The 57671-nt window shown below is 39.0% G+C and carries 54 protein-coding genes (2 of these 54 cut by a window edge); 27 read left to right on the forward strand and 27 right to left on the reverse strand.

The window, feature by feature from the left end; all coding sequences use genetic code 11:
• Together G529_RS0114025 and gcvT are read right to left on the reverse strand one after the other, a co-directional pair.
• Positions 1-765, reverse strand: the 5' portion of a protein-coding gene (locus G529_RS0114025; RefSeq protein WP_026916128.1) for a sugar nucleotide-binding protein. Its footprint begins 51 nt before the window's first position; the window shows 765 of its 816 coding nt (coding positions 1-765); its start codon is at positions 763-765; its stop codon lies off the left edge, out of view.
• A gap of 5 nt (positions 766-770) precedes the next feature.
• A complete protein-coding gene (gene gcvT, locus G529_RS0114030) occupies positions 771-1853 on the reverse strand; it encodes a glycine cleavage system aminomethyltransferase GcvT (RefSeq protein WP_026916129.1) in 1083 nt (360 codons plus the stop codon).
• 113 nt (positions 1854-1966) lie between these two features.
• Between gcvT and G529_RS0114035 the strand changes: the two genes are divergently transcribed.
• Complete coding sequence (locus G529_RS0114035; protein WP_026916130.1) at positions 1967-3499, forward strand: bifunctional ADP-dependent NAD(P)H-hydrate dehydratase/NAD(P)H-hydrate epimerase; 1533 nt, start codon at positions 1967-1969, stop codon at positions 3497-3499.
• 8 nt (positions 3500-3507) lie between these two features.
• Here the strand turns inward: G529_RS0114035 and G529_RS0114040 are convergent, their stop codons facing one another.
• Together G529_RS0114040 and G529_RS0114045 are read right to left on the reverse strand one after the other, a co-directional pair.
• The gene (locus G529_RS0114040) at positions 3508-3906 is read right to left on the reverse strand and encodes a hypothetical protein (protein WP_026916131.1); all 399 of its coding nucleotides are present in this window, start codon (positions 3904-3906) and stop codon (positions 3508-3510) included.
• A gap of 107 nt (positions 3907-4013) precedes the next feature.
• Positions 4014-6566, reverse strand: coding sequence for an ATP-dependent Clp protease ATP-binding subunit (locus tag G529_RS0114045; RefSeq protein WP_026916132.1), 2553 nt, complete (start codon positions 6564-6566; stop codon positions 4014-4016).
• A gap of 246 nt (positions 6567-6812) precedes the next feature.
• On the opposite strand from G529_RS0114045, the gene gyrA reads away from it, so the two are divergent.
• Together gyrA and G529_RS0114055 are read left to right on the forward strand one after the other, a co-directional pair.
• Positions 6813-9344 carry a DNA gyrase subunit A gene (gyrA, locus tag G529_RS0114050; protein ID WP_026916133.1) on the forward strand — a complete coding sequence of 844 codons (2532 nt, stop codon included), beginning with the start codon at positions 6813-6815 and terminating at the stop codon, positions 9342-9344.
• Positions 9345-9365: 21 nt separating this feature from the next.
• Positions 9366-10598, forward strand: a complete 1233-nt coding sequence (locus G529_RS0114055) for a tetratricopeptide repeat protein (protein WP_026916134.1) — start codon at positions 9366-9368, stop codon at positions 10596-10598.
• A 76-nt stretch (positions 10599-10674) separates the two neighbouring features.
• Here G529_RS0114055 and G529_RS0114060 read toward each other — a convergent pair whose 3' ends face one another.
• A complete protein-coding gene (locus tag G529_RS0114060) occupies positions 10675-11427 on the reverse strand; it encodes a C40 family peptidase (protein ID WP_026916135.1) in 753 nt (250 codons plus the stop codon).
• 15 nt (positions 11428-11442) lie between these two features.
• Positions 11443-12624, reverse strand: coding sequence for an acetyl-CoA C-acyltransferase (locus tag G529_RS0114065; RefSeq protein WP_026916136.1), 1182 nt, complete (start codon positions 12622-12624; stop codon positions 11443-11445).
• 114 nt (positions 12625-12738) lie between these two features.
• Here G529_RS0114065 and G529_RS0114070 point away from each other — a divergent pair, with 114 nt between their 5' ends.
• Positions 12739-14784 (forward strand): HD family phosphohydrolase, encoded by a 2046-nt coding sequence (locus G529_RS0114070; RefSeq protein ID WP_026916137.1) that lies wholly within the window; start codon positions 12739-12741, stop codon positions 14782-14784.
• A gap of 7 nt (positions 14785-14791) precedes the next feature.
• Here the strand turns inward: G529_RS0114070 and G529_RS0114075 are convergent, their stop codons facing one another.
• The gene (locus G529_RS0114075; RefSeq protein WP_026916138.1) at positions 14792-15244 is read right to left on the reverse strand and encodes a transcription elongation factor; all 453 of its coding nucleotides are present in this window, start codon (positions 15242-15244) and stop codon (positions 14792-14794) included.
• A gap of 148 nt (positions 15245-15392) precedes the next feature.
• On the opposite strand from G529_RS0114075, the gene G529_RS0114080 reads away from it, so the two are divergent.
• Positions 15393-16058 (forward strand): hypothetical protein, encoded by a 666-nt coding sequence (locus G529_RS0114080; RefSeq protein WP_026916139.1) that lies wholly within the window; start codon positions 15393-15395, stop codon positions 16056-16058.
• Positions 16048-16782, forward strand: coding sequence for a DUF3307 domain-containing protein (locus G529_RS0114085; protein WP_026916140.1), 735 nt, complete (start codon positions 16048-16050; stop codon positions 16780-16782). Before G529_RS0114080 ends, G529_RS0114085 begins: the two co-directional genes overlap by 11 nt.
• On the opposite strand, the gene G529_RS0114090 is transcribed toward G529_RS0114085, so the two are convergent.
• Complete coding sequence (locus tag G529_RS0114090; protein WP_026916141.1) at positions 16756-17166, reverse strand: hypothetical protein; 411 nt, start codon at positions 17164-17166, stop codon at positions 16756-16758. The two genes, G529_RS0114085 and G529_RS0114090, sit on opposite strands and share 27 nt — an antisense overlap.
• Before the next feature lie 159 nt (positions 17167-17325).
• Between G529_RS0114090 and G529_RS0114095 the strand changes: the two genes are divergently transcribed.
• The 3 genes from G529_RS0114095 (at position 17326) to G529_RS0114105 (ending at position 19611) form a co-directional block, all read left to right on the forward strand.
• Positions 17326-18678: an NAD-dependent succinate-semialdehyde dehydrogenase gene (locus G529_RS0114095; RefSeq protein ID WP_026916142.1), complete on the forward strand. Its 1353-nt coding sequence runs from the start codon at positions 17326-17328 to the stop codon at positions 18676-18678.
• Positions 18679-18683: 5 nt separating this feature from the next.
• Positions 18684-19103, forward strand: a complete 420-nt coding sequence (locus G529_RS0114100) for an NUDIX domain-containing protein (protein ID WP_026916143.1) — start codon at positions 18684-18686, stop codon at positions 19101-19103.
• A gap of 121 nt (positions 19104-19224) precedes the next feature.
• Complete coding sequence (locus G529_RS0114105) at positions 19225-19611, forward strand: acyl-CoA thioesterase (RefSeq protein WP_026916144.1); 387 nt, start codon at positions 19225-19227, stop codon at positions 19609-19611.
• A 1-nt stretch (position 19612) separates the two neighbouring features.
• On the opposite strand, the gene G529_RS0114110 is transcribed toward G529_RS0114105, so the two are convergent.
• The 4 genes from G529_RS0114110 to G529_RS0114125 are packed head-to-tail and all read right to left on the reverse strand — an operon-like array spanning position 19613 to position 23272.
• The gene (locus tag G529_RS0114110; protein WP_026916145.1) at positions 19613-20524 is read right to left on the reverse strand and encodes a mechanosensitive ion channel family protein; all 912 of its coding nucleotides are present in this window, start codon (positions 20522-20524) and stop codon (positions 19613-19615) included.
• A 58-nt stretch (positions 20525-20582) separates the two neighbouring features.
• Positions 20583-21686 (reverse strand): endonuclease/exonuclease/phosphatase family protein, encoded by a 1104-nt coding sequence (locus G529_RS0114115; RefSeq protein ID WP_026916146.1) that lies wholly within the window; start codon positions 21684-21686, stop codon positions 20583-20585.
• 16 nt (positions 21687-21702) lie between these two features.
• The gene (locus G529_RS0114120) at positions 21703-22977 is read right to left on the reverse strand and encodes a mechanosensitive ion channel family protein (RefSeq protein ID WP_035696148.1); all 1275 of its coding nucleotides are present in this window, start codon (positions 22975-22977) and stop codon (positions 21703-21705) included.
• A 10-nt stretch (positions 22978-22987) separates the two neighbouring features.
• Positions 22988-23272 carry a DUF3817 domain-containing protein gene (locus tag G529_RS0114125; protein ID WP_026916148.1) on the reverse strand — a complete coding sequence of 95 codons (285 nt, stop codon included), beginning with the start codon at positions 23270-23272 and terminating at the stop codon, positions 22988-22990.
• A 138-nt stretch (positions 23273-23410) separates the two neighbouring features.
• Between G529_RS0114125 and galE the strand changes: the two genes are divergently transcribed.
• A complete protein-coding gene (gene galE, locus G529_RS0114130; protein WP_035696149.1) occupies positions 23411-24454 on the forward strand; it encodes a UDP-glucose 4-epimerase GalE in 1044 nt (347 codons plus the stop codon).
• A gap of 46 nt (positions 24455-24500) precedes the next feature.
• Here galE and G529_RS16445 read toward each other — a convergent pair whose 3' ends face one another.
• The 3 genes from G529_RS16445 to G529_RS0114140 form a co-directional block, all read right to left on the reverse strand.
• Positions 24501-24659 carry a YqaE/Pmp3 family membrane protein gene (locus tag G529_RS16445; RefSeq protein ID WP_084509794.1) on the reverse strand — a complete coding sequence of 53 codons (159 nt, stop codon included), beginning with the start codon at positions 24657-24659 and terminating at the stop codon, positions 24501-24503.
• Positions 24660-24784: 125 nt separating this feature from the next.
• Positions 24785-25402 carry a YqaA family protein gene (locus tag G529_RS0114135; RefSeq protein WP_026916150.1) on the reverse strand — a complete coding sequence of 206 codons (618 nt, stop codon included), beginning with the start codon at positions 25400-25402 and terminating at the stop codon, positions 24785-24787.
• A gap of 68 nt (positions 25403-25470) precedes the next feature.
• Positions 25471-25887 carry a hypothetical protein gene (locus tag G529_RS0114140; protein ID WP_026916151.1) on the reverse strand — a complete coding sequence of 139 codons (417 nt, stop codon included), beginning with the start codon at positions 25885-25887 and terminating at the stop codon, positions 25471-25473.
• Positions 25888-26101: 214 nt separating this feature from the next.
• Here G529_RS0114140 and G529_RS0114145 point away from each other — a divergent pair, with 214 nt between their 5' ends.
• Together G529_RS0114145 and G529_RS0114150 are read left to right on the forward strand one after the other, a co-directional pair.
• A complete protein-coding gene (locus tag G529_RS0114145; protein ID WP_026916152.1) occupies positions 26102-26812 on the forward strand; it encodes an SDR family oxidoreductase in 711 nt (236 codons plus the stop codon).
• A gap of 141 nt (positions 26813-26953) precedes the next feature.
• Positions 26954-27703: an SDR family oxidoreductase gene (locus tag G529_RS0114150; protein WP_026916153.1), complete on the forward strand. Its 750-nt coding sequence runs from the start codon at positions 26954-26956 to the stop codon at positions 27701-27703.
• A 60-nt stretch (positions 27704-27763) separates the two neighbouring features.
• Here G529_RS0114150 and G529_RS0114155 read toward each other — a convergent pair whose 3' ends face one another.
• A complete protein-coding gene (locus G529_RS0114155; protein WP_026916154.1) occupies positions 27764-28753 on the reverse strand; it encodes an NADP-dependent oxidoreductase in 990 nt (329 codons plus the stop codon).
• 143 nt (positions 28754-28896) lie between these two features.
• Here G529_RS0114155 and G529_RS0114160 point away from each other — a divergent pair, with 143 nt between their 5' ends.
• The 4 genes from G529_RS0114160 to cysM all read left to right on the forward strand — a co-directional run bounded on the left by G529_RS0114160 (position 28897) and on the right by cysM (position 33430).
• Positions 28897-31158, forward strand: coding sequence for an FUSC family protein (locus G529_RS0114160; protein WP_026916155.1), 2262 nt, complete (start codon positions 28897-28899; stop codon positions 31156-31158).
• Positions 31139-31651 (forward strand): DUF6155 family protein, encoded by a 513-nt coding sequence (locus G529_RS0114165; RefSeq protein ID WP_026916156.1) that lies wholly within the window; start codon positions 31139-31141, stop codon positions 31649-31651. Before G529_RS0114160 ends, G529_RS0114165 begins: the two co-directional genes overlap by 20 nt.
• Before the next feature lie 100 nt (positions 31652-31751).
• Positions 31752-32543 carry a serine O-acetyltransferase EpsC gene (epsC, locus tag G529_RS0114170; protein ID WP_026916157.1) on the forward strand — a complete coding sequence of 264 codons (792 nt, stop codon included), beginning with the start codon at positions 31752-31754 and terminating at the stop codon, positions 32541-32543.
• Positions 32543-33430 (forward strand): cysteine synthase CysM, encoded by an 888-nt coding sequence (gene cysM / locus G529_RS0114175; RefSeq protein ID WP_026916158.1) that lies wholly within the window; start codon positions 32543-32545, stop codon positions 33428-33430. Before epsC ends, cysM begins: the two co-directional genes overlap by 1 nt.
• Positions 33431-33548: 118 nt before the next feature.
• Here cysM and G529_RS0114180 read toward each other — a convergent pair whose 3' ends face one another.
• Positions 33549-34106 carry a hypothetical protein gene (locus G529_RS0114180; protein WP_026916159.1) on the reverse strand — a complete coding sequence of 186 codons (558 nt, stop codon included), beginning with the start codon at positions 34104-34106 and terminating at the stop codon, positions 33549-33551.
• Between the two features lie 98 nt (positions 34107-34204).
• Positions 34205-34915, reverse strand: a complete 711-nt coding sequence (locus tag G529_RS15985) for a Crp/Fnr family transcriptional regulator (RefSeq protein WP_035696151.1) — start codon at positions 34913-34915, stop codon at positions 34205-34207.
• 207 nt (positions 34916-35122) lie between these two features.
• Here G529_RS15985 and G529_RS0114190 point away from each other — a divergent pair, with 207 nt between their 5' ends.
• Complete coding sequence (locus G529_RS0114190; RefSeq protein WP_026916160.1) at positions 35123-36637, forward strand: DEAD/DEAH box helicase; 1515 nt, start codon at positions 35123-35125, stop codon at positions 36635-36637.
• Here G529_RS0114190 and G529_RS0114195 read toward each other — a convergent pair.
• Positions 36634-38946, reverse strand: coding sequence for a penicillin-binding protein 1A (locus G529_RS0114195; protein ID WP_026916161.1), 2313 nt, complete (start codon positions 38944-38946; stop codon positions 36634-36636). The genes G529_RS0114190 and G529_RS0114195 overlap by 4 nt on opposite strands.
• Positions 38947-39103: 157 nt before the next feature.
• Entirely contained in the window at positions 39104-39235 is a 132-nt protein-coding gene (locus G529_RS16790; protein ID WP_262489261.1) for a hypothetical protein, read from the reverse strand.
• 472 nt (positions 39236-39707) lie between these two features.
• On the opposite strand from G529_RS16790, the gene G529_RS0114200 reads away from it, so the two are divergent.
• Positions 39708-40559 (forward strand): SdiA-regulated domain-containing protein, encoded by an 852-nt coding sequence (locus G529_RS0114200; protein WP_026916162.1) that lies wholly within the window; start codon positions 39708-39710, stop codon positions 40557-40559.
• 1 nt (position 40560) lies between these two features.
• Here G529_RS0114200 and G529_RS0114205 read toward each other — a convergent pair whose 3' ends face one another.
• Positions 40561-41844, reverse strand: coding sequence for a dipeptidase (locus G529_RS0114205; RefSeq protein WP_026916163.1), 1284 nt, complete (start codon positions 41842-41844; stop codon positions 40561-40563).
• A 109-nt stretch (positions 41845-41953) separates the two neighbouring features.
• Between G529_RS0114205 and G529_RS0114210 the strand changes: the two genes are divergently transcribed.
• Genes G529_RS0114210 through G529_RS0114220 form a run of 3 tightly spaced genes read left to right on the forward strand, consistent with a single transcriptional unit; the run spans position 41954 to position 45314 of the window.
• The gene (locus tag G529_RS0114210) at positions 41954-43405 is read left to right on the forward strand and encodes a RimK family protein (RefSeq protein ID WP_026916164.1); all 1452 of its coding nucleotides are present in this window, start codon (positions 41954-41956) and stop codon (positions 43403-43405) included.
• 2 nt (positions 43406-43407) lie between these two features.
• Positions 43408-44628 (forward strand): carboxylate-amine ligase, encoded by a 1221-nt coding sequence (locus G529_RS0114215; RefSeq protein WP_026916165.1) that lies wholly within the window; start codon positions 43408-43410, stop codon positions 44626-44628.
• Positions 44595-45314 carry an N-formylglutamate amidohydrolase gene (locus G529_RS0114220; RefSeq protein WP_340139889.1) on the forward strand — a complete coding sequence of 240 codons (720 nt, stop codon included), beginning with the start codon at positions 44595-44597 and terminating at the stop codon, positions 45312-45314. The genes G529_RS0114215 and G529_RS0114220 overlap by 34 nt, the downstream gene beginning before the upstream one ends.
• A gap of 31 nt (positions 45315-45345) precedes the next feature.
• Here the strand turns inward: G529_RS0114220 and G529_RS0114225 are convergent, their stop codons facing one another.
• Positions 45346-45756 (reverse strand): OsmC family protein, encoded by a 411-nt coding sequence (locus G529_RS0114225; protein ID WP_026916167.1) that lies wholly within the window; start codon positions 45754-45756, stop codon positions 45346-45348.
• Positions 45757-45896: 140 nt separating this feature from the next.
• Positions 45897-46328 carry an FKBP-type peptidyl-prolyl cis-trans isomerase gene (locus G529_RS0114230; protein ID WP_026916168.1) on the reverse strand — a complete coding sequence of 144 codons (432 nt, stop codon included), beginning with the start codon at positions 46326-46328 and terminating at the stop codon, positions 45897-45899.
• 194 nt (positions 46329-46522) lie between these two features.
• Here G529_RS0114230 and G529_RS0114235 point away from each other — a divergent pair, with 194 nt between their 5' ends.
• The 4 genes from G529_RS0114235 to G529_RS16570 all read left to right on the forward strand — a co-directional run bounded on the left by G529_RS0114235 (position 46523) and on the right by G529_RS16570 (position 49872).
• The gene (locus G529_RS0114235) at positions 46523-47989 is read left to right on the forward strand and encodes a Gfo/Idh/MocA family protein (RefSeq protein ID WP_026916169.1); all 1467 of its coding nucleotides are present in this window, start codon (positions 46523-46525) and stop codon (positions 47987-47989) included.
• 3 nt (positions 47990-47992) lie between these two features.
• A complete protein-coding gene (locus G529_RS0114240; RefSeq protein WP_035696152.1) occupies positions 47993-48445 on the forward strand; it encodes a 3D domain-containing protein in 453 nt (150 codons plus the stop codon).
• Between the two features lie 34 nt (positions 48446-48479).
• Positions 48480-49556, forward strand: coding sequence for a transporter substrate-binding domain-containing protein (locus G529_RS0114245; RefSeq protein ID WP_245566936.1), 1077 nt, complete (start codon positions 48480-48482; stop codon positions 49554-49556).
• Positions 49557-49719: 163 nt separating this feature from the next.
• Entirely contained in the window at positions 49720-49872 is a 153-nt protein-coding gene (locus G529_RS16570; RefSeq protein WP_157514686.1) for a hypothetical protein, read from the forward strand.
• A 2-nt stretch (positions 49873-49874) separates the two neighbouring features.
• On the opposite strand, the gene G529_RS0114250 is transcribed toward G529_RS16570, so the two are convergent.
• Positions 49875-50519, reverse strand: a complete 645-nt coding sequence (locus G529_RS0114250) for a hypothetical protein (RefSeq protein WP_026916172.1) — start codon at positions 50517-50519, stop codon at positions 49875-49877.
• Positions 50520-50619: 100 nt separating this feature from the next.
• On the opposite strand from G529_RS0114250, the gene G529_RS0114255 reads away from it, so the two are divergent.
• Positions 50620-51954: an aspartate kinase gene (locus tag G529_RS0114255; RefSeq protein WP_026916173.1), complete on the forward strand. Its 1335-nt coding sequence runs from the start codon at positions 50620-50622 to the stop codon at positions 51952-51954.
• A gap of 81 nt (positions 51955-52035) precedes the next feature.
• On the opposite strand, the gene G529_RS0114260 is transcribed toward G529_RS0114255, so the two are convergent.
• Positions 52036-53253 carry a glycosyltransferase family 4 protein gene (locus G529_RS0114260; RefSeq protein ID WP_026916174.1) on the reverse strand — a complete coding sequence of 406 codons (1218 nt, stop codon included), beginning with the start codon at positions 53251-53253 and terminating at the stop codon, positions 52036-52038.
• Positions 53254-53278: 25 nt separating this feature from the next.
• A complete protein-coding gene (locus tag G529_RS0114265; protein WP_026916175.1) occupies positions 53279-55090 on the reverse strand; it encodes an SLC13 family permease in 1812 nt (603 codons plus the stop codon).
• Positions 55091-55219: 129 nt separating this feature from the next.
• Here G529_RS0114265 and G529_RS0114270 point away from each other — a divergent pair, with 129 nt between their 5' ends.
• A complete protein-coding gene (locus G529_RS0114270) occupies positions 55220-55726 on the forward strand; it encodes a GreA/GreB family elongation factor (protein WP_026916176.1) in 507 nt (168 codons plus the stop codon).
• On the opposite strand, the gene G529_RS15990 is transcribed toward G529_RS0114270, so the two are convergent.
• Positions 55714-57671 carry the 3' portion of a hypothetical protein gene (locus tag G529_RS15990; protein WP_051201465.1) on the reverse strand. 634 nt of this gene lie beyond the right edge of the window, so only the last 1958 of its 2592 coding nucleotides appear in the window; its start codon lies off the right edge, out of view; it ends in the stop codon at positions 55714-55716. The two genes, G529_RS0114270 and G529_RS15990, sit on opposite strands and share 13 nt — an antisense overlap.

Genomic DNA, 57671 nt, shown 5'->3' on the forward strand with positions numbered 1-57671 from the left:
CTTTGGTAATCTATTGTCTTTTGGAAGTACAGCAAGGAATCTGTCAAAATTAGAATCATAGACATTTTTAAAAAGTGGGTTTTCATAGCCAAGTTCCCGGGTTAGATCTTCTACAAGGTCTCTCTGGTGAACAAGATCGTTACTTCCCAGATGAAAAACGCCCTGCCTGTTCCGGTTGATTATATAGTGAATTTGCTGAGTTACTTTCCCAATTTCTGTAGCATTTACTACCACGTTCGGAAATACTTCAAGTGGTTCATTAAGATCTACAATAGTTCTAATTTGCTTGATGCGCGGAGAACCTTTTCCAAAGATCATTGGGAGTCTAAGGATATTGTATTGTTTGTTGGGTAGTCTTAGTAAAGCGTTTTCTATTTTAATTTTAAATCTGCCATACACACTCTGACTAAGAGTTTTATCATATTCATAGGATGGGTAATTGGTAAAGGCATCAAAAACATTAGCCGAAGAAAGAAATATTAACTTTTTCTGAAATTTGAGAAGATAATCGATGATCTCAAAATGCATATGAATTTGTGCATCGAAATCTCCCCGTAGACAGGATAAAATGATGTCGGGTTTTATATTTTCAAGAAGAATACTAACGTTTTCTTTCTCAAAGTCAAAATGTTGGAATTGATGATTTCTTTCAAAGAAAGAATTCTCTGTAAAATAGGTGCCGTGCGTATCAAAATAGGAGCAAAGCTCTTTGTACAGGGCATTCCCAACAAAACCGCTTGCTCCTAAAATTAAAATTCGTTTCAAATAAATTATCCTTTATAGAAGGGCAATTTTACCTGAGTTGCTGGAATTGCTTTTTTTCTAATCTTAATTAAAATTTTATTACCAATACCTGCAGCTTCTACCGGTACATATCCTAAACCAATACCTTTTTCCAGGGATGGTGACATGGTGCCCGAAGTTACTTCCCCAATTTTCCTGCCGTTTTCATCTACTATATCATAACCCTGTCTGGGGATGGCTCGTTCATCCATTTCAAAAGCCACTAACTTTCGCTTAGGACCTTCCTTTTTTTGTTTTTTAAGGGCTTCGCTATTGATAAAATCCTTACTAAATTTTGTGATCCAGCCTAGTCCAGCTTCAATCGGTGAGGTTGTATCATCTATATCGTTTCCATATAAGGAATAACCCATTTCAAGTCGCAAAGTATCCCTTGCAGCAAGGCCTATTGGTTTGATGCCAAATTCCTCTCCAGCTTCCATTACCGCAGCCCAGATTTGTGGAGCATCCTCATTTCTAAAATAGATCTCGAATCCACCGCTTCCTGTGTAGCCGGTTGCTGAAACGATTACTTTTTCCACTCCCGCAAATGTCCCGATCTCAAACGTATAGAACTTCATGTTTTTAAGATCAATGGAAGTAAGCGATTGCATGGCTTCAGCAGCTTTTGGCCCCTGGATGGCCAGCAAGGATAATTCATCGCTCATATCACGCATAGTGGCATCTACGTCGTTATGCTGAGATATCCAGTTCCAGTCTTTGTCTATGTTCGAAGCATTAACCACCAGTAAATATTTCTCTGCTTCCAGTCTGTATATGATCAGGTCGTCTACAATACCACCATCTTCATTAGGCATGGTAGAGTACTGGGCTTTCCTGTCGGTAAGTTTCGAAGCATCATTAGAACTGATCTTTTGGATAAGTTTCAATGCATTTTCTCCGGAAATAAGAAATTCTCCCATATGGCTTACGTCAAACACACCAAGTTTTTCTCTTACAGTTTGATGTTCAACATTCACACCTTCATAAGAGACTGGCATATTGTATCCAGCGAAAGGCACCATTTTAGCGTTTAATTCTTTATGTATTGCAGACAGGGCTACTTCTTTCATTATTTTCAAAAATTTGCCCAAATTTATTGAATTCGGTTAGAATACAATATTAATTAAGCGTTTTTATATGAGTATCTTTAAGCTTTATAAAATTAAAATCTGAAAGAGACCGAATGAAAATACTTACGGCAGCACAATTGGCAGAAGCAGATAGAATAACCCTTGAAAAACAAGATATTTCTTCAGAAGAACTTATGGAGAGAGCGGGTACCTTAGTTTTTAATGAAATTCACAAAAGGCTGCAGGGAGCTCCAATTCCTATTAAGATATTCTGCGGAATAGGTAATAATGGGGGAGATGGCTTAGTGGTTGCAAGGCATTTAATTCAACATGGTTACCAGGTTCGTACGTTCGTGGTGAATTATAGTGATAAAAGATCTGAAGATTTTCTAAGTAACTATGAAAGGTTAAAGGAAATCACCAATGACTGGCCGGAGCTTATTAAAAGCGAAAAAGGTTTCCCGGAAATTCAAACAGGCGATTTTGTTATAGATGCCCTTTTTGGTATTGGCCTGAACCGGGCAGTGGAAGGCTGGCCGGCAAAATTAATTGATTTGATAAACGGTTCACAGGCATTTGTTCTGTCTATAGATATGCCCAGTGGATTGGCACCAGATCAGGTTTTTGCAAATGGCGCAGTGATTCAGGCTGGATATACTCTGAGTTTTCAATCCCCTAAATTAAGTTTCTATCTACCAGATACTATGGATTATGTTGGTGATCTTCAGGTGATAGATCTTGCCCTCGACAGGGAATATTTAGGTAACGTGAATTCAAATATGTTCCTGATAGGAAAGGAAGAGGCTCAAAGTCTATACAAGTCGAGAAAAACAAATTCCCACAAAGGTGACTACGGAAGGATTCTGATTATTGGAGGAAGTTATGGTAAAATTGGGAGTGTTATCTTAGCTTCGAAGTCGGCAATGCGCTCAGGTACAGGGCTTTGCACTGTGCATATTCCTGAGTGTGGATATAATTCCTTGCAAACTTCGAATCCTGAAGTAATGGTGCTTACAGATGTAAATTCAAAAATAATCACCAATCTTCCTTCAGATTTCGATGCTGATGTTTATTGCTTCGGAATGGGAGCAGGAACGAATGACGCTACGGTCAAAGCTTTTGGAGAGTTTCTGCAAACTCAGAAGAAACCCATTGTCGTGGATGCTGATGGTATTAATATCATATCGAAAAACAAAACATTCTTGAAGCATCTGCCCGAAAACTCTGTACTCACTCCGCATCCTGGCGAATTACGAAGACTTATTGGAGAATGGAAAGATGATTTTGATAAAATTGAAAAAGTCCAGGCTTTAAGCAGGGAATTCAATTTGATAGTTGTTGTCAAAGGAGCTCATACGTTTGTGGTAAATCAAGAAGAGATTTATATCAACTCAACGGGGAATCCTGGAATGGCTACAGCTGGTAGCGGTGATGTATTATCTGGTGTGATCACAAGCTTCATCGGGCAGAAATACAGTAGTCTCGCGGCGACAATTCTGGCTGTATATCTACATGGTGCCAGTGGTACAATTGCCAGCGACAAGCTCGGATATGAAAGTTTGCTGGCCAGTGATATTGCAGACCATATTGGTCGCGCAGTTCAGGATCTATTAGATATACCGGCCACAAAACCCAGAATGACTTAACTATAGACCTAAGTAGAATGGTTAGCTGATTGCAATAATTTTTCATTAACCCAGCTTATAGCATCATCAAGCTGAGTAAAAACCTGAAAAGCATTTGCATCTGTATAAAATTCCTTCTCCACTGTGGATGCCAGCGTACGAGTCATGTCGTTAGCACTTACGACTGCTATCACTTTCAGGTTTTGAAATTTAGCAGATTGCTTATACACCATGGGGTCTACAGCATAGCTGTTTATCCTGTTGGAAATATATGCATATGGTTTTCCCTGAAATACTTCAGTACCAATTTCAAGAAGTTTCTCATTTTTGCTAACGTCAAAAACAATTCCTTCATTCATTACTGCGATCAAAAAGTCTTCGTGAATAATTACGCTTCCGAAATCAAGTTCAATAGTAGTGTAGTTCATAAAGTTGTAGGGGCAATTTTCAGCTAATTTAATGAAGTTAGTGAGATACACAAGCATAAAAAAACCTGCCAGGAAACTGGCAGGTTTTTGATTTGATCATTTATTCTTTATTCAGTTTCAACAGATTTCTGAATATCTATCGTAAGCTCATTCTTGTCTTCATCGAGATCCATGTTGATCTTATCTCCTTCTTTAAGATTGGACGTGATGATCTCTTCTGCCAGAGCATCTTCAATATACTTCTGAATTGCCCTGTTCAGAGGCCTGGCACCATATTGTTTGTCAAAACCTTTGTCTGCAATGAAATCTTTTGCTTTATCTGTAAGAGTAAGATTGTAACCCAGTCCCTGAATTCTGCCAAATAGTTTTGCAAGTTCGATATCAATAATTCGGTGAATATCCTCTCTTTCCAATCCATTGAAAATTACCACATCGTCTATTCTATTCAGGAATTCCGGAGCAAATGCTTTTTTAAGAGCATTTTCGATTACGCTTCTAGCGTTCTCATCCACCTGAGATTTCTGAGCACTGGTTCCAAATCCAACACCCTGACCAAAATCTTTCAGTTTTCTGGCTCCAATGTTAGAAGTCATTATGATGATGGTATTTCTAAAGTCGATTTTTCTTCCCAAGCTGTCGGTAAGATAACCGTCATCAAGTACCTGTAACAACATGTTGAATACATCGGGATGAGCTTTTTCAACCTCGTCCAGAAGTATAACAGCATAAGGTTTTCTTCTAACTTTTTCAGTAAGTTGCCCACCTTCTTCATAGCCAACATATCCCGGAGGCGCTCCAATCAATCTTGAAACTGCGAACTTCTCCATATACTCACTCATATCTATACGAATAAGTGCATCATCATTATCAAATAACTCCCTTGCCAGGACTTTTGCCAACTGAGTTTTACCAACACCGGTTTGTCCTAAGAAAATGAACGAACCAATTGGTTTATTGGGATCTTTAAGACCGGCGCGATTCCGTTGTATGGCTTTTACAACTTTGCCTACTGCTTCATCCTGTCCAATGACTTTGCCCTTGATTAATTGAGGTAGTTCAACAAGTTTGTTACTCTCCGTCTGTGCTATACGATTAACCGGTATTCCAGTCATCATGGATACCACATCGGCAACACTATCTTCGGAAACAATTTCTTTGTGCTTCTTACTTTCTTCTTCCCATTTCTCCTGTGCTACGGCAAGTTCTTTCTCCAGATTCTTTTCATCATCCCGAAGTTTCGCCGCCTCTTCGTACTTCTGCTTTTTGACTACAGAATTCTTATTTTCACGAACCTCTTCCAGTCTTCTTTCAAGATCCAGAACTTGTTTCGGCACATCAATATTCGTAATGTGAACGCGGGAACCGGCTTCATCCAAAGCATCTATTGCCTTATCTGGTAGAAATCGATCAGTCATATATCGATTTGTTAACTTGACACACGCCTCTATAGCCTCATCGGTATATTCAACGTTGTGATGGTCTTCGTACTTATTCTTGATGTTATTTAAGATTTCAATGGTTTCATCTACACTTGTAGGTTCCACAATTACTTTTTGAAATCTTCGCTCCAGGGCTCCATCTTTTTCAATGTATTGCCTGTACTCATCAAGTGTAGTAGCTCCAATACACTGTATTTCCCCCCTAGCAAGAGCAGGTTTGAACATATTACTTGCATCCAGACTACCAGTGGCACCACCAGCACCTACGATGGTATGAATCTCATCGATAAATAGGATAATATCATCATTCTTCTCGAGCTCATTCATCACAGCTTTCATTCTTTCTTCAAACTGTCCGCGATATTTCGTTCCAGCTACTAAACTGGCAAGATCCAGCGTAACTACTCTTTTGTCAAATAGAATTCTGGATACTTTACGCTTCACTATTCTAAGAGCCAAACCTTCCGCAATCGCAGATTTACCTACTCCTGGTTCTCCAATTAACAAGGGATTATTCTTCTTCCTACGGCTAAGAATTTGAGAAACTCTTTCAATTTCTTTCTCCCGACCTACAACCGGATCAAGTTTATCGGCCTCGGCCATGGCAGTAAGGTCCCTTCCGAAGTTATCAAGTACCGGGGTTTTCGATTTTTTATTGGTTTTCCCTGTGCTTCCAGTGCCGCCACCACTAAACGGATTCTCACGGGTAGCTTCATCGCTTTCATCATCTGAAAAGGATTCTGCCGCAGGGCTGTCTGAAAAATCACTTTCATCGCTGGCAATCATATATTTAAACTGATCCTTTACACCATCATAATCTATCCTCAATTTGTTCAGTAATTTAGTGGTAGGATCATTCTCATTCCTTAGGATACAAAGCAATAAATGCGCGGTATTAATGGAAGCACTTTGAAATAATTTAGCTTCCAGAAACGTGGTTTTTAATGCACGTTCTGCCTGCCGGGTAAGATGCAGGTTTTTCTTTTCATTATTAATAGTGACGGTGTTAGGATTGGCCGGACTTAGTATTTCGACTTTGCGTCTCAAATGACTAAGGTCTATTTCCAATGCGGTTAGAATATCTATAGCCTTGCCATCACCATCTCTAAGTAACCCTAGCATTAGATGCTCTGTTCCAATGAAATCATGACCAAGCCTTAATGCTTCCTCTTTACTGTAAGCAATAACGTCTTTTACTCTTGGTGAAAAATTATCATCCATTTTTATCTTCCTTTCTCAATTATATTTTCACTCGAAATAGGTCAAAAACTGTACCTAATAAGGTGACTCTAGCTAAGTGACAAAATAACTATCACTTTTCAAAAGGGAAAATAATGAACTTATTAACCAAAACACAATAAAAATTTGTTAATAAAAAATACTTCAGCTCAGAGATTACGGGAGGTTAAAGAGGTATAAAATATGTAAATTGCCCCTTACAATTTTAAGATAATTAAATTTTTTAATATGGCTGAAGGAGAAAAGCTAATTCCTATCAATATTGAAGATGAAATGAAATCTGCCTACATCGATTATTCGATGTCGGTCATTGTGTCACGTGCACTACCAGATGTTCGTGATGGATTGAAACCTGTACATAGACGTGTGCTATACGGTATGTATGAGCTTGGAGTACTTTCAAACAGAGCCTATAAGAAATCTGCCAGAATCGTTGGAGAGGTGTTAGGAAAGTATCACCCACATGGGGATTCTTCAGTGTACGACACTATGGTGCGTATGGCCCAGGAATGGAGTATGCGTTATATGCTTGTAGATGGTCAGGGGAACTTTGGTTCTGTAGACGGGGATAGTCCTGCGGCCATGCGTTATACTGAAGCGCGTATGCGTAAGATCAGTGAAGATATGCTTGCCGATATAGATAAAGAGACTGTAGACACTCAGCTGAACTTCGATGACTCTTTAAGCGAGCCAGTTGTGATGCCTACACGGGTCCCGAATCTACTGGTGAATGGAGCCAGTGGTATTGCGGTAGGGATGGCCACGAACATGCCTCCTCATAATTTACACGAGGTAATTGATGGAACCATCGCATATATCGACAATAACGACATAGAGATCGACGAACTCATACAGCACATTAAGGCGCCAGATTTCCCAACAGGGGGAATTATTTATGGTTATGATGGAGTAAAAGAAGCATTCAAAACCGGTAGAGGTAGAGTGGTCATGCGAGCCAAGACTCATATGGAAGAGATCGCAGGACGTGAATACCTGGTGGTTACCGAAATACCATATCAGGTAAATAAGGCTGATATGATCAAAAAGACTGCAGACCTTGTGAATGAAAAGAAGATCGAAGGAATCAGTCTTATTAGAGATGAATCAGACAGGAATGGTATGCGTATCGTATACCAGATGAAAAGGGATGCAATACCAAATATTGTACTGAATACCTTATTCAAGCACACCGCTTTACAGTCATCCTTCAGTGTTAATAATATTGCGCTGGTAAATGGAAGACCACAGATGCTGAATCTAAAGGATCTTATTTATCACTTTGTTGAGCATAGACATGATGTGGTGGTTAGAAGAACCGAATTTGAACTTCGGAAGGCGAAGGAACGTGCTCATATTCTGGAAGGATTAATTATCGCTTCAGATAATATCGATGAAGTGATCGCATTAATTCGCTCTTCATCTAATGCTGAAGAAGCTCGTAACAAATTGATTGATCGATTTGAACTTTCAGAAATTCAGGCTAAAGCGATCGTGGAAATGCGTTTGAGACAGCTTACCGGTCTTGAACAGGATAAGTTAAGAGCAGAATATGATGAAATCATCAAAACGATTGAAGATCTTGAAGATATCCTTGCTCGCAAGGAACGCCGAATGGAAGTTATTAAAGATGAGCTTCTTGAGGTTCAGGAGAAATATGGTGATGAGAGAAGGTCGCAAATTGAATATGCAGGTGGTGATCTAAGCATTGAAGATATGATTCCAGATGAGAAAGTGGTGATCACAATTTCTCACGCTGGGTACATCAAACGTACATCCCTTAATGAATACAAAACCCAGAACAGGGGAGGAGTTGGACAGAAAGGGTCTAATACCAGAAATGAAGATTTTCTTGAGTACCTGTTTGTAGGAACAAATCATCAGTACATGTTATTCTTCACGCAGAATGGTAAATGTTACTGGATGCGGGTCTACGAGATTCCGGAAGGAAGTAAGGCTTCAAAAGGTAGAGCTATACAAAACCTTATCAATATTGAACCAGATGACAAAGTTCACGCGTTTATCTGTACCCAGGATCTCAAGGATGAAGACTATGTAAATAATCATTTCGTGATCATGGCCACTAAAAAAGGACAGGTTAAGAAAACAAGACTGGAGCGATACAGTCGCCCAAGAACCAATGGAATTAATGCTATTACCATTAAAGAAGGTGATGAATTGCTGGAAGCGAAGTTAACCACTGGTAATAGCCAGGTAATGCTAGGATTAAAGAGTGGAAAGGCTATTCGCTTTGAGGAAAGTAAAACCAGGCCAATGGGGAGAAATGCCTCAGGGGTTCGTGGAATTACCCTTGCAGATGATAATGACGAAGTTGTAGGAATGGTTTCTGTAAATGAATTTGATTCTGATATTTTAGTGGTATCTGAAAATGGTTACGGAAAGCGATCAAGTCTTGAAGATTACCGAATTACCAACAGAGGAGGTAAAGGGGTGAAAACGATTTCTGTAACTGAAAAAACAGGACAACTTGTCGCAATTAAGAACGTATCAGACGATGATGACCTTATGATCATTAATAAATCTGGGATCGTTATTAGAATGGCGGTTGAGAATTTAAGAGTAATGGGGCGAGCCACGCAAGGGGTAAGGCTTATTAATCTTAAAGGTAATGACTCCATCGCTGCAGTAGCAAAAGTACTGCACGATGAAGATGATGTGGAACTTATGGAAGACGCGGAAAAGCCTGTAGGCGGGGAGAGTCAGACCGATGGCACGACTATTGCAGATGATAGTGAAGAATAAAAATAAAAAACCAAAACAAGAATGAAAACGAATATCTTAACGGCCGCGGCTGTGTCATTTCTAACCATGACGACATTCGCACAAAAGGATCAGGTTAAAAATGCGGAAGACGCTATTGATAACAAAAATTATACTGAAGCTAAGGCTCAGTTGAAAGTCGCTGAAGCGAATCTTTCCGAATTAAATGATAAATGGCAGGAAAAGTTTTACCTGTACAAAGGTAAAGCTTACTCATCCGGGAATCCTTCCAACGAAGATGTGCAAACAGCAGCGATGGCATACGCCAAAGCGGTAGAACTTGGAAATGAAGATGCTTCCGCAGCTTTGACTCAGATGAAAAATGATCTTATTAACTCTGCAATTGAGGATCAGGGGAAGGAAGATTACAAATCTGCAGCAGATAAATTATATACGAGCTACCAAATAAGCAAGCAAGATACTGTATACCTATACTATGCAGCAAACAATCTTGTAAATGCTCAGGATTATGGAAAAGCTGTAGAATATCTTGAGGAACTAAGCGAACTTGGTTATGACGGTTCTGGAAAATCTTTTACTGCAGTAAATGTTGAGACTGGAGAGAAGGAAAACATGGGCTCAAAGGAGCAAATGGATCTTATGGTGAAAACAGGACAATATAAGGATCCTAAAGTTGAGCCAATTCCTTCTAAAAAAGGTGAAATTGCTTCTCTAGTTGCCAGAATTTATATTAATCAGGAAGAGTATGACAAGGCAATATCTTCTATCGATGCGGCCAAAGCTGCTAACCCAAATGATGTAGATCTATTGCTATCTGAAGCGAACATGTACTACCAGATGGGAGAAAAGGAAAGAGCCATTTCTATTCTGGAAGAAGCCGGAAATATGGACAAAACCAATCCGGGGGTGTATAATAATATCGGATTGATGTATGCCGAAATTGACAATACAGAGAAGGCTGTTGAAAGTTACAAAACAGCTCTTGAGATCGATTCAGAATTCAACGACGCGAGAATCAATATGGTAGCGGCTATGCTTGGTGAAGAGAGAGCTATCATAGATGAGATGAATAATCTTGGAATGAGCAAAAAAGATAATGCTCGTTATGATGAACTTGACGCTCAAAGAAAAGAGCTTTACAAAAAAGTTCTTCCTTACCTTGAAAAGGCAATGGAAGTAGATCCAGACAACAAGGAAATCGTTAAAACTGCGATGAACTTATATACCAACCTGGATCAACAGGAAAAGGCAGATGCTTTAAAAGCCAAGTTATAATTGATATAACCTAATAAATGAAAAACCCGCTGAATTTCAGTGGGTTTTTTTGTTTTATTGTCTAATCAGATCATTGCTAAATGATCTTTTTGATGACCCGTAATTTATGGGTGTGTTTTTGAAGTTCGGTATTGAAAATACCTGAATGGTCTATTCTGTCGATCCTAACCTTGCCATCCACGTGAATAATATAATTATCCTTCATCATCATTCCAACATGATTGATGACGCCATCCTGGTCGTCAAAAAATGCAAGATCTCCAGGTTCACTCTCTTCTATAAAGCTAAGCGCTTCACCCTGTTTAGCCTGTGAGGCAGCTTCTCTGTCAAGTTTATACCCATTGATCCTGTAGACCGCTTGCGTGAATCCAGCCGCATCAATCCCGAATGGTGTTCTGCCACCAGATGTTTGAGGAGTATTGATGTATAAACTAGCGGTGATGATCAGGTCTGTCTTGGTTCGTCCTGAAGCATGATCATATTCACCTTCGAATTTATGATGCAGTTGCTCTGAAAATCTAACGGAACTCCCTAACACTATAGGCATAAGCAAGCCTTTTTCATCAGTGATATACTCGATGAGATCTATAGAAAATTGAGGAGACTGACTATCTAATTTTTGGTAGTCAGATTCCTCAATTAATCTATACTGCTTATTATCTATCCAGGCCTCGAAACTATCATGAGAATTTCTAATCCTGCTGAAGTGCAACCTTCTTTCTAATACCTTAAAGTGTTCTCCATACAAAATCTGAGAAACCATTTCACCTCCTGAAGATGATGAATTTCTAAGTGGAACAATACTTAAATGGCAAATACCATATTGCATTTAAAAAAACTTGACTTATGAATGACGTTCAATAACCATTGCAGATGCACCGCCACCACCGTTACAAATTGCTGCGGCACCTATTTTTCCATTATTTTGTTCCAGTACATTTAGTAGTGTGATTAAAATACGAACACCACTACATCCAAGTGGATGTCCTAGAGATACAGCACCACCATTCACATTAGTATTCTTGTCTGATAACCCAAGGATTTTCATATTGGCAAGTCCAACAACAGCAAATGCTTCATTAAACTCAAAGAAATCAACGTCATCCAGGCTAATTCCAGCTTTTTCGATGGCTTTCGGTAAAGCTTTAGATGGGGCAATAGTAAACCACTTTGGTTCAGTAGCTGCATCAGCAAAGCTTTTGATGGTAGCAAGAGGCTTCAGTCCAAGTTCGTCAGCTTTTTCACGACTCATTAAAACTACAGCTCCAGCACCATCGTTGATGGTAGATGCATTGGCTGCGGTCACTGTTCCATCTTTGGAAAATGCAGGTCTTAGAGAAGAAATTTTGTCCATTCGAACATTCTTAAATTCTTCGTCCTCTTTTACAATTACTGGATCACCCTTTCTTTGTGGAACTTCTACAGGAACTACTTCGTTATCAAACTTTCCATCTTTCCACGCCTGAGCAGATCTTTCATAAGATTTTCTCGCAAATTCGTCCTGATCTTCTCGTGAAAAATTATGTTCAGAAGCACATAGATCGGCACAAACACCCATTGCGTTATGATCGTAAGCATCTACCAGTCCATCCTTCTGCATTCCATCTTCCAGGGTGGCTGGTCCAAATTTTTTGCCACTTCTCATATGTACATAATGAGGGATGAGACTCATATTTTCCATTCCGCCTGCAACCACAATATCGTTATCCCCTAACATAATGGATTGAGCTGCCTGCATTACCGTTTTCATACCACTGGCACATACTTTATTTACCGTTGTACATGGAACGCTATCTGGAATTCCTGCACCGAGAGATGCCTGCCTTGCTGGTGCCTGCCCAACGCCGGCCTGTACGACATTTCCCATCAAAACTTCCTGAACCATTTCGGGTTTCAAATTGATCTTTTCCAGCGCTCCTTTGATAGCGATAGAACCTAATTTTGTTGCAGGGATACTGGATAAGCTACCAAGAAAACTACCAATTGGAGTTCTCGCAGCGCTTACTATAACTACTTCTTTATTCATAAATGTAAATCTTATTATTTCGAGTGTTGCGAAGTTAGTGATTTTATAAGGAATTAAATAACCTGAGCACAATGAGCCCTATTTTTACTACATTTGAGCATTACCTCAATATATATGAGCGATTTCGTAAACAGGCTTTACAAGAATCAGGCACTTTTTTATAAAGTTTTTCTGTTCATACTTACTTCAGTTTTAATCGTATACCTGCTGCCTAAAGGAGGTAAATTCAAATATGATATTCCTAAAGGCAAACCCTGGCAATATGAAAACTTGTATGCCCCCTTCGATTTTGCCATTTTAAAAACCGACGAGGAAATTTCCGCAGAACAACAGGAAATTCAAAAATCACATATACCCTATTATAACTTTGATGCAGAGAAGGAGGAGCGTGTTAAGAATGATGCTCTTGTTGAAGTGAATAATGTCTTTGCCGATTCTACTTTGAGAGTTTACGAAACTATCGTAGATAATTTCGTTCAGAAAACGGTTGGCAAAATATACCAGTTCGGACTATTACAAGAAAGTGAAAGATTAGAACCAGATCAACTGGTTTATTTACTTAAAGGAAATGAAGCTTCTGAAGTTGAGTATAGCCGAATTCTAAAACAAGGACAGATTCGAGGTTTTCTAAGCGAGGAAATTAGTACCGCTGGCTTCAATTCATTCAAAACCGAGCTACTGGAGGTTTTTTTCAATTCTATTGAACCCAATGTTACCTTTAATAATGATTTAACCCAGAAAGAGCTCCAAAGTAAATTAAATAACATCAGTTATACCCGGGGAATCATTGAGCAGGGGAGCAGGATCATCGCAAAAGGGGAGGTTGTTGAAGGCAACAAATTTCATATTTTAAGGTCTCTTAAAGCAGAATACGAATCGCAGGTCTGGAGCCAGACCAATTATAACTGGATTATTGTAGGATACAGTACGCTGGTCGCTTTGGCGTTGCTAATGCTGTTATTATTTATGCGTAAGTACCGACCCAATATTTTTGAAAATAATGTAAAGGTTACGTTTATTTTCTTCAACATCATATTTATGGTGATGTTAACCACCTTGGTCATTAATTTCGACATCAATTACGTCTATGTGGTGCCGCTGTGTATCCTTCCGCTTACCCTGAAAGCTTTCTTTGATGCGAGATTAGGGTTGTTCACCCACGTGATAACAGTGCTTCTTATAGGTTTTATTGTGCCTAACAGCTATGAATATATGTTTTTGCAGATCATCGCAGGAATTGTAACCATACTAACCATTAGCGAACTTTATAAAAGAGCGAACCTTTTTATATCTGTAGGACAGATCACCCTTGTGTATATTATTGCTTATTTCGCTTTCACGATTATCCAGGAAGGAACTGTGGATGATATAAGCGCTGAAGTTTTCCTTACATTTTTACTGGGCGGACTGGCGACACTTTTTGTACAACCTTTGATCTATGTCTATGAAAAGATCTTCGGAATGGTGTCTGATATGTCCCTTCTCGAATTATCAGATACGAATTCAAGACTTCTGAAACAACTGGCTGAAAAAGCGCCCGGAACATTTCATCATAGTCTTAATGTGGCGAATTTGGCTGAAGCAGCAGCGAACGAAATACAGGCAAACGCGATGCTGGTTAGGGTAGGAGCATTATATCATGACATTGGGAAAATGCATTATCCAACCTACTTTACAGAAAACCAGACCACATCGGTTAATTCACACGATGAATTATCTCCAATCGAAAGTGCTCAGATCATTATAGAGCATGTAATCAGAGGGATCGAGATCGCAAAAAAGAATAATTTGCCAGACAGGGTGATAGATTTTATACGAACACATCACGGGACAAGCACCGTTTATTACTTCTATAAAAAAGAAAAAGAGAATAACGAAAATGCCGCGCCAGACGACTTTAGATATCCCGGCCCGATACCATTTAGTAAGGAAACCGCTATCTTGATGATGTGTGACAGTGTGGAAGCTGCAAGTAAGAGTCTGAAAGAACCTACAGCTGTGCTCATTGATAGTTTTGTAGAAAAGATCATCGATAAACAGATGGATGAAGGTCAGTTCCTAAACTCAAATATTACTTTTAAGGAAATACAGACCATAAAAAAGATCCTGAAACGGAAGTTAAAAAACATCTACCATCTCAGGATCGAATATCCGGAATAACCGAAGTTTAGTGCACTTCTATTATTTCCTGTTCCTTACCATTAAAAGAAAACTTATCACCGGCTTTCTTACCTTTCATCTCGCTAAAAATTGGAGCATCTGTACTAATCGCATATACGGCACTTCCTTCTTCCATGTCAATTTTGCCTAAAGCTGCAGAGATAAAGTAATAGTTCTCATTAGTTTCTATAACACTACCAAAATCAATCGTTTCTGTATAATGATTTCTATCTATCCTGCTTAGCTTTTCCTTCATTTTTCTCGAATTATCGAGATATTCAGCGTATTTTTCAAAGTCTCCGAGTAGTTGGCCCTTGCTGTCATCTTCATCATAATCTGTATGGGCATCATTGTTCTCCATGGACTGTTTGATCTGGTCCATTTCGTTTTGGTATTTTTCGATCTGTCTGTTAACAGTATCAAGGCATTTGTTGAATAATTCTGCTTTATTAGCTACCATTGTTTTAATTTTCTAGATTGAAAATAAAATTAATTAAGCTCTTATTCCTAGCCGAGCAATTAGCAAATATTTAATATGCAATCTCTGCAAATAAGTCTATTTGCTTATAAATTTATTATATTAGCCCTTAAGCTTATTATGTTTAAAAATGGTCGCAGTTCTAACCGCAGATTTACTCAATTCCACAAAGTATTCCGAGGATTTTCTAACTCAGGTTCTTGATGCTCTTAAAAGTGAAATTGAAGGTATCGCCAGTAGCGATAAAAATACCAACTTTGAATTATATCGTGGTGATAGCATTCAGGGTGTAATAGAACCAATTGCTTCCTTCCGAAGTGCTTTAAGGATCAAAACAGCAGTGAATAAATTAAGATCTCAAACTGCTATTGACTCAAATTCGTACCGCATAGAGGCTGATCTAAGAATTTCAATCGGCATTGGTTCGATTGAGTTCGAAAGAGATTCAATCAGGGAATCCAACGGAGAAGCTTTTCAATTCTCCGGGCGTACGTTGGATGAAATGCAGAAAACAGGCAGGAAAATGATGCTCAAATCTGCTATTGATGCTGTGAATGCCGAATTTGACAATACTTTTTTATTGTTTGATACTATCACCGAACGATGGAGCACTGCCTCAGCAGAAGTTATTTATTATTTACTCAAGGGAATGATAGAAATCGAAATTGCCGAAGCACTGGGTATCAGTCAGTCGGCTGTAAATCAACGAAAAAAGGCTGCTGGCTGGGATGCTATCGAGAGTTTGATAAATAGGTATGAACAAATAATGAAACAATATTTTACAGATGGAGAGTAGTATTTTAATTCTTTTACAACTTTTACTGGCACATGTGATGACAGATTTTGTACTCCAGCCAACCAAATGGGTTGAACACAAAAGACGGAAAAAGGGCAGATCAAGATTTCTGTATTTACATTCTATTGTAGCCGGAATACTCACATTTATATTCCTTGCAGACCCTGAGCTTTGGTATATTTCTGTTTTTATAGCTGTGACCCACTTTATTGTAGACCTTTGGAAACTTCAGTCAGGTAAGGATTCTTTAAAGATGTTTGTTCTGGATCAATTACTTCATTTACTCGCCATGATCTTTGCGTGGCTTTATCTAACAGATAATTTTAAAAATGTTTTTCTGTTTTTGCGGGAAACAATTAATTCTACTTCAGTACTGGCTATAGTTATGGGGTATTTGCTGGTAATTTTCCCTTCAGGTTTCTTAATTGGGAAAGCAACAAGTCGCTGGCAGACCGAAGTAAAAAACGACTTACAGAAGAATAGTCTTGATGCCGCGGGACGTTATATTGGAATTTTTGAAAGAATTCTCGTCCTTACTTTTATTCTTACCAATAATTTTTCAGCAATTGGATTCCTGATTGCGGCAAAATCCATCCTTAGATTTAGTGATAAGGCAGAAACCGGAGCCAGAAAGCAAACAGAATATGTGCTGGTAGGAACTCTAATGAGTTTTACCATTACCGTGATCGTTGGCCTACTAGTACGCTACGTCATGTTTTTCTAGCAGCTGTATATTACTCTGGATTCTTTCGCGAACTATATTCATCATGCGCTTATTCAACGCTGAGCTGTTCTGAATATAGCTGTTATACTCTTCAATAGTGAACTGGCCTATGATCGCACCCTTTAAACTGTTTCTGAATTTTATATCCTTCTGGATTGCATTTTCGATATAAGTCATCCTGCTTTCCAGTCTTAATTCATAAAATTTATTCTTGTGTTTTTTAACATAATTTCTGAACATGGCCAGGATCAGGTCATTCTGCAGTTTTGCGATGGGACGAAGTGTTTTGTTTTGAAAATGCTCTTCATCACTCATGTTATCTGTTATTCTTGCTGAAGGAATCTCAGGTCTGAGCTCCAGTAAATTGATGTCTCTTACATTCATGGCAGGAAGTTTTACTAAATATAAGCAATAGACCACTTTCAAGTTTCGCAGCATCTGCTTAGTTGTAAACCGTTTATGAACAACAGCAAGTTAAATCTCTCTTAACCCAACCTGAGAGACTTTCTCAAGTTCTTATATTTAAAATAAAAGATAATTAAAATGATAGAATCCAAGAATCCATATACAGGCGAATCAATTGAAAAGTTTGAGGAACTTACGAATGAGCAAATTGATGAAATACTGGAAAACGCAGACCAGCGATACAAACTTTGGAGAAAGACCAGTATGGCTGAGCGCTCTGAGTTTATGATGAATGCTGCGGAAGAATTAAAGGCCAATAAAGCAGAGTATGCTCGTGATATAACTTTGGAAATGGGTAAACCAATTTCACAAAGCATTGCTGAAATAGAAAAATGCGCATGGGTTTGTGAGTATTACGCAAAGAATGCAGCAGATCATCTTGCAGACAGGCCCGTTGATACAGACGCCCAGAAAAGCTACGTAAGTTATGAACCAATAGGAGTTGTTCTGGCAGTGATGCCCTGGAATTATCCATTCTGGCAGGTATTTCGATTTGCTGCTCCAGCCTTAATGGCGGGTAATATTGGTGTGCTTAAACATGCGAGTAACGTTATGCGTTCAGCGAGCAATATTCAAAAGGTATTTGAAAGGGCAGGTTTCCCGAAGTATTGCTTCCAAAATATGACCATTGGAAGTGCTAAGATCGAAAATATCATCAAGGACAAACGTATCAAGGCGGTAACCTTAACGGGCTCAAAACCTGCCGGAGCAGCGGTAGCTGCTACCGCTGGAAGTGAAATAAAAAAATCTGTTCTGGAACTGGGTGGTAGCAATGCACTGGTCGTATTCGAGGACGCCGACATGGACGCTACAGTAGATACCTGTGTGCAAGCCAGATTTCAAAATACAGGACAGAGTTGTATTGCTGGAAAGAGAATCCTGGTGCACGAGAACATTGCTGAAAACTTTACCCGGAAATTTGTGGAGAAGGTTAAGAATTTGAGAAGTGGAGACCCTATGGAGGAAGATACTTTTATTGGTCCTATGGCCAGAGTAGATCTAGCTGAAGATCTTGAAGAACAGGTCAAATCATCTCTAGATGATGGCGCCAAAATTCTGATAGGTGGAGAAAGAAATGGTGCATATATGCAGCCTACCGTTTTGGACCATGTAACTAAAAATATGTCTATTTTCAAAGAAGAGACATTTGGGCCAGCCATTGGTATAACCAGGTTCAAAACAATGGAAGAAGCGGTTGAACTTGTGAATATTTCAGATTTTGGTTTGGGTGTTTCGATTTTTACCGAAGATCTTGATTTCGCGAAATCTATAATCCCAGAATTTGAAGACGGTGCAGTCTTCGTGAACGAGCTGGTAAAGAGCGATCCCCGGCTTCCTTTTGGAGGTACCAAAATTTCAGGATACGGCAGGGAGCTTTCCCTGGACGGCATTCAGGAATTTGTAAATAAGAAGACAGTCTATATAAAATAAGTACTATGGCAGATCATCGTATAGCAGTTACAGTAGATAGCGTTGTATTTTGTAAAACAAACAATCAATTTAAGGTCTTACTAATTCAACGAAAGAATGAACCATTCAAGGATCAATGGGCTTTACCAGGAGGATTCGTAGATGAGGGGGAAGATCTTGAGACTGCGGCTAAAAGGGAATTAAAGGAAGAAACAGGAGTGGTGGTTAAAAGCATGGAGCAGGTACAGGCTTTTGGGAGTCCAGGGCGGGATCAACGAGGTCACACAATTTCCATAGCTTTTTTAAGCAGGATCTTTTGCGAGGAAGATCTTACACCTTCAGATGATGCAAAAGATGCCCGGTGGGTCAATTTGGAGGATCTGCTGGAAATGCAACTGGCATTTGATCATGACGAAATTATTAATGTCGCTCAGCAATTCTTATAACTAGAAATTACTATCAATTTCTGCGGAAACTTCAAATTGATTTTAGTTTTTTCAGAATATGCTAATTCTATAACAGACCCGTGATAGTACGGGTCTTTTTAATTATCTTCAAAATAAAAAAATGAGATTTCATACAAGAAAATGGATAAAGCCGGAAGACCTTAACCCAAATGGAACTCTGTTCGGAGGCCGGTTACTGGAATGGATAGATGAAGAATGCGCATTGTACAGCATCGTTCAATTAGAAAATCCAAAAACTGTAACCAAATACATGAGTGAGATAGACTTTAGAAGTTCTGCTCATCAGGGTGATATCGTAGAAATAGGAATTGAGGTCATCAAATTTGGTACTGCTTCTCTAACCCTACAATGCGAGGTGAGAAACAAGATGACTCGTGAAACTATTATTACCGTAGACAGGATCGTGATGGTAGCTTTGGGAGAAGATGGAAAACCCAAACCTCATGGTAAAAGCAAAATCGAATTCGTAAAGGACAGACTCAAATAAGCTAGTCGGTTTTTTCTTTTTTAGTGGCAACTCCAACAGAAAAATCGGTTTCTCCACCATATAATTTGATTTCCTGAATATCTGCCGGCAGATAATAACCATTATCTTCAAGTGCTTCCTTAACGGCTCTTACCACATTTCCTTTGGTGATCATAGCCTGCATTCTAAAATCTGTAGTGTCAACCCAGAAAAATACCTTTAAATTAACGGTACTGGTCGCTAATTCATCTTCGATCACAAAATTTTGATGTTCATCATCTTCGATCACGGTAGGTTCCTTGCGTAAAGCTTCCATGACCGTTCTTTTTGCTCCATCAATATTATCCTCATAGGCGATCCCGATGATAAAACTCCAGCGAAAGAATCCGTCTTCAGTATAATTGGTGGCTGGTTTGGTCAATACATCACTATTTGGAATGTAGACATCCTTGCCGTCGAAAGTTTTTAATTTGGTATATCGAAATTCCAGCGCTTTTACTTTTCCGAAGTTATCACCGATCTCTACCGTATCGTTCACATCAAACGGACGATTAAAAGCCAGGATAATTCCAGCTATAAAGTTTTCACCAATATCTTTGAACGCAAAACCCAGCACCACCGCACTGGCTCCAGCCGCGGTAAGAATACCGGTCGCCACTCCTCCCAGACCGGCCGCCTTAAGCGCCAGCATGATGGAAGTAATGATAATCAGAAACCGAATCGCTTTACCAAGAAATTTGCTCATCAAAGGATCTGAAGTTCTTGCAGAGATGCGCCTGGTGAAAAATCTCCCTAGCCATATACCTATTAAAACCCCAAGAATGATGATAAGTAAGCCAAGACCGATTCCAGGTAATTGATCAATAAAATTCTGATAAAATTCATTGAAGGATCCTTCAATGCTATCTATTTCCTGATCGGCCTTACTTTGCATAATGTTCAATTTTTCTGAAAAATGAATACTTTTCTGAATATAAAATTATAATACTCCATTATTGATTGCTCGATCCATTTGGACCTTTTTCAGAATTCTCTTTTTCTTCTTCAGCGATTTGTTCTTTTGCTTTTTTGATCTCATCCTCAGGTGCATCATCTGGCTTTTGCTCATCAGCTAATTCAGGTTGTAAGAATAGCTGGGCGTAAAATGGAAAATGATCAGATTTTACATCATCACCTAAAGCTATCTTTTCAACTCTAAATTCTTCAGAAACAAATATATGATCCAGCGACCAGCGCATGATAAAACTTTTGGCATTGAAAGTATTGTAAAAGCTACGTCCCTTTCTCACGTCCAGTAATTCCCCGACCGTTTGAAACATGCTCGTTGTCTGAGACCAGGCCACATCATTAAAATCACCAATCACTACCACAGGAATATCTGCATTCATAGATTCCAGAGCAACTTTCATCATTTCAGCATCTCTATCTGAAGAGGAAGGATTGTGTTGAGGCATTGGAGGAGTAGGGTGAATGGCATGCAATTGAATCCGGTCTCCCGAACGTAATTGAATTTCTGTATGAATGGAAGGGATACTGTCATCCACAATATATTTTACCTGGGGATTGTTCAGTTTAAATTTTGAATACAAGAGCATTCCATAGGTGTTGTCAAGAGGTACTTCGACTTTATAAGGGTAGCTGTTCCCTATACCAGATTTGATGGCATTGGACCATTTCAGGTCAGTTTCAGTGAAAACGGCGACATCTGGATCCAGCTTTTTCATTTCTGCAATGAGGACATCTTTCTCCTTATTCTTCTGAAGGACATTGGACGTCAACAGCATCATACCGGTTTGCTTATTTACAGCTTCTGTTGGTTGTCCAACATCATAAGGTACAAGTGGTGTATAGGGCAGGATCTTCACAAACTGGTATACAAAACAACCCATTAGTATGATCACAAATGCATAATCCCGCCAGTTTGAAATTTTAAACCTAAGGAAGTAGGCGAAAATCGCCATAAGGGTAAGCAGAGTTAATTGTATATGAGGGTAATCAAACATTCTTACCCACCAGAAATCTACTGCAACTATCGGAATTAATGTAATAAGCACGGCAAGAATTCCGAAGCCCTGTAAAAAAGGTTTTAATTTCATTTAATTAGTTTGTTAGTTAAGTTGATCTATCTATCAGGTAGTTACGAAGGTCATCTCCAGACGGTGCTTCAAAAAGTTGAAGATCGAAATAAGGAATGGCTGCAATAAGATGATCAAAAATATCTGCGGAAATATACTCAAAATTTTCCCAGCGTTTATCTCTACTGAAGCAGAGGATCTCCAGAGGAATCCCGTTTGGTGTTGGAGCAAGATGTCTAACGATCAGATACATCTCTTTGTGAATCGCTGAATGATCCTGCAAGTAAGAATCTGCATACTTCCTGAAAACTCCCAGATTCGTCTGGTTTCTTCCATTTATAAGTACACTTTTATCTACATTGTTCGCCTCATTGTATTTATCGATCTCAGACTGCCTGTTTTCCAGGTAAGGAGCGATTAGTTGAATTTTCTTAAGCTTGGCAATATCTTCGGGACCGAGAAATTTTACTGAGTTCTGTTTTATGAAGACAGATCGTTTTATCCTTCTGCCTGGAGACTCCTGCATCCCTCTCCAGTTTTGAAAGGAATCTGAAATAAGACTGTATGTTGGAATGGTGGTGTAGGTATTATCCCAGTTTTGTACCCGAACGGTGGCCAGGTTAATTTCCGTAACCGTACCATCGGCTCCAAACTTCTGAAATGTAATCCAGTCTCCAATTCTAACTATATCATTTACAGATACTTGTATAGAGGCAACTAAACCTAAGATTGTATCTTTAAAGATTAATAGAATTACTGCGGAAGCGGCACCTAATGAGATAGCAAACCCAATGACAGATTTACCAGTGATTACCGAGAACATGAACATCAAACCTATGATCCAGAGGAAGATCATAATGATCTGGCTGAAGCTTTCCAGAGGCTTGTCATTAAATTCAGACCTGGTTTTTAAATAATTTCTAGTAGAGCGAAGTACACTTCTGCAGATCCAAACTACCAGAATGATAATATAAATCTTCATCGTGTAGTAGAAGAATTCCAGAATTTTCGGAAAATCGATGAAGATTAATGGAAATAGCTCATATACAATATAGATAGGCAGAAATCTCCCAACATATCTTGGGAAATTACTTTTGATTAGGAAATCGTCTATGGTAGTTTTCGTTCTATTCGTAAAAGCACTTATTGCTTCAATGACGAAATGCTTGACCAGGTAATTCGTTGCGAAAACAACAAAAGTTAGAGCTACAATATTGATCAAGAGATTTAAATACTGTGCCACAACAGCATTCATTCCATATTCAAGAAACAACTCCTCGAAAAAACAAATAATATCTATCATGCTATCCATTACTGTAGGTTTAGAGGTATTTCTTCTCTACGTAGAACGGTCCAAATGGAATAAAGGAACAGCCAAAAATGATCGCGATCTGCTTAAGCCCCCAATTCATAGGTTTTATTAGTAGCAGGGCTCCAACTACATAGGCTACGAAAAGTACACCATGTGCCATGCCTACATGCTTAACCATCGCCGGCATATCCAAAATATATTTTAAAGGCATGGCTATTAATAATAGTACCAGAAACGAAATACCTTCCAGAATGCTAATCCACTTAAATACAGTAATCTTATGTCTTAAAGCCATAAATAAATTTTGGAGTACAAAGATAATTTATATTCTCTAGATGACCTTGTTTACAGCGCAGGCTTTGTGAGCAATTTAATAAAGTAGTAAACCTGGTTATGTGGCAATTTTAGTATTTTGCACATGTAAAATAAAATTATGAATAATAAGAAAGTATTGGTTACCGGCGGTCTGGGATTTATTGGTTCTCATACCGTAGTGGCCTTACAAGCGGAAGGTTTTGAGGTTGTGATCATAGACAATCTCTCGAACTCTTCTATTGATGTACTGGGTGGAATCACTCAAATTAGTGGTAAGACCCCAGAGTTTGAAAATATAGATTTACGTGATAAATCTGCTGTAAAGGATTTTTTTGAAAATTATCCAGACATTGAAAACGTGATTCATTTTGCTGCTTCGAAGGCCGTAGGAGAAAGTGTGACCAATCCATTACTGTATTATGAAAATAATCTCTCAACACTGGTTTACTTACTACATGAGCTGAACAATAAATCGAAGGCCAATTTCATATTCAGTTCCTCATGCACCGTCTATGGACAGGCTGATGAATTACCAATTACAGAGAACGCTCCGGTAAAACAGGCTGAATCTCCTTACGGTAACACTAAACAGATAGGGGAAGAGATCATTCGCGATACGTGTAAGGTTAATCAGGAATTAAAAGCAATATCCTTACGTTATTTCAACCCGATTGGTGCACATCATTCCGGACAAATTGGGGAACTTCCAATTGGAACTCCTCAGAACCTGGTTCCTTTTATTACACAAACTGCCATTGGAAAAAGAACTGAACTATCTGTTTACGGTGATGATTATCCTACGAGGGATGGAACGGCAATTCGAGATTATATTCATGTAATGGATCTTGCAGAAGCACACGTTTCGGCCTTAAAACGCCTGTTATCTGGAGAAGACAATCAAAATTATGAAGTTTTCAATCTAGGTACAGGAAATGGCAATACGGTGTTAGAGGTTATTAAGTCTTTTGAAACAGTTTCAAAGAAAGACCTGGCATATAAAATTGTAGGCAGGAGAGAAGGGGATATCACTGCAGCATATGCAGACACCAATAAAGCAAATGATCATTTGAATTGGAAAGCAAAGAGATCTCTAGATGAAGCATTGGATAGTGCCTGGAAATGGCAGCAACTAGTCGAGAAAAAAGAGGCAGATCAGGATTAATTATAATGATTAAAAGAAAGACCGGCAATTGCCGGTCTTTCTTTTATTATTTCGTTCCGTTTACCAGAAACGCGTGAATCACACCTGGAATCCAACCTAGAGCTGTAAGTAATAAACTTATCAGGAAGGTTACTCCTAAACCGTGCTTCATGAATACGGCTAATGGCGGTAATAAAATGTTTAAGATAACTGTTAGAATAGACATAGCTTTTGATTTATTTGGTTAATAGTTAGTGATGAACATTTGTTCAATAAGCCCGCAAGGTAGAAGGATAGTAAGTCTTTGCCATAAACCTTGGGAAAAGTTTATAAGCAACTTCTAACAAAGCGTTAAACCATTTCAAATATAACCAGGGCGTATAAATAAAACCTGGCAAACCTAAGCAGTCCAAATATTAAATAACTTGGGAACGGAAATCTAATGATCCCAGCAGCGATACTGGTCATTGCAAACGGAATGGGTAACAGTGCTCCTACAATGATCAAAAACCCACCCCATTTTCGGGTGTTCTTGATATGTTTTGCCAATTTGAGTTCAAGGGCATTATGCACCGCAGGAATTTTAGTGATCGATACACCAATCCAGTAAGAAACTACCCCACCAAGGTAGGAACCCAGTGCGAGCAGTGACAGATATAAAAATGGCATTGCCGATTTTCCAGCCCATGCAATAAAAAGTTCAGGTGGAACCAGGCCTAGCAAAGATTCTGAAATAAAAAATATAGACAGAACCTTCCACGGACTATAGGTTTCAGTTACCGTAACCAACATGTCCTCTATATCCAGAAGAAAGTGATCGATCGCCCATAACGCAGCTACGAATAATACAATTGGTAGAATGGCTTTTCTCAAACTTCCTAAAACAAAGGAATAGAAACCGGTGTAACTGTAGTATTGGTGCAGCAGGCGGATTCGCGACTTCTTTTTAGATTTCGCTTTATCTTTCATCAATTCTCCTTCTTTCTTTTAATAGCAATTTCTAATGATCAAGTAACGAATTGGAAACTGTAAAAATCCTAATAATCTTCTCCAGCGAAGGCTTTAAGAGCCTTTACATATTCCCGAAGTTCCTCTTCATTCAGTTTATTTGAATGCTCAGCCATTAGGGATAACATATATTCCAAACTTTCCTGCCCTGTGATTTCTTCTGAAGTTTCAATTCCAGAGGATTCTTCAGAATCTATTTCAATAGGATCACCGTTTTCATCAAGTTCTACTGGAATATCATCTGGGATAGCAATTAGGAAATCCTGGTTTTCACTGATATGTTCGTGAGTCAATCTGGTAACTTTAGCCAAAAGTGGAATATTTTCTTCAACTACCATTTTCCGTAGTTCTTTAAGATCCTCTACGATCGTATTGATAATGATCCCGTTGCGCATAAGGTCACGCTGAATCTTATTAAGTAACTTTTGTGCTTTAATGTTTTCCAAGGTTGTCTCTATTAAATGGTCTGTAACTATTAGGTGAAAGCAGGTGTATACCTACTCAATATCTGAGCGGACAAAGTTAGTTTTTTTACATTTCTATAAAAGCGTTTTGATAGGATTTATTAAGTATTTAACCTTTAAAATTAACAATATCTTACCGCTATAAATTTCAGTCTGCTCGAAGCCTTTCTTAGTTTTATTCTCTAAAATTAAATTTATGAGTTCTAAAAATAAAACTGCACTTATTACAGGCGGAAGTAAAGGAATAGGCTACGGAGTAGCAGAGACGCTTCTTAATATGGGATACAAAGTTGCTGTTACCAGCAGATCACTATCATCTGCCGAGGAGGCCGCTAAAAAATTATCAGCCCACGGTGATACTCTGGGTCTGGAAGCCGATGTTAGAAGTTATGAAAGTCAGCAGAAAGCAGTCCAGCAATTGCTAGAAAAATGGGGGCAGCTAGATGTCCTGGTTGCCAATGCAGGTGTTGGTAACTTTGGAGCTGTGGATGAATTAAGCATTGATGACTGGAAGGATACGATCGACACTAATCTTAATGGTTTATTTTATTCAGTAAAGGCGAGCGTGGAAGCTTTGAAAAAGACCGAAGGTTATATCATTACAATATCCAGTCTAGCCGGGACCAATTATTTTGCAGGTGGAGCAGCTTACAACGCAAGTAAATTTGCTGTGACAGGATTTTCACAAGCGATCATGCTGGATCTGCGTGACAAAGGGGTTAAAGTAAGTACCATTATGCCCGGTTCTGTGGCTACACATTTCAATGGAAATGAACCTTCAGAAGAAGATGCCTGGAAAATACAGAGTGAGGATATAGGAGAACTTGTTGCAGATCTTCTAAAAATGAATCCAAGAACGCTGCCTAGTAAAATAGAAGTACGTCCATCCCGACCTCCAAAAAAATAAACGATTATATTACTGATAGCCGCTTGATTCAAGCGGCTTTTTTCTTTAACAAGCTTTAGCAGTTAAGGTTAAATTGATGACAAAGCCTATATACGCTAAGGTTTCAGACTAATCATCCTTTAAATTTGTAAAAAAAAAGTTATGAGTATTAAAGGAAAGACGATTATTATTACCGGAGCATCGAGTGGAATTGGCGAAGCAACTGCATTGAAACTAGCTAAGGAAGGCGCTAATGTTGTTATAACTGCCAGAAGAGAGGAACGTCTGAATGAATTAAAGAAAAAAATAGATGACTTAAATGCTGGAAAGGCTTTAGTAGTCATCGGCGACGTGACCAATAAGGATCATTTGAAGTCACTTGTGGAAAAGGCCAAAAAAGAATTTAATAGTATTGATGGTCTAATTAATAACGCAGGTTTGATGCCTTTGTCATTTGTAAAAAATCTTCATACAGATGAATGGGATAAAATGATTGATGTAAATATTAAAGGTGTACTGAACGGCGTTGCAGCAGTATTACCAACCATGATGGAACAAAAGTCTGGTAATATCATCAATATTTCTTCAAGTGCAGCCAATAAGATCTATCCTGGAGGGGCAGTATATTGCGCAACGAAATCTGCCGTAAAAATGTTTTCTGAAGGATTAAGAATGGAACTTGCCCCGAAATTCGGAATTAATGTAACTTCCATTGAACCTGGTTTTGTTGACACCGAGCTTGCTGAATCTATTACAGACGATGAAGTAAAAGAAGGTTTACTTTCCAACTTTAAAGAAATGACTCCTTTGGAGGCTCAGGATATCGCAGATGCGATCCACTATTCACTAACGCAACCAAAACGTGCAAATGTGAACGATGTGTTTATCATGCCAACAGAACAGGAACAATAGAGTCTTTAGAAAAAGAAAAGCCCGGATGATCTCCGGGCTTTTTTTATGTTTAAATCTTCCTTAGATTTTCACCACCATTTTACCTGTATTTTTACCATCAAAAAGATCGATAAATGCCTGCGGCGTATTTTCAAAGCCTTCCACAATGGTTTCATCGTATTTCAGTTTGCCAGATTGTAACCAACCTGCAAGTTCCTGTATGGCTCTTTGGAATTCTTCCTGATGATCCCTAACCAGAAATCCCTGCATTAAAGCCGACTTCTTAATTAAAATACCTTCTGGTCTTGGTCCCGTTGGAGTTTCGGTTTCGTTATATATGGAGATCGCTCCGCAATTGATGATACGTGCCGCTTTATTGATATTTTGAAGCGTAGCATCCAGAATTTCTCCACCAACATTGTCAAAATACACATCAACTCCATCTGGACAATGCTCTGCGATCGCTTCCTTCATATTGGAAGTTGTTTTGTAGTTGATGCCGGCGTCATATCCAAACTTACTCTGGATATGCTCAATTTTATCGTCAGATCCCGCGATCCCTACAACTCGGCATCCCTTGATCTTTCCAATTTGTCCAACCACACTTCCAACAGCTCCGGCAGCTCCGGAAACCAGTAATGTTTCACCCTCTTTTAATTTCCCGATAGTATCAAGTGCAAGATGAGCGGTTAATCCCGTAAGTCCCAAAACACCAAGGTATGCAGAAAGTGGCGCCATTTCCTTGTCGATCTTTCGCAAACCACTTCCATCATGCATCTGCTCAAGTTTCCAGTCCAGCATTCCTATTACATGATCCCCTTCTTTAAAATCTTCAGTATTGGAAGATATAACTTCGGAAACTACCATCGACTCGAGAGGTTTTCCTACTTGAAATGGTTCAATATAAGATTCTTCGTCACGCATTCTTCCGCGTAAATAAGGATCTACAGAAATATACTTCGTTTTAAGCTTTAGTGCTTTCTCTTCTGAAATTTCAAAATCTTTAATATCAAAATCTGAAGTCTCAGGTTTTCCTTTTGGTCGTTGCTTTAAAATGATCTGCTTATTCATAACATGTATTTTTTAGCAAATTAATGTGCAATCATACAATTGGCAAACATGCTTTCATAATTAAAACTTAAAACTAAAAAGAGGGTTGATAGCCATGATTATTGGGCTCATCTTCGTAATTTCATTGTTTCAAACCAGCCAGATTGAAAATAGATTTTCAGCATTATTATAATGAACTTATCAAGTTTCTAAGAAGTACCGACTTCTCAAAGGCCATTGTACTTACCATTGCCATTGTCATTCCAATTGCGGTATTTTCGAATATTGGACTGCTTGAAATTGGCGTGAGCATGGCCATGGGAAGTTTACTTTCTTCCCCAAGCGATGTCGCCGGGAGCTTCAAACATAAGGTCATAGGAATCATAGCCGCAGCATTACTGGGTGCTATCTCCTTCTGTATTGCAGGCTACGCCGCTCAGTTTAGCTGGGCAGTCGCGCCCATGTTACTGGTGATGATGTTCTGTATCGCCTATCTTTCTGTCTATGGTTTCAGAGCTTCGCTGGTAACATTTGCAGGACTTCTTGCAGTAGTCCTTAGTTTCGCTAATATCTCTTCGGAAATTGAAATCTGGCAAAAGTCCTTACTTATTTTTGGAGGTGGCCTATTCTACATGCTCATAAGTATCGTATGGTATCTGCTGAAGCCTGAAAGAGCTTCAGAACAGCAGATCGCCGAAACTATGGAACTAACGGCAGATTATTTACGACTTAGGATAAGGATGCTTGATCCTGAAGCAGATCTGGAAACGATACAGAAGGAACTTTTTCAGAAGCAAACAGAGCTCAATGAGCATCATGAAAGTCTTAGGGAGCTTTTAATAAGTTTTAGAATGTCTTCCGGAAGTTCAGGATATACTCGAAAAAGACTTCTCATTTTCATAGATCTTGTAGATATGCTGGAACTGGCCATGGCAAATCCTATTGATTATCCCAAGATGCGAAAAGTGCTGGCTTCAGATTTTATCGAATTGGATGTATTCAGGCAGTTTTCATTAAAGATGGCCGGGCAGTTGGATCGTATTTCACTTGCTGTGCATACAAATTCCAGGATGCCTGTAAATAAGCTTTCCGAAGAGTTGAAGAAAGTAGAAGAAAGCTTATTGAAATACCGTGCTGCGATCAATATTTCTGAAAAGCGGGAGAGCATGCTCATTCTTAGAAATTTCTATGATTACCAGGCCAGGCAGGCACAGAAGATTAGCAATATTGACCGGATACTACGTAATTTGGAGGGAAAGAAAAGAATTTTCAAGGATAAGGACGTACAGCAATTTATAACACAGCAGGAGTATAGTTTAAAAACCTTAAGAACCAATTTCCATTTCAATAGTTCCATATTTCGCCATGCATTGAGACTGGCCATTGTTGTGCTGGCAGGTTACTTACTGGGTTCATATTTTTCGGTGCAAAATGCTTACTGGATATTACTTACAATCGTTGTAATCATGCGGCCTAATTACGGCCTTACCAAGCAAAGAACAAGGAAACGGATCGTAGGCACGCTTATAGGTGGCGCCCTGGCCATTGGAATCGTGTTCATAACCCAGAACACGACGGTTTATGCTATTCTGGGAATTTTCAGCTTAACACTGGCGTTTTCACTAATTCAGCGCAATTACACCACTGCCGCCATGTTCATTACTCTCAGTATTATCTTTATTTATGCGCTTCTACAGCCTGAAGTTCTGAACGTCATCCAGTTCCGTATTCTGGATACGGTGATTGGTGCAGCCCTTGCGGGCCTGGGGAATTTTATTTTATGGCCTAAATGGGAACTTAAAGAGCTGAACAGTGTGATTAGCAATTCGATCAACTCCAATATTGGTTATTTGGAGGAAATTGATGACTATTACCATAACAAGGAGAATTTGCCCATAAGCTATAGACTTGCCCGAAAAAAAGCTTTTCTGGATATGGGAGAATTGAGTGGCGCATTCCAGAGAATGACCCAGGAACCCAAATCCCAGCAAAAGCAGCTGAGCCTTATCTATGAAATTGTAGGCCTTAACCACACATTCCTATCTGCACTGGCTTCAATGGGATCTTATATCAGGAATCACCCTACAAGCAAAGCTTCTTCAGATTTTGAAATGTACACAAGAACCATAATTTTTAATCTCAGGAATTCTGTACTTCTTCTGGAGAACGAGAACAGGAAAGAGAAAGAAGGTGAAGGAATTTCGAAAGCTGGTAAAGCACTACATCGCAGGTTCGATGAAATGGCCACAGAAAGAGATCGGGAAATAAGCGAAGGAAAAGCGCAAATTGATGATAATACCAGGTTGAATCTTCAGGAGGCACATTTGATCACAGGGCAACTGGAATGGCTTCTGGATCTTTCAGAAAAATTAGAGATCAATACTGAAAAACTAACAGCAAAACTAGATGAGCAAAAGAGCTTTTAAAAAATATATAAAGGAACTTGCCAAAGAAGATCTGGAAGAACAGATCCTTGACCTCTATAACAGGTTTGAAGATGTAAAGACATATTACAATTTTGTATTCAATCCCAATGAGGAAAAACTTGTGCAGGATGCAAAATTCAAAATAGGGAAGGAGTATTTTCCTCCCAATAACAGGAGACCAAAGAAGAGACGTTCCGTAGCACATAAGCTCATCAAACATTACCTTAAGTTAGGTATGGAATCTCATGCGCTGGCTGATGTCATGTTTTACAATGTAGAAATTGCCCAGGCCTTTTCTGAAGAGCAGGAATACAATACAGAAGCTTTTGAGAAAAGCATTTTCAAATCGTTTGAACAGGCGGTTCAGTATGTCGCAGAGCATGGCGTTATTACAAATTTCGAAAACCGCATCCAGAAAATTGCGAGATTCAGTCATGATCACAAGTGGTCTAACAGCTATCAATTTGTAACAGCAGCAGATAGGGTACTTTAAAATTAAATTCCCGTTGGTGCATCTCTCAAAAAGTTAGAATTGACTTAAATCAATATACCTCTGCGCACATTTGAGTATTTTTGAATTTAGAACAAACACTATGGAACTGGAAGAAATCATTAAACAAATTGAATCTCAAAAAAATCTTCCAAATCTTAATTTCAGTATTAAGGAGAAGACAGAGGCGTTCACTAAAAAGCTTTTTTATACATTATTCGATAAACAAACTCCCGTAGCAGATAATTTAATGGAACTGGGAAAGGATTTTGAAGTGCTGGCAAAACTGGTTTGCTGGGAGCCTGGCTCGCCTTGCCAGGATATCTGGAGTGATTATCTCACCCGGCTACCCGGCATCCTTGAAAATCTCAATCTTGATGCTGAAGCTATTTCCAGAAATGATCCCGCAGCCAATTCAGTAGAAGAAGTTTATTTAAGTTATCCTGGTTTCTTCGCCATTGCGATTTACAGACTTAGCCATGAATTTTACAAATTTGGTTTACCATTGGTTCCCAGATTGATGACCGAATGTGCTCATAGCCTTACCGGAACCGATATTAATCCAGGGGCAGTTATAGGAAAATCTTTTTTTATTGATCATGCCACGGGTGTAGTTATTGGCGAAACTGCTACAATAGAAGATAACGTAAAGATCTATCAGGGTGTCACGCTGGGTGCACTAACCGTAGATAAAACCATGCGTAACCTAAAGCGACATCCAACTATTAAAAACAATGTCACTATTTATGCGAATGCAACCATCCTGGGTGGAAAAACAGAAATTGGTGAAAATTCGGTAATAGGAGGAAATGTATGGCTTACCAGGTCTGTTCCTGCAAACTCGATGGTTTCTCATACCCCGCAGATTAATATTAAAAATACAGCAGATAAGTAATGAATAACTCAGTAATAGATTTAGTAGGAAATACACCGCTGGTAAAAGCTACCAGGGTATTTACCAAACCTGGTGTGGAATTATACTTTAAACTGGAAGGCCAGAATCCAGGCGGAAGTGTGAAAGACCGTGCCGCTTATAATATGATCAAAAGCGCCCTTGATCGCGGTACCATAGACAGAAGTACTAAATTGATCGAGGCAACCAGTGGAAATACCGGAATTGCTCTGGCAATGATTGCCGGTATATTTGGACTTGACATCGAACTGGTTATGCCAGAAAATTCGACGATTGAAAGAGTCCAAACCATGCGGGCTTATGGAGCGAAAGTCACTTTGACCAGCTCAGACGATGGGATCGAAGGATCACGTGATTATGCTGAAGACAAGATGAAAACCGGGAATTACTTTATGTTAAATCAATTTGGGAATGACGATAACTGGCAAGCTCACTATAAAACTACAGGTCCTGAAATTTGGAGAGATACTAAAGAAAAGGTGACACATTTTGTATCTTCTATGGGGACTACTGGAACGATCATGGGCACGAGTACTTTTTTAAAAGAGAAAAATCCTGATGTCCAGATTGTTGGTGTCCAGCCTGAAGAGAATGCCAGGATTCCTGGAATAAGAAAATGGCCAGAAGCTTATTTACCCAAAATTTTTGACGCAAGCAAGGTTGATAAGGTATTGGAAGTAAATGAAGAAGATGCAAGAAAAATGAGTAGAAGATTGGCTGAGGAAGAAGGTATATTTGCCGGAATGAGTAGTGGAGGAGCTACAGCAGCGGCAATCAGATTATGTGAATCCCTTGAAAGTGGATTGGTGGTATCTATTATCTGTGATCGTGGTGACCGCTATCTGTCTTCAGATTTGTTCAACAAATAACGAAAGCTATATAAGGTCAGGATCAACCTGTGATGAACGTCCTTTAGAATTAAGCTTTTTTATAGCTGTAGATTCCCTGGAGAATATCGATACCTGATCTTATATAGCTTCAGAATAATTAGAATTTTTCAATAGAAGCAACACCATAATCATACTTTGAAGGTATGATTTTTAGCCTCTGGCGATCATTTCCTTTTCTAAGAACCACAATATACTTTTCCTCATCGAGTTGATCGCGAAGTCCTCGTGCCTGGTATTTATTCCTGGTCATGGTCCAGCCCATATATTCCCCAAAAATTTCATTTCTCACCAGAGCTGGAAGTGCAATGTCTTTGAATACCTGGCTGGTTTTTAACAGGTTTCCTTTTTCGTCATAGGTGGCTTCCAGGTAACCTTTATTGCTGCGTAAGGTTACTACAACGTCTCCAGATTGAATATCTGCCTCATCGATAAAGCGATGAACATCAAAATTGGCTTTGGCAAAACCAATGGCATTAGATTGAAATTGGGCTGCAAATTTTTCTTTCACCTTAACCATTCCATTGGGATAGTCTTCAAAAATAAGGTCTGCAGTGGGACTAAAATTGATTCTGGTCTCGTCAAGCTGAATAATGTCCTGGGACTGGGCGCCAAAACTTAACATAATTGCGAAAATAATAATGATGAACTTTTTCATGATGTAAAAATTTAATGATGAATAATTGATTATTGATACTCAAAATTAACTCATTAACATCGCAGGGAAAATGACCTAAGTAGCATAACAGAATTAAATTAGTCCTTAGTATGATTTTTCAATTGCTCTAAAAGTAATGGTACGTTTTTGATCTGTACCTTATTTCTTGAGATTTGAATAAGTCCCATTTTTTTCATTTTCTGAAGATGTCTGTTTACAACTGCTCGACTGGAGCCAATTAAACACGCCAATTCTTTGTCTGGCAAATCATTGATGTACTGAAGTTTATTGGAGGATCTGTCCAGATTCCTGAGCATAAGCTGAAGCAACCGTGTGGTAATATCATTAAAAACCATCTGGGAGACGTTCTCTTCCAGGGCTCGCATCGACCTTCCTGCACAGGACAGAAAATTTTTATAATATTCGGGATAGCAATCAAGCCAGTCTCTTAATCTATCCATTGCTATGGACAATACTTCTGTGTAATCAAGACATTCATAATAGGCCTGGTGTTTTACCCCGTCTAAAAGGCAGAAAAGATCAAATACATCATCCTTTTTTAATAAAAAAACGGTATGTTCTTTAGCACTGTCCAGATCTGCATGATACATTTTGATTCTTCCTAGCTGTATTATATAAAAGTGATAGAGGAATTTTTCGCAATGAACAAGACAGGTCTGTTTTGGCCATTTCTCTACATGAAAACTTGGTAACAGTTCTTTTAAATGTTCTTTTGAAACATTAGCGAACAGCTGACAGGTCTTTAATGCTGAATAATAATTTTGGTAATGGGAATCTTTTTCTCGCAAATCCTCGGAATTTTAATTGGCATCATTCCGGGGGATGGGCTGTCCAGAGAGGATGAATATCTCAAGATCAGGTATTTCAGTAAAATACGAAGGTACAATAATTCGAAGTGGAAAACCATTTAAATAAGACTCTATAATGTCCATTTTATTTTTGAGTAAAGCTTAAAATGCTTTATTTTTGCAAAATTGCTTACTATAAAGGACTATATGGCGTCAGAAACATTCGGAATTGAGAAAAAGAAGGTCGACAAACAACTATATGATTATCAGCAGAAGGATATAGATAAAATTTTTGGGGTGATAGATGAACATCCTGAAAACTATAATCTTCTATACCAATTACCTACAGGAGGAGGGAAGACTGTGATCTTTTCTCAAATGACCAGGGAATACATCCAAAGAACCAATAAAAAGGTTTTGATACTTACGCACCGTATCGAACTATGTAAGCAAACTTCCAAAATGCTATCAGGTTTTGGTGTTCGTAACAAGATCATCAACAGTAAGGTTAAGGAACTGCCAGATCAAAATGACTACATGTGTTTTGTAGCCATGGTGGAAACCCTCAATAACAGGCTAAATGATGAAAAGCTCAAGATCGAGGATATTGGCCTGGTAATTATCGATGAAGCGCACTATAATAGTTTCAGGAAATTATTTAAGTTTTTTGAGAAATGCTTTATTCTTGGAGTAACTGCCACACCGCTAAGTTCCAATATCAAATTACCAATGAAGGACAATTACCGCGAACTTATCGTAGGTGATTCCATTACGTCCCTCATTGAAAAAGGTTTTTTAGCGAAATCCAATATATACAGCTACAATGTGGGTCTTACCAATTTAAAAGTTGGGATGAATGGTGATTATACCGTAAAATCTTCAGAGGAACTGTATTCAAATTATAGTATGCAGGAAAAGCTTTTGAATGCTTACTATGAACGTTCCCGAGGTAAGAAAACATTAATTTTCAACAACGGTATCAATACTTCCGTAGAAGTATATCATACTTTTAAGAATGCTGGTTTACCTATTCGTCATTTAGACAATACCACCAGCAAACAGGATAGAAAAGATATTCTAAAATGGTTCAAGCATACCCCAGATGCGATCGTAACTTCTGTGAGTATTCTAACCACCGGTTTTGATGAACCAACCGTGGAGACCATTGTATTAAATCGGGCAACAAAGTCACTGACTCTGTATTTCCAGATGATTGGACGTGGATCTCGTGTACTTAAGGATAAAAATGAGTTTACCGTGATAGATCTTGGTAACAACATGGCCAGGTTTGGGAACTGGAGCAGTCCCGTGGATTGGAAACAGATTTTCAGATCACCAGATTTCTATTTTGAAAACTTATTAAGCGATGAGGATATTGAAAGAGATTTTCAATACCAGATGCCAGAAGAAATAAGAGCACAGTTTTCCAAAACCGAAGATGTTACTTTCGATATTGAAGCTGCTTACGATACAGTCATTAAAAAAGGACTTAAATCCAAAGCAGTTCTTGAATGGTCGATGGAACAACACGTTAAAATGTGTGTAGAGAACAGTGAAGATGTTTTTGATGCCAGGATACTCGCCAAAGAGCTAAAAGATGATATTAGCTCTCGTATCAAGCAATATTCTTATTGCATCAGTAAAAGCACTAAAAATTACCGTGACTGGCTTGAGGAAGATTATTCCAGGAAACTAAGAATGCAGATCAATAAAGAATTCTAGTTATCATCTTTTTTACCGAAGAGTTTTTTAAAGAAACCTTTTTTCTTTTTGGTATTCTCTTCTTTAGCGTCGTTTGATCGGTCTTTCCTGTCTTTATTTTTGCCAGAGAACAATCTTTCAAAAAAGTTGTCTCGTTCTTCAGGTGGACATTCCATCAGGCTAGCCAGTTCTGAAGACAGTGGCTGGAACCTCGCATTCGTAATTTTATTAAATGCTGAATTTGCGTTCATTTTCTGCATTAGTTTTGCGAAAATTGGTAATGCCGAATTTGCTCCCTGGCCAATTGCGGTATTTCTGAATCCAATACGGTGATCGTCAGACCCTACCCAGGTGACACAAACCAGTTCCGGGGTGATCCCTACAAACCATCCATCTTTATTGTCCTGGGTGGTCCCGGTCTTACCTGCAATATCATTTCTCAAACCATAACTGTAGCGAAGTCGGCTTGCAGTACCTTCATCTACGGTTGCCTGCATCATGTTTACCATGATTTTGCGTGTTTCTTCGGAAAAAGCTCTTTTTTTAGAAATTTCGGGCTGGAATCTAGCCAGTACGTTTCCTTCTGCATCCTCAATTCTGCTAATATAGTATGGTTTGCTGGCATAACCCGAATTAGCGTAGGCTGAATATGCTCCCGTCATTTCCTCCAGACTGAGCGAAGCGGTTCCAAGAGCGATGGACGGCACGGCTGGAAGTTCGGATGTAATGCCAAGTTCTCTTGCCTGCCTGATTACATTAGGTATTCCGGTTTCCATTAATACCTTCACGGCAATAGTGTTCATGGATTTACTCAGTGCTGTCTTTAAATTATAATTCATATTAGGATCATCTCCTTCCGAAGAAGAATTGGAAGGAGTCCATCCTTTGTCATAAGTAACTTCCCGAACCGAAAAATAGGTACAGGGATCCATACCATTTTCCAAAGCGGCAGTATAAACAAATGGCTTGAAAGTAGATCCAACCTGCCTTTTACTCTGGCTTACGTGATCATATTTAAAAGAGCGGAAATCCACACCACCAACCCAGGCCTGGACTGAACCATCTTTGGGACTAACCGCCAGAAGACCGGAGTTTAAAAATTTAAGGTAATGCGCGATACTATCTATGCTGCTTACATTTTGAGTTTCCATACCCTTATAGGTAAACAATTCGGTAGCATGCTTCTGTTCCATTCTTTTAAGAATTTCTTCTTCTGAATATCCTTCTTTGGAAAGCTTCTGGTATCTCGAACTACGTTTTACCGCGTCCAGCAAAACCTTACGGTTCTTTTCCCAAGGGGCATTACTGCCGTAAGAATTTTCATGATCTGTTTGCAGTTGAGCCATATGTTCTCTCATAGCCTGTTCGGCAAGCTGTTGCATTTCATAATTAAGCGTGGTATGAACTATAAGACCATCTCTGTAGATATTATATTTCTCCCCATCCTTATTCTTTAAAGTGTCAAGAATACCTGAAACATCCTTGCGTACCTGTTCTCTAAAGTAAGGCGCGATGCCCTTATCGTGGCTATAGGATTTATAATCCAGAATGAGTGGCAGCATTTTAGCTTCTTCAGCCTGTGTAGAACTTAGATAATCATATTTCGCCATTTGCATAAGCACCACATCACGGCGAAGCCTGCTTCTTTCAGGAAATATACGCGGATTATAGTAGTGACTCGCTTTGAGCATTCCCACCAGAACTGCTGCTTCTTCCAATCGAAGTTCTGCCGTGTGCTTATTAAAGAATTTCATCGAAGCACTCTCAATTCCGTAGGTATTATCACTAAAAGGGACTGTATTAAAATATAGCTGAATTAGCTCATTCTTACTATAAACATTCTCCAAACGTTTTGCAATGACTGCTTCCTGCATCTTGTTGATCACGATCCCAAGCATTCCATAATCCTTTCTGCCATAAATATTCTTGGCAAGCTGAAGAGTAATGGTACTTCCTCCTCCAGCCGACTCGTCCTGTAGCAGGATGGATTTAAAGAATACTCTTCCTAAACTGCGATTATCTATGCCATCATGTTCATAAAAACGCGCATCTTCAGTAGCAATTAAAGCTTCAATAAGATGGGAGGGAAGCTGATCGAAGTTAATGGGTTGTCTGTCGAAAACATAAAATTTACCTATTAATTCTCCATTGGAAGCAAGAACCTGAGTGGCTTTATTTTGTTGCAAGGAAGATAATTCTGATTCTGTTGGTATTTTTCCGAATAGACCAAAATAGATACTCGCAAAGAAGAGCAGGAAAAATCCTGTAAGACTGGAGATTATGATAAGTGCCCATTTAAAAATGGGGTTATTTTTTATTTTCTTCAACATTCTTGAGTAGTAAGGTTTGCAAAGAAACGAATGTTTGTAGGAGTGGATTATATTTTAAGCTTATTTTATAAATTTTGTTAAATAAAAAGAGGTCAATAACCTTACTAACCTCTCTTTTAACTGTAGTTGTGATGATTTGATCGATAAAATGGTCTATTCATGCAGTATATCTTTGATCGCTGGATTTAGACCTGTGTGATGATTTAATGTTTAGAAACGGTCTCCGGTGTGTGATGCCACCGGCTCTCTCGTTTCCAAAAACCTGTAAATTGCTTTCCAGACTTGTCATGATGATTAAATTTTGATGATTGATTAATACTTTCTTCGCCTGGAGATAGATGATCTTTCAGCGTTTGCTTCAGTGTTCATAAAGCTGGATCTTGATTTTGTGTGATGAATTGAATGTCTCATATTTAATAGTTTAATGATTGATGAACGATGTTAGATTATGCTTTTCGCTTCGGAAAAACTTGCCGTTGTAAGTTTGCCTCTGTGTTCATAAAGCACTGTCTTCTCTTCGTGTGATTGATTGAATGTCTCATAACGTATTATTTAGATGAATATTAAACCATTTTGTAGATGTTTTCTAATGGTTTCTATTTAATAGACGAGCAAAAATAGTTTCTGTTACAGTACTATGTAATAAAAGGTACTATATTAACATTTTTTAACATTTTATACTCAAATAAGCTTTTCAAAGAATTGTTAAACTTTTTTCATGAGATAAGCTTAATTGTACATTCGAACATAAAAGTATCTATATGAATAAGTGGATTATTGGAATCGTTACCTTAGTGCTGGTTCTGGCCGGGATCATCTATACGATTTATCAATTGAATGACTATGATTTCAATGATGCTGAAAAATCGTATGAAATTGTAGATACCTGGGAATTGCCATCGGAGCTCAATGAAGTCTCTGGGATCGTTTATGAAAAGAATGACCTAATGATTTGTGTGCAGGATGAAGATGGTATTCTATTTACTTATGATATGAAAGCCAGGAAGATCATAAACCAGCACAAATTTTCCTATGCCGGGGATTATGAGGCTTTAACCTATCTCGATGGATCATACTGGATTGCTGAAAGTAATGGGAGATTAATTAATGTTATCGATCTGGATGTTGCCGACCAGGAAATTGAAGGAACACAACTGGATTTTGAATATAGAAACAATATTGAGGGTATGGCTGCAACATCTAACAATAAGTTGTGGATTACCGTAAAGGACCGAAACCTGGATAACAGTAGTGGATATAAAGGAGTCTATGAATATGATCCTGCGAGCAATAAACTTCAGAGAGAACCTGTTCTAAAAATCGATTACGAGGATCCAAAATTTGACCGTTTAAAAACACACAATCCCAGAAAATTATTAAGACCTTCAGATCTTGCAATTCATCCTACAACCGGCGAGTTATATATTCTGGATGCCGAATTTCAAAAAATCGTAGTTACAAACAAACAAGGTACGATCAAGTCTATACACTTGCTTGACCCTGCTGAGTTTGAGCAACCAGAAGGCATTGCATTTTCCAGTGATGGAAGAATATTTATATCTAACGAAAGAGTAGGAGTTCCTGCTAATATCCGGGAGATACGGTTTAATTGATTTAATCACGCATATTTTTGCTAACCTCCTGGACTTCATCCAGTACTCGAAGTAGATTCTCACCCCAGAGTTTTGCTATATCTTCTTCGGAATAACCTCTGCGAACGAGTTCTATGGTTACATTCAGTGTTTCACTGGCATCGTCCCAACCATAAATACCTCCACCGCCATCAAAATCGGAACTAATTCCAACATGATCAATACCAATTTTTTCCACGAGATAATCAATATGATCTACAAAATCTGTGACCGCAACTGGTGAAGCGCTATCATTTAATGCATCGAGGGCAGGTCCTGCCGCAGTTCTTATGGTTCTAAAATCTGTATAATATTTCTCTCTGGCATCTTTATCTAGCTTTCTTACACTGTCTCTTTCGAGGTATTCCAGACCTAATTCTGCAGCAGTAGTTTTATAAACATTAGCTTCTGCCTTAGAGAACGCATTGTGTTTCTCGGTATTTAAATAGGAACTGAATGCTACCGTTTGAACAACTCCACCTTTCTCGCGAAACAGTGCAAGTAGTTCATCATCCAGGTTTCTGCTATGATCGCAAAGTGCTCTGGCAGAAGAATGAGAGGCAATTAAAGGAGCCTTCGAGATCCTAAACATATCTTTGATCGCCTGCTTACTGGGATGTGAAACATCGATCATGATACCATGTTTGTTCATTTCCATTACAGCCTGCTTACCCAGGTCGCTCAGCCCGTTATGCAACCATTCATCATTCTCCTCACCAGTATTGGAGTCTGAAAACTGGCTATGTCCATTGTGTGAAAGAGACATATATCTGGCACCGCGATCGTGAAATTCCTTTATCCTGTCCAGGTCTGTCCCCAGAGGATAGGCATTTTCCACACCAATCATCGCCACTTTTTTACCTTCAGCAACCAACTTTCTCACTTCAGCAGATGTTGTGGCCAGTCCTATAGATGCAGGCGCATAAGAATCTGTAAGCCTGTGAATTGCTTCAAATTTGCTAATGGCATTCTCATAAGCTTCAGCGTATGCCTCCTCATGTAATTCACCCTGCCCGGTATAAACGATCAGCCAGCTAACATCAAGACCACCAGCCATCATTTTCGGCAGGTTTACCTGTGTATCCAGGTTTTGAGTATAGTTCTTTTCCGTAGTAAAATTACTTACGTTGATATCGTTGTGGGTATCTATCGTAATAACCTTTTCATGTATTCTGGTCGCTTTTTCTATTATTTCTGAATCCTGCGTTTGAGCATTGCTTTGGAAAGCTAAAGAGAAAAGGAGTAATCCTGATATTGATAATTTCATAAGTTTAGATTTTCAGGCTGAATTTAATAATTATATTTAAGGATAACTTAAAATCTTAATTTACGATTGAATTTTAGTATACATTTGATTGGAGTTACCATTTAATTGAATGAATAAATACATCGTTGTAAACCAGCCTGAAAACTGGACCATTTCACCTGAAAACACAAAAATTATCTCTTCACGGGATTATCTTACCAATCCTGAATTTGCAAAATTAAAGAACGTTAGAATCTTTAACCTTTGCAGGGATTATTCCTACCAGTCCAAAGGATATTACGTTTCACTGCTGGCGGAAGCGAGAGGTCATTCCGCAATTCCAACAATTAAAAACTTAGTGGATCTTGGGGAGCCAAAACTGGTAAGAATCGTTTCAGATGAATTTGACGATCTTATACAGCGAAGTTTTAAAAGCCTCAAGTCAAACGAGTTTACACTCAGCATTTATTTTGGACAGAACGTCGCTGCCAAATACAAGGAACTAAGCGCTACTTTTTTCCGGCATTTTCAAATCCCTTTATTACGGGTGAAATTTAGTTATACAAATAAGTGGAATATTAAAAATATCAAAGCGATATCTGAAGCTGAAATTCCTGAAGAACATCGGGAAAGTATGTTCGCATTTGCAGAGCAATATTTTAGCAAAAAGCGTTATGATACACCCAAACTTTCGAATTATGACTATGACCTGGCGATCCTGGTAAAAGAGGGTGATCCTGCTCCGCCCAGCAATCCAAAAGCTTTGAAGAAATTTGTGGAGATCGCAGAAAAAATGGGCTTTTATACTGAAATTGTATCTCCCAGAGATCTTTCGAGGCTCTCTTCATTTGATGCGCTTTTCATCCGGCAGAGTACAGAAGTGAATAATGAAGCCTATGCCTTTGCACGTAAGGCGCAACAGGAAGGCATAGCACTGGTAGACATGCCAGATGCGATCCTGAAATGCTGCAACAAGGTATTTATGGCGGAAGCTTTACAGAATGCAGGAATTCCTACCCCGGAAACCATGATCGTACACAGGGAAAATATAGGTCAAGTTCTCCAGAAAATTGGATTGCCGGTAGTGCTGAAATCACCAGATTCTACATTTTCATTTGGTGTCAAAAAGGCTAAGACCGAAACTGAATATCATGAACTGGTATCAGCAATGCTTAAGGAATCAGAATTGGTCATCGCTCAGGAATTTTCCTATTCTGATTATGACTGGAGAATTGGAATACTGGATGGCAAAGCATTTTACGCCAGTAAATACTATATGGCCAAAGGACACTGGCAGATCTACAACTGGAACGCGGAGGATAAATATGACCAGGACGGTAATGCAGATTCTCTGGCTATAGAAAAAGTACCTCCTGATATTATAAAAATCGCGGTTAAGTCGGCCAGATTAATGGGCTCAGGTTTGTACGGAATTGATATTAAAGAAACTAAAAAAGGTCCGGTAGTTATTGAAATCAACGATAACCCAAATATAGACGCAGGAGTGGAGGATGAGTATTACGGTGAAAAGATCTATACAGATATCATCATGGCACTCAAAAAACGACTGGAAAAAAATTAGGTATGGCTTATCACTTATTTGAAGTTTTTGGAGTAGAGTTGGAATATATGCTCGTCCAGGATAATACAATGCAAGTAAATCCTGCTGTTGACGAATTATTTACACTTAAAAACGGTGTGCTTACTTCCGATATTCCTAATGGAAAGATTGAATGGAGTAACGAACTGGTAGCGCATGTTGTGGAATTAAAAACGAATGGACCTGTTTCCAGCCTCGTAGGTCTGGAACATGAGTTCAATCAGGATGTAAAGGAAATCAACAAGCTTCTGGAAAGCATCGATTCAAAATTACTGGCTGGTGCCTGCCATCCCTTAATGAAGCCCCTTGAAGAAACCAAATTGTGGCCGCATGATCATAATGAGATCTACAATCTTTACAACAGGATCTTTGATTGCAGAGGTCATGGATGGAGTAATGTTCAAAGCATGCATATTAATTTGCCATTCGCAAATGATCAGGAATTTGAGCAATTACATGCCGCAGTACGCGTGCTGCTTCCAATAATACCGGGTTTGGCTGCAAGTTCACCGGTACTGGACGGTAAGTTCAACGGCTATAAGGACTCCAGAATGCATTACTACAAGACCAACCAGAAGGAAATACCTCATATGACCGGAAAGGTAATCCCTGAACAGGTCTTCAGTAAAAAAGAGTATTATGAGAAGATCTTTGAGCCTATAAATAAAGCGATCCAAAAGTACGACACTGAAAATATACTGGATCATCACTTTTTAAATTCAAGAGGAGCCATATCCCGTTTTGACAGGAATGCCATTGAGATTAGGGTGATCGATATTCAGGAAACACCTTCGGCTGATATCGCCATCGCGGCCTTTGTTGTGGAAACCTTGAAATTGCTGGTTTCAGAAGAGCTGGTATCTTTGGATGATCAAAAGAAATGGCACGAAGATGACCTTTTTGTGATTCTTGATGATGTCATAAAAGATGCTGAAACCACATTAATTACCAATAAACGATACCTGGCGATTTTCGATCTGGACAAGGAGGCCGATGTGAAAAGTATCTGGAAGAACCTTTACAAAAGGGTAGGTTCTAAATTATCTGTCAATCATCAGAATCACATTGAATTTTTACTACAGAATGGAAGTCTGTCATCACGAATCTTAAAATCCCTGAGAGGCGATTTTTCAGAAATGAACATCAAACGGACTTATTTCAAAATAGCTGAGTGTTTACAGTCAGGTCGCATGTTCAGGCCATGAAATTACTTTTGACCTGTGAGCATGCTACCAATGCAATTCCATCACAATACGCTTATCTTTTTGAAACTCATCATGAAGTTCTGGAAACTCACGAAGGTTTTGATCCTGGTGCTTTCGATCTGTTCAAATCCCTGGAAACACTGGCCGATGCCAGATATTATCAAAAGGTAGGAAGATTGCTTATCGAAACCAATCGTTCCTTGCATCATCCCAGCCTTTTCTCCCGGTTCTCGACAAAACTTGAACAATCTGAGAAGAACAGTATAATCGCCACATATTATACACCTTACCGATCTCAAGTAGAAAATATGATCAGAAATTTTCAGCAAGATAATCATGTCGTGCTGCATGTTTCGGTACATTCATTTACGCCGGTTTTGAATAGTCTGGAGAGAAATTGTGACATAGGGATACTGTATGATCCAGGAATTCCCTTAGAAAAACAGTGGTGCGTGCAATTTAAATCCTTGCTAAATCAAAAGTCTGCCTATAGAATCCGCAGTAATTATCCTTATTTAGGGAAGGCTGATGGATTTACAACATACCTTAGAAAAAGGTTTCCTGAAAATTATCTGGGAGTCGAAATCGAGATCAATCAGAAATTTGTCAATAGTAATTTGATGGACGGAAGAGTAAAAAAGCTCTTATTTGACTGTATAGAAAAAAGCATAAAAAAAGCTCCTTAAACAAGGAGCTTAAATTCGGGGGATTTCATATCTATTTTAGATCATATTCCAGTGTGATCTCTGCATTCAGTAATTTAGATAGCGGACAGCTTTCTTTCGCTTTTTTCGCGATCTTATCGAATGTGTCCTTATCGATTCCCGGTACATCTGCCGTTAGAATTAAGTGGGATTTTGTAATCTCACCATCTTCAAATGTAATCTCACTGGTAGTAGCTACCTGGTTTGGCTCAAAACCATCCTCTGTAAGAAATGCAGATAATTGCATACTGAAACAACCAGCATGTGCAGCTCCAACTAATTCTTCCGGATTTGTTCCATTTCCATTTTCAAAACGAGTTTTATAAGAGTACTGTTCGTCTTTCAAAACTCCGCTTTCAAGACTTACAGTTCCTTTTCCTTCCTTTAAAGAGCCTTTCCATTCGGCTGATCCTTTTCTTATCATAACTTTATTATTGATTTTGATCTAATGTAAGGAGCATCAGCATTAATGGAAAAGAATTATCATAACCTTAACCAGAAACCTAAAAAATTTAAAAAAAAAGCCCGGAATTTCCGGGCTTTATCTAAAATCGTGGTGATTTCTTATTTGATCTCTACAACTTCCAGATCGAATACCAAGTCCTTACCTGCTAAGGGATGATTCGCATCTACTACGATCGTCTCCTCTTTAACGTCTGTAATAACCAGGTTGATCTCACGACCATCAGGTCCTTTAGATACCAATGGCATTCCAACTTCAGGTTTTAATTCTTCCGGAAGCTGATTTTTCTGAACTTCCTGAATCAATTCTTCTTTTGGATCTCCATAGGCGTCATCCTTAGATATATTGATAGTCTTTTTTTCGTTAATTTCCATACCAATAAGGCCTTCTTCAAATCCAGGAATTAGCTGACCCTGACCAAGAGTAAACTCTATTGGTTCTCCACGTTCAACCGAACTGTCAAAAACCTGTCCATCTTCTAATTTTCCTGTGTAGTGCACCTTAACGGCATCATTCTGCTTAACTTGACTCATAAAATATTGTTTTCCATTACAAATTGTGGCTTCGATTAGCTCTCCACCATTTCATCTACAAAAGTGCAAGGACCTTGCCGAAGACCGGAATGACCGACACAATAGCTGATTATACCGGCAATATGTCAGGCAATGATTGTTTATTAAGTTAAAAAAAGATAACTTTAAGCAGTTACTAACCAACTTCTTACATAATGAGTAAATTTTCTTTCAAAAATACTTCCAACAACCGAAGAAATTTTATCAAAAAATCTGCTGTTGCAGCCACCGGATTCATGATCATTCCACGACACGTATTGGGTGGTCCTGGTTTTACGGCACCAAGCGATAAGCTATTGATCGCCGGGATTGGAGTAGGAGGTAAAGGGGAGTCAGACATTATGAGTTTTTATAAAAGCGGCAAAGCTGAGATCGCATATTTATGTGATGTTGATGACCGGCGTGCAGCAGCTTCCAGAAAAGCATTTCCAAAGGCTAAATATTATAAGGACTACAGGGAAATGTTCGATAAAGAATCCAAGAATTTTGATGCCGTAAGTGTTTCCACTCCAGACCATAATCATGCTGTCCAAACTATGGCTGCGATGGAGCGTGGCAAGCATGTCTACGTTCAGAAACCTCTTACGCATGATATCTATGAAGCAAGAAAACTTACAGAAGCAGCAAAGGAATTTAAAGTTGTAACCCAAATGGGAAACCAGGGTGCTTCTGGGGATGGTGTACGAACCATGAAAGAATGGTATGAAGCTGGTTTAATTGGTGATGTAAAGGAAGTGAAAGTCTGGACGAATAGGCCCGTTTGGCCACAAGGGATTCCCTGGCCAAAAACCAGTAGTGCTATCCCTTCAGAACTGGATTGGAAACTGTGGCTTGGTACCGCACCCCACAAGGATTATGTAGATGGATTAGTTCCCTTTAACTGGCGCGGCTGGTGGGATTATGGAACGGGTGCTTTGGGCGATATGGGTTGCCATCTTATAGAACCACCTTTTAGCGTACTCGGTCTTAAATACCCTAAAGAAGTGGAGTGCAGTGTTGGTAGCGTTTATGTTGATGAATTTCAAAGAGGTTACTTCCCAGATAGCTGTCCTCCTTCAAGTCATGTTATTATGAGCTTTGATGGAAAGAATGATGATGCAGAGGACATCAAGCTACATTGGATGGACGGTGGGATAAAGCCAATGCGACCTGAAGAATTAGGTCCAGATGAGACTTTCGGAGATGGAGGAAATGGAGCATTGATCATTGGCAGTAAAGGCAAGATGATGTGTGGTACCTACGGACTCAATCCTCGACTTTTGCCTACTTCCAGAACAGAGGAAGTTAACATAGCCCAGACGTACGAAAGAGTTCCGGATGGTATGAATGGTCATTACGCTCAATGGGTGGAGGCGGCTATTGCTGGATACGGCAATAAAAAGTTGAGTTCACCGTTCGATATCGCAGGTCCTTTAACTGAATCTTTATTGATAGCCAATCTTGCTATTAGAGGCTACGATATTCAGAACATGAAAAAGGACGCTAATGGTAAGGACCAGATGATCTATCCAGGTAGAGACCTGAAAATGATCTGGGATTCAGACAACATGAAAGTCACTAATTTTGATGAAGCAAACCAATTTGTTAAACGAGAATATCCTGAAGGATTCACTTTATCTTAAAGGATGCTGTACTTCAACAATCTGTACAGGCTTAAAAAATCTGCGATTTTGATCTCCGGTTTTATTTTGATGATTTACCTAACTGCCTGTACGGCATTTGATGGTAGCAAGGAGACTGAAGACTGGGACACCATTTGTGTAACTGCGACGGCCTATAATTCAGTGGAATATCAAACACAGAATAATCCCAGGATCACTGCCTGGGGAGATACTTTAAAACCAGGCATGAATGCGATTGCAGTTTCGCGCGATCTTTTAAAAATGGGACTGGATTATAATTCTCCTATTAAAATCGAGGGCTTCGACAGTGTTTTTTATATTAAGGATAAAATGCATTATCGCTGGAAGAAAAGAATTGATATTTACATGGGCCAGGATGTTTCAAAAGCTAAAGATTTTGGCAAGAAGCAACTGAATATTGCCTACATTTTTTCGAAGGATTCTTTGAAAAACTAGGATTGTTTATCTTCGAACTTCTTAAAAGTTCAAAATGATGCCTTCTTTCAGATCTACATTCCTGTTGCTTTTTACATTTGCCATTTGCGTTCATACCTTAATCGCTCAGGATAGCCTTTCTTCGGAAAATAATAAAGTGGTTATAGGGATTTCAGAAACCGCTCCATTTGTTGAGAAGCACAATGACAAATTTAGAGGATTGAGTATTGCCTCCTGGAAGATGGTAAACGAGGAACTGCAACTGGACTATGAATTTAGAGAGTATCAGGACCTGGGGAGTTTGCTGGCAGGAATTGAAGCAGGAGAGGTGGATTTTAGCATCAATCCTGTTACCGTAACAGACAACCGGATGCATCGTATGGATTTTTCACAACCATATTTTATATCGCATACCAGCGTTGCCAAAAGATCAGAATCTCAAACTTTAAGACACCTGCAGAATTTGTTTAGCTGGGAGTTTTTCTCGATCATCGCTTTACTGCTGCTCATCATATTCATTTTTGGTTTTTTAGTTTGGATATTCGAAAGAAAGGAGAATAAAGATGAATTTGGTGGGAATCTCAAGGGCATTCTGCAAGGCTTCTGGTGGAGTGCGGTCACAATGACCACTGTGGGATACGGTGATAAATCTCCCAGAACCCTGGGCGGGAGAATTGTAGGACTCATCTGGATGTTTATGGCGGTCATTATCATATCCAGTTTTACAGCCGGCATCGCCTCTTCATTAACAGTAAAAGGAATCAATGAAGATATTGGAACCATTCAGGATCTGGAAAGGTTTGAGGTTACTACGGTGAGCAGTTCCAGTTCACAGGAATTACTGGAATTATATAATATCGAGGCAGATTTCGTTAATAATGAGATAGAAGCATTAGAAAGACTCATTAACGAAGAAACATTTCTGGTGGTGTATGATGAACCGATTCTAAGGTACCAGATAGAACAATTAAACCTGAGCAACGAACTTGAAATTGTCGAACAAAGTTTGAAAAAAGATTATTATAGTTATGCCTTTCCAAAAAGTTCTCCATACCGGGAAATGATCGATCCTGTCCTGGTAAGAGTATTGAAAACTATGGAATGGGCAGCCATTGTCAAGGATTATAATTAAGTCTCTGATAATTGATCTATAATGCCTGGCTGCAAATCAACCTATTACATTGATTGAAAATATAGTTCGAGCAAGCATCAGATTATCAAAAAATGAAAAATTATGTCATTAAATTATTGATAATTAGTATATTGGGAGTTCAAAATAACCAAACGACCTAATCATGACCAGCGGGAACAAATCTGAAAATACTTCAGACCCAAACATCTTCAGCCAGAATAACAGTAATACTAATAAGTTTATCTATCTAGCCATTGCCTTTATAGTCATATTTACGGTAGTAGCCATGACTGGTGTCTATTACGAATACTGGTAGACTTAAGCCTTAATTTCATTTAGCAAAAGAAAGGCTTTGTTGACATATTCCTTCTCCAGGAAAAGTGCGAAGTAGTTTGAGGTGGAAATCATTTCAAAAACCGGTATTCCTTCATATGCCAGCAATTTGAACATATAAAAGTATAGTCCCACTGTTTGTGAACTATTCTTTGGTAATGCTATGGTGATCGACGACAGCTCCTTTTTAACCGTCACCCTTACTTCATTTTTAAAACAATCTTCCACGAGATCGGTTAATGTAGAAGAGACCAGGATGTTACTTTCCTGGTAATTACTGGAATAATTAAGGTATATGCCGGTTTGGTCCTTTACAGCCTCCAGAAGTCTTGCTTTATTTGCGATGATCGTCTTGCTGTTTAGAAAAGTATATTCGGTAATACCAGAACGCACAATAATATCCCCAAGTTCTCGCAAATTTTTCATATTGATCTTGGTTCTATGCGGAGCGTAGCGCCGAAGAGCCATTATAATACTTCCCTGCTTTACTGTTTTTCGCATCTCCTGTTCAACCTGTGGCTGGATATCGGCGGCTAATCCGCTAAAATTGATGATATCCCGGGCGATCGCATCGTCAAGAAATGGTTGATGCCTAATAATATCGTGGACTACGGTAGTAATTGTCTTCATTGTTAATTATTGTACACAATGTACAAATGTATATAAATTGATTAATTTTCTTTAGCGCAGCTGAAAGTATATGTACTTATGCACAGAGAAATCGGGAGATATGAAAGTTTTAAAATTTGGAGGGACTTCAGTAGGATCAGCAGAAAACATCCGGAATGTTTCAGATATCATTCAAAATATTGATGGTGAAAAGTTACTGGTTCTTTCAGCAATGTCTGGTGTTACAAATTTACTGGTAGAATTGTCGGGACATATTCAGCAGCAGAATCAACCTATGATCGATGAAGTATTGGAAGCTCTTTTCTCCAGACATGAAAATGAAATTGAACTCTTATTCCCTTCAGTAGAAGACAGAAAATATATGTTTGATATGCTGCAGGCAGAACTTTCAGAATTACGTCACATGGCTGATCAAATATACTCTTCAGAAACAGAGAGTAGTATATTAACCGCAGGCGAAACTATTCTAACAAAGATGTTCAGCTTTTATCTAAGCACAGAACATATTGAGAACAGATGGCTGAATGCACGAGACTTTATGCAGGTGTCCAATCTGGAAAATCCAAATACAGAGCGGGTCGGAAAATTGCTTCAGGATCAGATCGAATCTCAGGACAGGGCACCAATCTACGTAACTCAGGGTTTTGTGAGGATTAATGATCGTGGAGAAATTTCCACGCTGAATAGGGGAGGTAGTGATTTTACTGCCACAATTATTGGAGCTGCTATCAATGCTTCTGAAGTTCAGATCTGGACAGATATTAATGGATTGCATAATAACGATCCCAGGATTGTAGAAAATACGTTTCCGGTCGCTCAGCTAAGTTTTGAAGAAGCGGCAGAGCTTGCCTATTTTGGCGCAAAGATTCTGCATCCCCAAACCATATCCCCGGTTATAGAAAAAAACATACCAGTATTCTTAAAAAATACATTTAAACCAACCGATCCCGGAACCTGTATTTCAGCTATTTCTGAAATAAAAGGTTTAAAAGCAATTTCAGCGAAAGACAATATCACGGCAATTAAAATCAAATCGAACAGGATGTTAATGGCTCATGGTTTTCTTAGAAAAATCTTTGAGGTTTTTGATAAATATGAAACAGCCATCGATATGATCACTACTTCTGAAATCGCCATATCGCTTACCATAGACAATATTACGAACCTGGAACCTATTCTTGGAGAGCTTCAGGCTTACGGAGAGATTAGTGTAGATCGAGATCATAGTATCATTTGCGTAGTTGGCGAAGGACTTATTGATGATCGCGGAACCCCGAGGTTATTTGAAATTCTGGATGACGTGCCGGTAAGGATGATCTCTTACGGTGGAAGCAATAACAACATTTCACTTTTGGTGGATACAAAATACAAGGCTGCTGCTTTGCAGAATCTTAATAAAAAATTGTTCAGAAGGGCTTTTGAAGCCAGTGTTTGATACTTCTGATGATGTTTGGTTAAACTGTTTTTTGTGTAGTGAAAACCGTTGGAAAGCATTTGCTTCCAGCGGTTTTCTATTTTAAGAGTTCTTCAATTGAATATACCTGGACATGAAATAAGTACTTCTCTGCAAATGATGTTTCATCATACTTCCTGTAAAATTTAATTCACGATGCTTCTGAAGTTCTCTGGAGGTGCGGGAAAGATAGCTTTTCAATCTATCCTGATGATAGTTCATGTCAAAACGCTTCTCGATTATTTTATATCCATTTGCGCTCATCTCGTTCCAAAGTTGTTCATTGGAATACAAGTTTCTGGCCGCCTCAATGAACAGATCGTCATCATGCTCAATAAAACCATTCCAGTCAAGTTGTCCAGCCATGCCCTCACTTCCAGTATTTGTGGTTACCGAAGGCGTACCACAAAGCATGGCCTCAGCCAGTTTACCTTTTAAACCGGCTCCAAACGGAATGGGAGCAAGGCAAACTCTGGCAGCACTCATCACTTCCAAAGCATTTTCTGCCCGACCGTGAACAAGAAATTTCTCGCTCTCATTGTGCAGATTCCAGACTTTTTGAGAAGGATAAGCGCCGTAGATATGTAAGTGAGCTTCCGGCACTAATTTCCTCAGCACAGGCCAGATATTGTTTTTAAGGTGAAGAACAGCTCTCCAGTTTGGTTCATGGAGAAAATTACCAATGCTTACAAAGTCTTTTCTGTCTTCAAACTTTTTCACTTCAGAAGAAGCAGGCTTCATCATGAACGGCAAATAAAAAAGAATATGTTCTGGAATCTTCAGTTTATCGATCAACAGATTCATTTCAAATTCAGAAATGATAAGGGAAATATCACACCTGAAAATCGCTGCAGCTTCCCGTTTAGTGATGTTTGCATTCAAATAAGCAGAATTAAATACCTGTCCTGTCTTTAGAATTTGCTCCCTAACCTTTCTAAGCGAATGCAGGTCTTCGGTATCCAGGATCTTTAAAGCATCTGGACAAAATTTATCCACTCGCCACCCGAACTGTTCTTCCATCATAAACCGGTCAAAGAGTACAATCTGAGGATCTAAATCCTGAATAAAAGTGTCAAACTCATCATTATTAGGCTGAATTTCCCGTGTGGCAATTCCAATTTCCTCAAGACCTGCCATATAATCTGATCTTTTCGCAGAAGTTGCAAAAGTGATTTTATATCCCTGTTCCCTGAAAAACTCGATCAATTGCATCATTCTTGCACCAGCGGCAGATGATCCAGGTTCTGGCCATACGTATCCTATTATGAGTACTCCGAGCATTATTTTTAAAGCAAAAATACATTTTTTAAATCTGGCTGGTGAGCAGGAAAGTCGCTGTAATCCAAAGTACAATCGATAGCAAGCCACCAATGATCAAAAAATGTTTGAATTTGTAGATACCCATGCCATAGATGATAGTATTGGTCTGGTAGCCCACTGGTGTAAAAAAACTAAAATTAGATGCGAACAGGACGGCCAGAATAAATGGTTTTGGATCGAGTTGTAATTTAGTGGCTATGGTTATCGCAATAGGGGCGATAATGATCGCGGTAGCGTTGTTAGAAATAAAACCACTTAAAAACATGGTCACCAGGAATAACAAACCTATGATACTATAATTAGGCTTCCCATCAAACAACAGCAATAGATTGGTAGAGATCCAGTCATCTGCCCCGGTGTTGCTCATGGCTACACCTAATGGAATCATTCCCGCCAGTAAAAAGATAATTTGCCAGTTCACCTGCGTATAGATTTTTCCCAGGTCGATACACTTAAAGAGGATCATTAAAAAACAACCAATAACGGCACTTTTAAGAATAGGAAATATTGAAAAAGCAGAGAGCGCAATAACCAGAATCAATATCGCCAGGCTGAGGGATCGTTTTTGTCTCGAAACAGGACTAATTTCCTCGTGGTTTTGAAGAATGCTAATGTTGTCCATTTTCTGGAGTTCATGTAGATCATTTCGAGTAACTTCTACCAGCAAGCGATCTCCAACCCGCAATTCAATATCATCAGATTTTTTATTAAAAATCCTTCTTTTTGGATTTCTGAAACTTCGTCTTTTCCGGATCGCCAGGGGTACCGCTCCATGGAGATCATACCAGCCCACGGTTTTGATGCTTTTTCCAATTAAAGGGGAATTGGGTAGCATTAATATTTCGACCAGCTGTATGTTTTCTTCAATTTCTGAAGCTTCCTGCATAATTGGCTTTATAGCTTTAGCTTCAGAATTTCTAATAATGGTGAGATCGCCTTCTTCCTTTAATTGAATGAGCTGTTCTATGCTACACCTAAGTAGTAGTTGATCACCAGTTTTTAGGGTGGTATACTTGCCTGGGTGATCATTGATAACACCTTTTCGCTTGAGCCTTATAACTTCGATCGCGTCCTTTTCATTGCCAAATATATCGCGCAGGTTCTTCCCGATTAATTTAGATTTTTCACTAACGATTCCTTTGGTTATAAATTCGTCTAAATTATAAACCGAATTAAGATCACTGGATTGTTTCTTCGGAAGAAATCCTGCCATCAGGCTCACCAGGAAAATAGTGATTAGCATAAAAATGATGCCGTACCAGCTAAATTCGAAAAATCCAAATCGTTCCACTCCTCTTTTTACTGCCACGGCATTTACTATAAGGTTGGTAGAGGTTCCCATAAGTGTACAGCTACCACCAATGATACCGGCAAAGGAAACTGGCAATAACAACTTTGAGCTGGGGATGTCATATTTTTCTGCCAGCTCATCGATGATCTTTACGAAAACCAATACCACAGCGGTGGTATTTATAAATGCTGAAATACTCCCTGCAATAAACATAAAAACCGGGATCATTATAAAGAGGGGGAGTCCTTTTAATTTTCTCATTCCCTGAGCCAGTAGATCGATCACTCCGTTATCTTCCAGACCTATAGCGATGATCATAAGGCAGAGTACCGTTATGGTTGCTGCGCTGGAAAAACCTGAGATAGCCTCTTCCGGAGAAACCACATTGGTTAACAAGAGTAATCCAAGGATGATAAAAGCGATCTTATCCACCGGGAATACCTCGAGGGCAAATAAAACGATCACTCCAAGAATGATCACAAATAGTGCAATGATTTCCAGACTCATTCGAAAAATAAATTTGATAAATGTAGTATCCTATCAAACCTCTTGTTAGGTTTTCAGAAATATTTATGATAGTTACTGCAGGCTTTTCACTTGTGTTTCGCTATAATAAGGATCTATTAAAAACTAATTATGAGCAGAGGTTTTGTTAAAGAAGATGATCAGGAAGAACCCATAATCGTACCACCGAGAGCAGCGATACCAGATGGAGTTACCAACTACGTAACGCCTAACGGATTTGAGGAATTACATTCCGAAATGAAAGCACTTGAAATTGAACGATCAGAAATCAATACCACAGATGAAACTGAAAAGAGGAGAGCAAAAGGCCTGATTGACGGTAAAATAAAATTGCTTGCAGAGAGAATTCAGTCTGCCCGGGTTTTAAATCCTACGCAACAGGCGCAGGATGAAATCAGGTTTGGTGCTCACATCAAATTAAAGAACCATAACACATCCCACATTCAGAAATTCCAGATTGTAGGAGTTGATGAGGCCAACATTAAAGATCAGAAAATTGCGTTTGTGGCGCCAATAGCCAGAGCGGTCACAGGTAAAAAAGTTGGTGAAACTGTGGATTTTAAATTGGGAAATGAAACGCGTACACTAGAAATTCTTGAGATTAATTACTCTTCCTGACTTCCAGTAATATTTTGAAGGTTAAATTCAACCGAATCTTCAATATCGCCATATTCCGATACTTCTATCTCGAAATCATAAACTGCCGGACCTGATTTCAAGTTTAGATTCTGTAATTGATCCGGATCGACTCTGGCACTATATATACCCGGCTTTAATCCCAGATAGGTGAAATACCCGTCGCCTTCAGAAAGCACTTCTGCAACCACCTGGTCGTTCTGATCTAATATCTGCACTTTAATTCTACCCTGTCCCCGGTATGAATCTTCAGATTTCAGATTCACAAAACCGGATACTTCTCCCAAGACACTAACAGGAATTTCAATGGTTTTAAACTGGTTTGGTACAGTCTCTACCAGGATCTTAGGATTGTTCACCTTCCACGCGATATTGTCCAGGCTGTTGCTTTCCACTTCCAGCATTGTTTGAACGTACGGTTGCAGATCTGTCAGCCTGATTTCAGTTTTATCTTTATTGTATTTCAGGAGACCCGGTTTTGTTTTCAGCTCAATTCCAGGAACTCCCTTCTCCATGGGATCTCTTTTACCATTGCCATTTAAATCAAGAAACGGCAGGATGGTAATGCCACCACGAGCAACTCCCGGACGATTGCTTAAAGTCACATAATCATTCGCGTCGTCCCAGCGAACACTTCCCCGTGCAGATTGAATATGCGAGGAATTTCTGTTGCCAAGTCTTGAAGTAACCGAAGTCTGTGCGAAATTGAAGGCGTAACGTAAGCCAATTTCGAAGGTGTGAGCATCCCTAAGCGCGTTATTCTCATAAGAAAGATTAAGGAAACCCCGCTCAAAAATCACTCTTTCCAATTCCAGATTTAAGTTTCTAAAACTTTGATCCCCAAGATCGAATTGTACCTGAGGCGAGAATAAAACCTGGTAAGGCAAACGGTAGGTTTGTGAAAGAGAGGAATAGATCGTAGGGTTTTCGAGATTGGAATTAAAAATTCCATAGGTAGTAAGGTTGGTACTAATGCCAAATAGATTTCCGGAAAGCAGCAATTGTGCAGTTGTGAAATCTGTTGTAGGCAGAAGGATCTGATTAATGGAAAACCGGCTAAAAGCGGAAAAATTCTCTAACCGGATGGGAGCAGAAAATCTAAATTCTCGTTCTTCGAGGTAATTGAAATTGATGGCGGTCTGGTCGTCGTGATATTTGGCATACTTCAAATCAAACTGAACCCTTGAAGGAGTCCGGTAACTCAGGATTCCTTCACCTTTTACACCATACGTATATTCACCAGAAAATAGAAGATTTGAAGTCATTCTCAGGGAAGTATTCACGAACGGCATGTATTCTCCACTGCGTACATCAGACAAATATTCGACACCTCCACCAATGGTTAGACTCCTGGAAACGCCGTATCCCATTGTATACCTAGAAAATCTTCTGTTATCCTCATCTTCAACCACACCGGCACTCAACGCATATTGAAATTTATGTTCCGGTACAAAATTATAGGGGATGTTGATGACCCTGGTATCAGATAATTCTTCGCCATAAGGCCCAAAAAAACGAAGATCTATATTGGTGTTCCCATACATTAATGGCACATCAAAGGAGTAAAACCCTGAAGCATCTGCCTGTGTAAAGTCTACAAGCACATTGTTCACGTAAAGTTCCACAGTCCATCGTGGTTCGGTATAATCATTCAAAATGTAGGTTCCATAGGAGCGACGGTTTACCAGAGGTGCGTTGGTTAACTGTACACCTACAACCGGAGCAAATAACGACGATGTGGCGCCCGTGAAAATTTTACCTGCTGTAACCTGTTTAAAAAGCTTACTGTCATTATCTACATACTTCCACTGGTAAAACTGGTTTCTGCCTGTGAACGGTACTCTGTCTGAATAATTTAACAGGATATTTGTTTCACCACCCGCGAACATGGTCCCAAGTCCCAGATTGAACCGATTGTCATCCTGAC

The sequence above is a fragment of the Christiangramia portivictoriae DSM 23547 genome (genome assembly GCF_000423045.1).
Lineage (GTDB): Bacteria > Bacteroidota > Bacteroidia > Flavobacteriales > Flavobacteriaceae > Christiangramia > Christiangramia portivictoriae.

Excerpts from the sequence above, each read along its gene's own strand:
- gcvT (WP_026916129.1), bottom strand. The coding sequence starts at position 1,853 with ATGAAAGAAGTAGCCCTGTCTGCAATACATAAAGAATTAAACGCTAAA.
- G529_RS0114035 (WP_026916130.1), top strand. The coding sequence starts at position 1,967 with ATGAAAATACTTACGGCAGCACAATTGGCAGAAGCAGATAGAATAACC.
- G529_RS0114040 (WP_026916131.1), bottom strand. The coding sequence starts at position 3,906 with ATGAACTACACTACTATTGAACTTGATTTCGGAAGCGTAATTATTCAC.
- G529_RS0114045 (WP_026916132.1), bottom strand. The coding sequence starts at position 6,566 with ATGGATGATAATTTTTCACCAAGAGTAAAAGACGTTATTGCTTACAGT.
- gyrA (WP_026916133.1), top strand. The coding sequence starts at position 6,813 with ATGGCTGAAGGAGAAAAGCTAATTCCTATCAATATTGAAGATGAAATG.
- G529_RS0114055 (WP_026916134.1), top strand. The coding sequence starts at position 9,366 with ATGAAAACGAATATCTTAACGGCCGCGGCTGTGTCATTTCTAACCATG.
- G529_RS0114060 (WP_026916135.1), bottom strand. The coding sequence starts at position 11,427 with ATGCAATATGGTATTTGCCATTTAAGTATTGTTCCACTTAGAAATTCA.
- G529_RS0114065 (WP_026916136.1), bottom strand. The coding sequence starts at position 12,624 with ATGAATAAAGAAGTAGTTATAGTAAGCGCTGCGAGAACTCCAATTGGT.
- G529_RS0114070 (WP_026916137.1), top strand. The coding sequence starts at position 12,739 with ATGAGCGATTTCGTAAACAGGCTTTACAAGAATCAGGCACTTTTTTAT.
- G529_RS0114075 (WP_026916138.1), bottom strand. The coding sequence starts at position 15,244 with ATGGTAGCTAATAAAGCAGAATTATTCAACAAATGCCTTGATACTGTT.
- G529_RS0114080 (WP_026916139.1), top strand. The coding sequence starts at position 15,393 with ATGGTCGCAGTTCTAACCGCAGATTTACTCAATTCCACAAAGTATTCC.
- G529_RS0114085 (WP_026916140.1), top strand. The coding sequence starts at position 16,048 with ATGGAGAGTAGTATTTTAATTCTTTTACAACTTTTACTGGCACATGTG.
- G529_RS0114090 (WP_026916141.1), bottom strand. The coding sequence starts at position 17,166 with ATGAATGTAAGAGACATCAATTTACTGGAGCTCAGACCTGAGATTCCT.
- G529_RS0114095 (WP_026916142.1), top strand. The coding sequence starts at position 17,326 with ATGATAGAATCCAAGAATCCATATACAGGCGAATCAATTGAAAAGTTT.
- G529_RS0114100 (WP_026916143.1), top strand. The coding sequence starts at position 18,684 with ATGGCAGATCATCGTATAGCAGTTACAGTAGATAGCGTTGTATTTTGT.
- G529_RS0114105 (WP_026916144.1), top strand. The coding sequence starts at position 19,225 with ATGAGATTTCATACAAGAAAATGGATAAAGCCGGAAGACCTTAACCCA.
- G529_RS0114110 (WP_026916145.1), bottom strand. The coding sequence starts at position 20,524 with ATGCAAAGTAAGGCCGATCAGGAAATAGATAGCATTGAAGGATCCTTC.
- G529_RS0114115 (WP_026916146.1), bottom strand. The coding sequence starts at position 21,686 with ATGAAATTAAAACCTTTTTTACAGGGCTTCGGAATTCTTGCCGTGCTT.
- G529_RS0114120 (WP_035696148.1), bottom strand. The coding sequence starts at position 22,977 with ATGGATAGCATGATAGATATTATTTGTTTTTTCGAGGAGTTGTTTCTT.
- G529_RS0114125 (WP_026916148.1), bottom strand. The coding sequence starts at position 23,272 with ATGGCTTTAAGACATAAGATTACTGTATTTAAGTGGATTAGCATTCTG.
- galE (WP_035696149.1), top strand. The coding sequence starts at position 23,411 with ATGAATAATAAGAAAGTATTGGTTACCGGCGGTCTGGGATTTATTGGT.
- G529_RS16445 (WP_084509794.1), bottom strand. The coding sequence starts at position 24,659 with ATGTCTATTCTAACAGTTATCTTAAACATTTTATTACCGCCATTAGCC.
- G529_RS0114135 (WP_026916150.1), bottom strand. The coding sequence starts at position 25,402 with ATGAAAGATAAAGCGAAATCTAAAAAGAAGTCGCGAATCCGCCTGCTG.
- G529_RS0114145 (WP_026916152.1), top strand. The coding sequence starts at position 26,102 with ATGAGTTCTAAAAATAAAACTGCACTTATTACAGGCGGAAGTAAAGGA.
- G529_RS0114150 (WP_026916153.1), top strand. The coding sequence starts at position 26,954 with ATGAGTATTAAAGGAAAGACGATTATTATTACCGGAGCATCGAGTGGA.
- G529_RS0114155 (WP_026916154.1), bottom strand. The coding sequence starts at position 28,753 with ATGAATAAGCAGATCATTTTAAAGCAACGACCAAAAGGAAAACCTGAG.
- G529_RS0114165 (WP_026916156.1), top strand. The coding sequence starts at position 31,139 with ATGAGCAAAAGAGCTTTTAAAAAATATATAAAGGAACTTGCCAAAGAA.
- epsC (WP_026916157.1), top strand. The coding sequence starts at position 31,752 with ATGGAACTGGAAGAAATCATTAAACAAATTGAATCTCAAAAAAATCTT.
- cysM (WP_026916158.1), top strand. The coding sequence starts at position 32,543 with ATGAATAACTCAGTAATAGATTTAGTAGGAAATACACCGCTGGTAAAA.
- G529_RS0114180 (WP_026916159.1), bottom strand. The coding sequence starts at position 34,106 with ATGAAAAAGTTCATCATTATTATTTTCGCAATTATGTTAAGTTTTGGC.
- G529_RS0114190 (WP_026916160.1), top strand. The coding sequence starts at position 35,123 with ATGGCGTCAGAAACATTCGGAATTGAGAAAAAGAAGGTCGACAAACAA.
- G529_RS0114195 (WP_026916161.1), bottom strand. The coding sequence starts at position 38,946 with ATGTTGAAGAAAATAAAAAATAACCCCATTTTTAAATGGGCACTTATC.
- G529_RS16790 (WP_262489261.1), bottom strand. The coding sequence starts at position 39,235 with ATGACAAGTCTGGAAAGCAATTTACAGGTTTTTGGAAACGAGAGAGCC.
- G529_RS0114200 (WP_026916162.1), top strand. The coding sequence starts at position 39,708 with ATGAATAAGTGGATTATTGGAATCGTTACCTTAGTGCTGGTTCTGGCC.
- G529_RS0114205 (WP_026916163.1), bottom strand. The coding sequence starts at position 41,844 with ATGAAATTATCAATATCAGGATTACTCCTTTTCTCTTTAGCTTTCCAA.
- G529_RS0114210 (WP_026916164.1), top strand. The coding sequence starts at position 41,954 with ATGAATAAATACATCGTTGTAAACCAGCCTGAAAACTGGACCATTTCA.
- G529_RS0114215 (WP_026916165.1), top strand. The coding sequence starts at position 43,408 with ATGGCTTATCACTTATTTGAAGTTTTTGGAGTAGAGTTGGAATATATG.
- G529_RS0114225 (WP_026916167.1), bottom strand. The coding sequence starts at position 45,756 with ATGATAAGAAAAGGATCAGCCGAATGGAAAGGCTCTTTAAAGGAAGGA.
- G529_RS0114230 (WP_026916168.1), bottom strand. The coding sequence starts at position 46,328 with ATGAGTCAAGTTAAGCAGAATGATGCCGTTAAGGTGCACTACACAGGA.
- G529_RS0114235 (WP_026916169.1), top strand. The coding sequence starts at position 46,523 with ATGAGTAAATTTTCTTTCAAAAATACTTCCAACAACCGAAGAAATTTT.
- G529_RS0114240 (WP_035696152.1), top strand. The coding sequence starts at position 47,993 with ATGCTGTACTTCAACAATCTGTACAGGCTTAAAAAATCTGCGATTTTG.
- G529_RS0114245 (WP_245566936.1), top strand. The coding sequence starts at position 48,480 with ATGATGCCTTCTTTCAGATCTACATTCCTGTTGCTTTTTACATTTGCC.
- G529_RS16570 (WP_157514686.1), top strand. The coding sequence starts at position 49,720 with ATGACCAGCGGGAACAAATCTGAAAATACTTCAGACCCAAACATCTTC.
- G529_RS0114250 (WP_026916172.1), bottom strand. The coding sequence starts at position 50,519 with ATGAAGACAATTACTACCGTAGTCCACGATATTATTAGGCATCAACCA.
- G529_RS0114255 (WP_026916173.1), top strand. The coding sequence starts at position 50,620 with ATGAAAGTTTTAAAATTTGGAGGGACTTCAGTAGGATCAGCAGAAAAC.
- G529_RS0114260 (WP_026916174.1), bottom strand. The coding sequence starts at position 53,253 with ATGCTCGGAGTACTCATAATAGGATACGTATGGCCAGAACCTGGATCA.
- G529_RS0114265 (WP_026916175.1), bottom strand. The coding sequence starts at position 55,090 with ATGAGTCTGGAAATCATTGCACTATTTGTGATCATTCTTGGAGTGATC.
- G529_RS0114270 (WP_026916176.1), top strand. The coding sequence starts at position 55,220 with ATGAGCAGAGGTTTTGTTAAAGAAGATGATCAGGAAGAACCCATAATC.